The following is a 57,671-nucleotide window of genomic DNA, read 5'->3' as shown; positions in this document are numbered from 1 at the left end:
TGCCATGGGTTTGCACCTAAATCCATTGATGCTTCCACCATGGAATGAGAACTCCTTCGTAATCTTGCCAGAACATTATTATAAACAGTCACGATACAAAAGGTAGCATGTGCAATGACAATGGTCCAAGTGCTAAACGGAATTCCAAAGAGAGACATAGCAGACCGAAGGGAAATCCCTGTGACAATGCCTGGGAGAGCAATGGGTAAAATCACAAGAAAGGAAATGATTTCTTTTCCAAAAAATTGGCTTCGGTACACGGCAAGGCTTGCCAGTGTTCCTAATAGGATTGCAATGAATGTAGAAATGAATGCAACTTGGGAAGAGAGTATAATCGCTTCCCAGATATCATTTCGTTCCCATGCGACTCCAAACCACTTCGTAGTGAATCCCGGTAGAGGGAATTGAAACGTTTTTTCATCTGTCGAAAATGCATACATGATGATGATGAGTATGGGTATATGGATGAATAAAAAACCGAAGATAGTTGCCGTTTTTAATCCAATAGATCCTAAGTTCCATTTAGAGCGCATCAAATGCTCCTAATCGTTTAGCGATTGTTAAATACACCATCATAATCACGATGGGAACGACAGAAAATGCAGCAGCAAGTGGAATGTTCCCCGCAGTTCCTTGGTGGGTGTACACAGCCATCCCAATAAAATAACTCGAATTCCCTATGATTGTAGGAATGATGTAATCACCGAGTGTTAATGAAAATGTAAAAATAGAACCAGCTACGACACCAGGAAACGCCAAAGGTAAAATGACTTTGCGAAAGGTTTGTGCGGGCCCTCCTCCCAAATCAGAGGAAGCTTCTAAAAGTGTTTTTGGAATTCTTTCTAAAGATGCCTGGATGGGTAAAATCATGTAAGGTAACCATATGTAAACGAATACCAAAAACATACCGATGTAGGAAAAAGATAAAGAAGTGCCACCAATGACAGGGATGGAAAGTATAACATCTAACAAGTGTAATAACCCCAGCTGGTCCAAACACCAGGTAAGGATTCCTTCTTTGGCCATAATGAGTTTCCAGGAATACACTTTTACAAGGTAACTAGACCATAAAGGCAACATAACACCCAAATACAAAATTGGTTTTAGTTTGGGTCCAGCATTCATTGCCATATAATAAGCAATTGGAAACGCAATGATCGCACTCACAACTGTCACTGTGAAAGCCATCGTTGTTGTACGAATGATAATATCCCAATTGGTACTCTGCCGGAATAAATCATAATAGGATTCAAATGTGAATTCTCGTTTGATGACACCCGAAAAGGAATCAATAGAGAAAAAACTTTGGATGAGAAGAGTAAACAAAGAACCTAAATAAACTACACCAAGCCAAACAAGCAGAGGTGATAACAATAAAAAAAGTGCCAAACTTTTTCTGTAAAATAAAAACGTGATGAATCTATCCATAACATTCGTCATCATGATTTCCTTATAACAAATGCATGTCGGAATCTTTCCAACCCACTAAAACTTCTGAACCAACTGCGATATGGTCTGCAGAAATTTTTAAGTTTTGTGTGGAGGCAATGATCCGAGATCCACTAGGAGTTTCAAAATGCATTTTAGATGTTGCACCTGAGTATACTTGGCTTTTTAAAATTGCTTTGAATGTTCTATATCCAGATGAATGGTTGTCCTCTTTTGCATTTGCAAAAACATGGACTCGTTCCGGGCGGATCATCATCTTACCATTATGGCCTGTGAGTCGTTTTGTTTCCTCAACAGATAAAATATTGGAAGTTCCCACAAAGTTGGCTACAAATTCTGTTTTTGGGCGATTGTACAACTCTTCTGGCGTTGCAATTTGTTCCACCTTACCTTTATTAAAGACAGCGATTCGATCTGACATCGAAAGTGCTTCTTCTTGGTCGTGGGTCACAAAAATAAACGTGATCCCAACTTCTTTTTGAATGGCTTTAAGCTCCAACTGCATTTCTTCCCGCAGTTTTAGATCAAGTGCACCCAATGGTTCATCTAACAACAGTACACCTGGACGATTGATGAGTGCCCTTGCCAGTGCAATCCTTTGCCTTTGACCTCCCGATAATTCCGATGGTTTTCGATTTCCCACATCGGGAAGGCGAACCATCGCAAGCATTTCAGAAACACGTTTTGAAATCTCGGCACTTGGAAGTTTTTTAATTTTTAAACCATAGCCCACATTTTCCGCAACAGACATATGTGGGAACAAAGCATAATCTTGGAAGACTGTATTGACATTTCTTTTGTAAGGAGGGATGCCCGTGACATCAACTCCTTCCAAAAGAACCCTTCCTGAACTAGTATCTTGAAAACCCGCCACCATTCGGAGGCAGGTAGTTTTACCAGACCCAGAAGGACCTAACATCGAAAAAAACTCACCTTTTTTAATCCCAAAGGAGACATCATCTACCGCTATGAATTGGTCGAATTTCCTGGTTACATTTTGAAACTCAACATCGTAAACTTGGTCCATTCTATCTCCTTTAGAACTCTTATGATGTTAGGATTTTATTTACTTCCAATAATGGAAATATAATCTTCTGCCCATTTTTTATAAGGCACACATTTTCTTCCACCTGAACAATCTTCTTTTGGAGTTCTCCAAAAAGAGATTTTTTCAAAATTGTTGAATCCATTCACTGCACAACCAGTGTCCCCAAGTAAAGCATTCCCTTTACAAGCAGCAGGAACGGAAGGAACAGATCCAAACCAAGATGCTAAATCACCTTGTACTTTTGGAGAAAGAGAATGTTCCATCCATTTATAAGCACAGTTTACGTGTTTAGAATCTTTGTGTAACATTGTACTATCTGCCCAACCAGTAGCTCCTTCCACAGGAACGATGGATGATACAGGTTGTTTTTCACTCACAAGTAAATTAACTTGGAATGGCCATGTTGAAGAAGCGACTAAACCTTCTTTTTTGAAATCGTCAACTTGAACCATTGCATCATGCCAGTATTTTGGAACGAGTTGTCTTTGTTTTTTTAATAACTCAATCACAGCTGTGTATTGTTTTTCATCCAATTCGTAAGGATCTTGGATTCCAAGTTCTGGTTTTGCAACTTTTAAATAAAGGGCAGCGTCAGCGATGTAAATTGGACCATCGAATGCTTGTACTCTACCTTTGTTAGATTTTCCATCTGGTAAAACTTGTTCTTCAAATACAACATTCCAACTTGTTGGAGCTTTTTTAAAAACTTTTGTGTTGTACATAAGTACGTTTGGTCCCCATTGGTAAGGAACTCCGAAATGTTTACCATCTACAGTATGCCAAGGAGCATTTTGTAAACGAGAGTCTACGTTTTTCCAACTTGGAATCAAATCAATGTTAATCTCTTGGACTTTTCCACCTGCAACTAATCGAAGTGATGCGTCACCTGAAGCAGTTACCAAGTCAAATCCACCTTCATTCATAAGTGCTACCATCTCATCAGATGTAGCGGCAGTTTTTACATTTACTTTACAGCCTGTATTTTTTTCAAATTCAGTGACCCAGTCATATCCTTTGTCTGTTTCACCACGTTCAATGTAACCTGGCCAAGCAACGATGGAAACTTCTCCCTCGCCTTGTCCAATTTCTGAAACCTTTGTTTCTTTTTTACCGCAGGTTACCGCAAAAGCGATCGAAAGAACTGCTGTAAAAAAAACCACTCGTTTGTATGAATCGAATTTCATAAACCTATGTGCTCCTGGTTTTACTTATGTCAGGCATTAGATACCAAAAATTCAAAATTAAGCAACCAATTCTGAAGTTTTCAAAAAAAAGGTAGGAATTTTTATGAGGCACGTTTTTCGTGAAAGCGTAGGTTTGCTATGAAATACATCAAAGATAAAGACCTTTTTCGCCAGGAAAATTTCATCGGTGGGGTTTGGTGCCCCGCTGAAAATAAAAAAGAAATTTTAGTACATAACCCTGCCACAGGGGAAACCATCGGGAACATCCCGCATGCAACAGAAAAGGACACGCTCAACGCAATCCGTTCAGCCAAAGATGCGTTTGTGGATTGGAGATCGAGACCTGCCAAAGAACGTGCGGGAATCCTTCGCAAATGGTTCCAACTCATGATGGACCACCAAGAAGACTTGGCACTGATTATGACACAAGAACAAGGAAAACCTTTAACGGAAGCTAGGGGAGAAATTGCCTATGCAGCTTCTTATATTGAATGGTTCGGTGAAGAAGCAAAACGTGCTTATGGAGATTTAATCCCATCTCACAGAAAAGATACTAGGATTCTTGTACTCAAAGAACCCATTGGAGTTGTTGGAACTATCACTCCTTGGAATTTTCCTGCAGCAATGCTTGCAAGAAAAGTGGCTCCTGCGCTTGCAGCAGGATGCACCGTGGTATCCAAACCTTCCGAACTCACTCCTTATTCAGCTCTTGCAATGGCAGTTCTTGCAGAACGAGCAGGACTCCCAAAAGGTGTTTGGAATGTGTTAGTTGGAGATCCAATCCTCATCGGCAAAACGATTTTAGAAAGTAAAGAGGTTCGCAAACTTAGTTTTACTGGATCCACAAAAACAGGAATTTACCTGATGGAAAAATCGGCAGCTACATTAAAAAAACTCTCACTTGAGTTAGGTGGGAATGCTCCTTTTATCGTATTTGAAGATGCAGATTTAGACGAAGCAGTAAAAGGTGCTATGTTATCCAAGTACAGAAACACAGGACAAACTTGTGTTTGTGTGAATCGATTTTTAGTGCATTCATCTGTTGCTGAAACCTTTTCCAAAAAACTTGCTGAAAAAACAAAAGAGTTGGTTGTTGCCAACGGAATGGAACCGAGTGCCAGCCAAGGCCCCCTTATCAATGAAGCCGCAGTGGAAAAAGTGAAAACCCATATCCAAGATGCAGTCAACAAAGGTGCAAAGGTTTTGATCGGTGGGAACACACACCAATTAGGTGGAAACTTTTTTGAACCAACCGTTTTGTATCCTGTGAACTCATCCATGATGGTGACAAAGGAAGAAACCTTTGGCCCAGTATCTTGTATCCAAACCTTCCAAACTGAAGAAGAAGCCATCAAACTCGCAAATGATACCGACTTTGGCCTAGCATCCTATTTTTACACGAAAGACATGGCACGTATTTTTAGAGTCGCCGAACAGTTAGAATATGGAATGGTAGGCATTAACGAAGGGATCATTTCTTCAGAACAAGTCCCTTTTGGGGGAGTCAAATTTTCAGGCATGGGACGAGAAGGCTCCAAATACGGTCTAGATGATTATACAGTAACCAAATATCTCTGCCTCGGAGGAATCAAATGACGGGCAATCAAAAACAAACAAACAAAACTCTATGGGAAAGAAGATTAAAAAACATTCCACGTGGAGTGACTACCGCCTACCCTGTGTTTGCTGAGAAAGCAAAAAATGCAGAAATTTGGGATATTGAAGGAAAACGATTCATTGATTTTGGTGGTGGGATTGGTGTTCAAAACACAGGACATTGCCATCCAAAAGTGGTGGCTGCCATCCACAAACAAGTGGACCATGTGCTCCACACTGCATTTCAAATCATGCCATACGAACCATACATTGTTCTCGCAGAAAAACTAAATGCCAAAGCTCCAATTGATGGAGAAGCCAAAACCATTTTGTTTTCATCTGGTGCCGAAGCATTGGAAAATGCAGTGAAAATTGCAAGAGCTGCCACAGGAAGACCAGGGATCATCAGTTTTTTAGGTGGATTCCATGGTAGAACGATGATGGCTCTTGCCTTAACAGGAAAGGTGGTTCCTTACAAAAAAGGATTCGGACCTTTCTCGAGTGATGTGTACCACATTCCATTTCCGATGGAATACCATGGTGTCACAGAAGACGACTCGATCAAGGCCCTAAACAATTTATTCAAAGCAGACATTGACCCGTCCCGAGTGGCAGCAATCGCCATTGAACCAGTGCAAGGTGAAGGTGGATTCTACATTGCTTCTCCTAGTTTTTTAAAGAAACTAAGGGCCATTTGTGATGAACATGGAATTTTACTCATTGCCGATGAGGTGCAGTCAGGATTTGCAAGGACAGGGAAACTTTTTGCCATCGAACATTCGGGTGTCAAACCAGACCTCATCACAACCGCAAAATCCCTTGCAGCGGGGATGCCACTTTCCGCAGTGATTGGAAAAACATCCATTATGGATTCTGTAGAACCAGGTGGGCTTGGCGGAACCTATGCCGGAAACCCAGTCGCTTGTGCTGCGGGGATTGCAGTGATGGACCTCATCGAAGAAGAAGGGATATTGGAAAAATCAACACAATTAGGATCCATGTTAGTGAAGGAATTAAACGAAATCAAAAAATCCAACACAAACATTGGCGAGATACGTGGATTAGGTGGGATGGTCGCCTTTGAACTCGTTGAAAATGGTGATGCCAATAAACCTTCTGCTGATATGGCAAAAAAATTAACAACAAAAGCCTTAGAACATGGTCTTGTTTTACTTTCTTGTGGTGTGTACGGAAACGTAATCCGAATTTTAGTTCCTATCACAGCAGAAGAATCAGTCGTAAAAGAAGGTCTAAACATCATGGCAAAATCATTAAAGGAAATCTAACCCAGGTATGAAACAGTATAAACTTTGGATTGATGGGAAGTGGGCAAACTCTACTGGCGGAAAACCAATGGACATCGAAGACCCAGCCACTGGAAAAAAAATAGCGACTGTAATTGATGCAAGTGTGTCCGATGTAGACAAAGCCGTTAAGGCAGCACACAAAGCCTTTTATGATGGAAGATGGTCTGGACTCACACCGAGTGAACGTTCCAAAGTGATTTGGAAATTGGCAGACCTTTTGGAAGAAAAAACAAAAGAATTTGCGAAATGGGAATCCCTCAATGCTGGGAAACCATACAAAAACTTAAGTTTGGCGGGAGACATTCCTTTCGCCATTGATAACATTCGTTTTTTTGCAACTGCTGCACGTGATGTTCATGGAAGCCGTGCGAATGAATACCAACCTGGTTACACGTCCATTTTACGTAGAGAACCAGTTGGTGTAGTCGGCCAAATTGCTCCGTGGAACTATCCCCTCCTTATGGCCGTTTGGAAGTTTGGACCAGCCCTTGCCGCTGGTTGTACCCTGATCTTAAAACCAGCTCCTGGCACCCCGATCACCACACTCATGTTAGCTGAGTTAACCAAAAAAGCAGGGATCCCTGATGGTGTCTTCAATATTGTCACTGGTGGGAATGCCACAGGCCAAGCCATTGTAGACCATCCTCTTGTTCGTATGGTATCTCTTACAGGATCAACTGGCACTGGGAAAAATATCATGAAGTCGGCTTCTGATTCTTTAAAACGAGTGCATTTAGAACTCGGGGGTAAGGCACCACTTGTTGTGTTTGATGATGTGGATGTCAATTTGTTTGCCGCAAAAGCAACGTTTGGTGCAACTTGTAACTCAGGGCAAGACTGTACTGCTGCCACAAGGATCATTGTTCCCAAATCCCTCCAAAAAAAGATCACCGATGCAGTAGTGGAAACTATGAAAGCAGTAAAAGTGGGTGATCCCTTCAACGATAAAACAGAAATGGGGCCACTCATCTCTGCCATTCACAGAGAACGTGTGATGGGATTTATGGACAGGGCAAAAAAACAAGGTGCCAAAATCCTAACAGGTGGTGGAATTCCCAAAGGTTTGGACAAAGGGTACTTTTTTGAGCCAACGGTTGTAACAGATGTCAAACAAAACTTTGATATTGTACAAAATGAAATTTTTGGACCAGTCCTTACCATCCAATCGTATGACAAAGAAGAAGAAGCAATCAAACTTGCAAATGATGTCAATTATGGTCTTGCTTCTTCTATTTGGACAAAAGATGTAGCACGTGCTATGCGAGTTGCAAAACAATTGGAATTTGGAACGGTTTGGGTGAACGACCACTTACCTCTTGCTTCCGAAACACCACATGGTGGATTCAAACAATCAGGATTTGGTAAAGATCTGTCAATTGAATCTGTTGGTGATTACCTTATCACAAAACATGTGATGGTAGGAGGGGTTTAAAAACTCTTTCCATTGATCCCTTCTTTGGATGTCTAATACGTCATGGCATCCAAAGAAAATCCTATAGTCACTTTTTTCCAATGGTTAACTCCCCGATTCCACCTCCTAGACGATTTAGACAAACCAGGGACAATTGAATCCATCCAAAAAGGTGCGGAACTCGTTGGTTCCAATCTTTGGACACTCATCTTTGCAATTCTCATTGCTAGTATTGGCCTCAATGTCAATTCCACAGCTGTCATTATAGGAGCTATGCTCATATCGCCGCTCATGGGACCCATTGTAGGAATTGGATTTGCAGCCGCGACCAATGACTTCAACCAATTAAAACGATTTTTACGAACACTGACTGTGGCTACCATTGTAAGCATTTTCACTTCTTTTATTTATTTTTCCTTATCACCGATTAGCGAAGCACAGTCGGAACTCTTAGCACGCACAACACCAACAATCTATGATGCACTCATTGCTCTTTTTGGTGGTGCAACTGGAATCATTGCCAATACAAGAAAAGAAAAAGGAACCGCCATTGCAGGTGTTGCTATTGCAACGGCCCTGATGCCACCACTTTGTACTGCTGGATTTGGACTTTCCCAAGGCAATTGGCACTATTTTTTTGGAGCCATTTATTTATTCCTCATCAATTCTATCTTCATAACAATCGCAACCTTCATTTTCGTACGTTATATGGAGTTCCCAAAAGTGGATTGGGGTTTGTACAAAGAAAAAGAAACCAGAGTAAAACTGTATTTAGCTATTTTTTCTTTTATTGTGATCATACCATCGGTCTTCACTGCCTATCAAATTGTTCGTTCTTCGTTTTTTAAAGGCAAAGCAGAAGAGTTCATCCGAAAAGAAATCATTACAAACGGAAGAAGGGTTTTAGAAAAGAACATTGTATTCGGTAATCAATCCAAAATTGAAATCACCCTGCTCGGTTCCAAAATTGACCAATCCCAAGAAGACGAACTCAAAAACAAATTAAAATACTATTCACTGGAAGGCACAGAACTTGTGTTACTGCAAGATCTTTCGACAACAGGACTGGATAAACTTAAATTCGAAATCCTCTCTGAAATTTACCAAAACCAAATGGACATGGGTAATGTAAATACAGAGAAAATTGCAAAAGAATTAAAAATATTTTTTCCAAATTTGGTTACCGCAAGTTTCGCCAAAACCAAAAAATTTGATATGAATGATAATGTTTACAAGGACACAAATCTATTTGATTCTGAATGGGAAAAACTCCCTTCAAAAGAAGAAATGGATAAACTAAAAGCGTACATCCAATTACGTTCCGGGGAAAAAGAAATGGAATTGATTACAAGACTTAAGTTTGAGAAGTAAAATTTGGAACTATGGAAAAACTGGCTTAAAAATTGTAACTCGGATTAGGTGAGGGCTGCTTGCTTTAGAAACTCTTTAAAAGTATCAATTTCTTTCGTAAAAAAGACAGGCCTAGGAGACTTTGATTCTTTTAATATAAAAACAATTCCTTGGTTGTGTAAGACCACTTGGTCAAGCTCATCAGGTGTGTACGTATAAGTTACGTTGCCTGAGTGGAACAAAAACTTTCCGTTTTCTTCCCTTAAATTCCCAGTTCCCACTCGTTTGAAATTTCGGAGTCCATCTTCCATAACATCCAAATCAATTGAATCCTCACCAAACGACAGTTTACCTGAATGATCCAAGTACAATGTACCTTCAATTGCAAAAAGACTCTCTGTAGCTGGAATGGGCTCAGATTCTAGGTTTCCTAAATCATTTGGCCGAAGAACTTCTGATTTTTCGACGACTGATGGAGTTTGTTCTTCCTTTTGTGAAATAGAAAGATGACGGTCTTCCGAAATCGTACGTTCTCTTCGGATCCGTTCGTCAAGTTCCGGAGGGACCTGAGGCCTCTCGGACATCCGAAATTGCCCTTGGCTTAGGGGTTTTCGAGGTTGGTAGGTTGTTTGTTTCGACTTCCCAGGAGACAAGGCTACATAAATAAAGCACAGAACTCCCACGAGAATCATTGCGAATGCGGCAAACAACATACTACCTATATTATCTTGCCAAAGTACAAATCCCTTGATTACATTTTTTCTTTACAAGGGTTTTAGAAACGGAAACCTTTCCTTTATGTTCGAAGATGAACCCTCTACTCTCAAAGAAAAAATTTATCGTACCATCATTGCTCTCTTTTTATTCGTATTGGTAGGAACTCTTATCATCACTTTTTTACCAGGGGATGCAGAACAAAGCCTCATCGGAGCCATCACAGGTCAAAATTCCACAAAAGCTGGCTCAATTGCCGGACGCAGTATCCCTGTGGATTACTTCAATGCGGCAAAACGTGACTGTTATTACCGTTACCAACAATACGGAAGGGAAACTGCCCAAAATCCGGAACTTCTCAATTCCTGTGCGTATTCCACTGTGCGTGAAATTTACATAGCAAATGACATTGCATCTGCTGTTGGGTTCCAAGTGTCTGAAATCAGCATCAAACGGGAAATGTCCAAACAAGCGCGAGAAATCCACAAAGAATCAGTAAGCCAAGCAGGTTACGGAGAAGAAGACTCTCGCTCTCTCACAGAAATTTACCAACAAATTTACCGTTCCGCACCCATGAATTACCGCATTGATTCGGCAACCGGATTTGCTTTGTTTCCTAACTTTTTAGACCAACCTCTCACTCCTTCTGAAAACGAAGCGGAGATTGAAAGTGAAGCCAAACGTGCCAAAATATCATTCCGTTTGGTCGCGATTTCTGAAGTCAATTTGCTCAATGCTGTTGAGTCCAAAATCAACATCACTGACGCTGAATTACAAAAAGAATATGAGAAGGAAAAAAAAGAAGGAACTCTTTCCAAAGACCCTTCTGGGAATTTTGTTAGCTTCGAAGTGAGAAAACCCCTTCTCCTTTCCAAACTCAAATTTGACCGCAAACGGAAAGAAGTAGAAGTCTGGAAAACCCGTATCAGTCAAAAAATTTCCGAACCAAATGCTTTGGATGCCATTGCAGAAACATCAGGCCAGCCCATCGAAACTGTGACTGCAGTCTCTTTGTCTGATTTAAAGCTGGTCACATCAAACCGTGGGAACAGTTACAGATTGGCAAACTCAAGCAAATTTTGGGAATCTTTAGCAAACGATCCATTTAGCAAAAAGACAGTCGTTGGACCTTTTTCTGACAATGACAAACAAGTGTATGTAGAATTTAGTGCCTTAACCTACGGACAACCCACAGCAGCACCAGCCAAAGACCAAGCAGCAGATTTTTTGAAACAAAGACAACTTCTAAGCTTTTTTCTTGAAATAAACCAGTCCCTAGCAGCAGAATACAACGTAGAGAAAAAAGGTCTTCTCTCTTTAGAATAATGCAAATCAAAGCCGACTTCATCAACCCTTTCCTGGAAGCTGCCACCATCGTATTCCGCGATGTCTTACAACAGGACCTAATCCGTGGAAAAATTGGGATCAAAGATTCCCCAGCTCCAAGCCACGAAATCGCCATTGTGATTGGAGTTGTTGGATCCTTCAGTGGTGAAGTCGTTTATAGTATGAATTATGATGCGGCTTATAAAATTTCTCGCAAACTTGTGCCAGGTTTATCAGATGAAGATGTTAAAAACGAATACAAAGACATCCTCGGTGAGATTGCCAACATGACAACAGGGAATGCGATGAATATCTTTACTTCCGCTGGTCAATCTGTAGAGATCACAACACCAAATATCCAAGAAACACAAAGTACTTCTGTTCGATTTAATAAAAAGCCAACTCTTTCCATCAACTTATACTCCAAGTTTGGAAGGATCGAAGTGAATGTTGCCATCGCATGATGGCAATATGTTTTTAGAATTCTTTCTTAAATAAAACTCAAATTAAATAGAAGAACCAAGGACCCGTAATCTCTCTCGGGTTTCCTTTCGAAAGTCATAACCAGGTTTCGGATTTTTTCCTTCAATCCCATTTAAATACAATTGGTAATACTTTAAGGAACGTTCCAAATCTCTTTCATCCCAACTGCTCTCGTAAATTTTACCTAAATAATAATGTGCTGGCAAAAATTCTTCAGACTCTTTGAAGTTTTTGATCACATTCACCAATTGGTGGGCCGCCGATCGAAATTCCTTTTTACGAATTAACAAAATCGCCATCGCATAATGTGCCCTAGGTGTAAGTTCTGGGTGTTTTGGAAATTCAGTCACCAACTTCAGATATTCTTTGTAAGCTTTTTCTTCCGATTCTGGATTTCCAATTCGATCTAAGGATCTTGCTAACTCAAATTGAGATTTAATTTTGAGATCAGGATCTTCTTGTTTTTCAACTAATCCAGAAGACTCTTTATCCTTTCCATCTAATCCAAATAAGTTGGTGTTTTCGGTGCGAGAGTATTTTGCAGAATCACCTTCTTTATTATAAGAATCAGCGAATTCTTGTTCAGCCGATTTTTTTTGGTCTCTGGAAAGGTATGCCTTCCCCTTCTGATACGAAGCTTTCGAAGGATCGATTACTTCCTTCTTTTTTTTCTTTTTGTCTTGGACATTGGCTTCTTGAGATGGTCCAGATGTTGGTAAAGAAGTGTTAATGGAAACTTGTTCTTTAGGATTGGAATGAACTTCTCTCGAGTTTGTGGGGGTTTGTGTATTGTTTCCAATTTGATTGGAAACAGTCGTAGAATCCTTTGATTTTGTTTGGATGTTAGCAACAGAAGGTACCGAATTTCCTTCTTCTACATTTGGATTTGATTCCTTCCAAGTTTCAGGGAAAGGTAAAAAAATCTCAGGAGATTCAGCTGTTATCGGGTGAAACATACAAAAAGGAAAAAGGAAGAAGGTAATGGTTAAAACTAACCATTGTTTTTCAAACCAGTACAAAGATTTGGTTAGACAATTCATCGGAGGTCTTTTGGAATCCGTTCTAAACTTCTTGGTTTTCCAAAACTTTCTTTTGATTCAGTAGGTTTAGGCAGTTTTAGAGTTTCTAAATTTTTCTCTTCGTTTTTTTCCTTCACTTTTTTTTCCAATTCAGAAACACGAGTTAACATTTTTTGCATCCTAAGTTCATCATCAGATGCTTGCGAAGGTTCCAAATTATCTTTTGGAGATACCGGTTGTACATCAATAGGTGATGGGATTAAACCATCACCTGACGGAGTGTAAATGGGAGGCACAGATGTATCTTCTGATTTTCGATTTCTAAAATCATATTCTTTTCCCAAAAACTCTTGTTCTTCGGGAATTGTATCGTGAGTGTATCCATTTGATTCTCTTTCGCTGAGGAAATCAAATTGCATCCGGCGATTGGATTCATATTTTAAATCTTCGGGGTCAGACATTCGAACATCTTTCCGTTTACGATTGTAATCTCTTTCGATTTCCATAATGAATAAACTGCGTGTATCTTGTGCTAACTGTTGTCCTTGTGGTTTGGCATTTTCCCATCCATGGGACCATCCAATGTAAATCGCCATAATCAGAAAAAAAACAAAAAGAGCAATGGCGATTTTTTTGAGTAAATCTTGGACTTGAAGGGGGATTTTATCCACAAGGCCATCGACAGCCCCCATCATTTTTTGTGTGTCTACATTGACTTTGGGTATATTGATATTCTTGATGTCCACAGATTCACTCTTCCAAAATTTTAAAAACTACCCTTCGGTTCACCGCTCGGCCTTCTTCCGTCGCATTGTCTGCAATGGGGGTACTTGGCCCGAGACCAACCACAGAAATCCTCGCCTCTTCTATTTTATGTTTAGACTTTAAATAAACTGCAACTGAATTTGCACGTTCCAAAGATAACTTTTGGTTAGCGACTTTTGTACCAACATTATCCGTATGGCCCTCGATGAGTACCTTTAAATTGGAGGTTTTTTTCAAAATTCCTGCCAATCTGTCAAGTTCGGGTTCAGACTCTTTGGCAAAGTCAGCAGACCGGAAGGCAAAAAACAAATTGTTCATCACAATTTGATTTCCTTTCCTTAGTTTTGGTAAAACAAGTAATACAGTTTTCTCTTTATCTTCCTTTTCTTTTCCCAACAAATTTAGGTTTTGTGAAACTGGTAAATAACCTTCCTTTTCACCGTAAAATCCATAATTTTCATCATAAGGTAAAATCAGACTAAACTCACCAGTGGTTGGATCACTAATGGTAGAACCAATGGTTTTTTTCTTTAAGAGGGACTCGTATTGGACAAATGCTGAAAGTGGTTTTCCTTCTTCATCAACCACTTTTCCTTTGATCACCATTACAGGATCTGGTTGGAAATGTTGTGGGATTGCTGCCATAAACAACTCACCCTCTCTTGATACATAGGCCCAATTGCCAACAGCTGGGATACTAAAAAAGTTAACACCTCTTAGGTTAGACGATAATTCTTGTGGTTCCGACCAAGATGTCCAAGAATCGCCATTTCTCCTTGCAATAAAAATGGAAATTCCTTCTTTTCTTCCAGAGGAAGAGAAATACAAGGTACGATCATCAGGAGCAAGAAAAGGAGCCATTTCCTCTTCTCCAGTATTTAATGTATTTCCTAAATTCATTCCATCTTCAAAAATTCCTGATTCATTTTGTAAACTTACATATAAATCGAGTTTTCCATAATTTTTCTTTTGTTGTGCCGAATAAATCAGAGTTCTACCACTAGAAGACAAGGCAGATCCACCAAATACTTGTTGGTTGGGATTATCTGCTTTTTTATACCAATTATAAAAACTTGGAAAAGGGATTGGACTTGGTAACGACCAACCTGTTTCGGTTTTCCGTGTTTTATACAAAGGTGCTCTATTTTGGATTTTTTCTGATCTTTCTTTGTATTCGTTTTCTAATTTAGTGAGAACAATATGGAATTCTTTGGCATTGGCTGCTTCTCTTGTTGCCAGTTGTGATTTTTGTGTCATCTCACGTTTGAGTTGATCGAGTAACTCATCTTCACCAAAGTTTCCAAATACAAAAAGTTCATTCCCACCTGGTAAAGCAGAAATCACGGCTGAAGGATAACGGTTGTTTAATGGCGTAGGCAATTGTTCCCCTGCCATCCAAAACCCAAATTGGTCACGTTTTGATGCCCAAATTTTCTGAGTGGACCTGCCCCCTTCTCTCACAAGGGCAGTCCAAAATAGTATTTTCCCATCAGGTGTACATTGTGGATTAAAGGAGAATAAACCTTGTGTCACATACCTTGGGATTTTTTTTAAGGTCCAATCAGGAGTTTTTCCCGTTTCAAATGGTTCAATTTCATATCGAATGGGCGAACATCCATCCCCTTGCACATCGCATAACATCCGTACTTTTTTCCCACTCAGATAAGCGAGTTCTTCTTGTAAGGTTGTACTCGTGATGCGGAATACTTGTTTTTCTGTTCGCAAGAGATGGCCTGTATTGATGAGGTCTCCCTCCAAAACCTGGATTCCATTTTTTATACTTTGCGAACTGGTGAGTCCGCTCCCAAAAAGGAAGAGAATGATGAGTAGAATCCGTGCCATACCATACGAAATGTCGGTTGAAACCTCTGATTCCCTTAGAAAATTGACCTATGATCCAAGCTAGCGGCATTACAGTCTCCTTCGGGAAAAAACCCCTTTTTGAAAACGTTTCCATTAAATTCAAACCGGAGTGCCGTTATGGGCTAATTGGAGCCAATGGTTCGGGAAAATCGACCTTTATGAAGGTTCTTGCGGGCATTTTACAGCCCTCTGCAGGCTCTGTGGTCCTCGACAAGGACGTAAAGGTTGGGTATTTGAAGCAGGACCACTATGAATACGAAAACGAGACCGTACTTGGCACTGTTTTACGAGGAAATCCTGAACTTTGGAACCTGATGGCAGAACGAGACGCCATTTATGCCAAAGAAGACATGACAGATGAAGAAGGGATCCGGATTTCCGAAATTGAAGAATTATTTGCAGATATGGGCGGATACGAAGCCGAATCGGTTGCGGGGGAACTTTTGGAAGGTCTTGGAATTCCTACCACTGCTCACAACCGTCCACTTAACTTTTTAACAGGTGGGTTCAAATTACGAGTTCTCCTTGCCCAAGTATTATTTTTAAAACCAGATGTACTTCTCCTAGACGAACCAACTAACCACTTAGATATCAAAACCATCCACTGGTTAGAAGAACTTCTGATCAATTATGAAGGTGTTGTCATCGTGATTTCCCACGACCGTCACTTTATCAACTCAGTTGCCACTCATATCGCTGACCTTGACTATAACACCATTCGAGTATTCCCAGGGAACTACGACGACTTTATGATCGCTGCTGAACAATCCCGTGAACAACTCATGAATGACAGCAAACGAGCAAAAGAAAAAATTGCCGACTTACAGGAGTTTGTTTCTCGATTCTCTGCAAACGCTAGTAAATCTAAACAAGCTACCTCTCGTCAAAAGATGATCGAAAAAATCAAATCTGATATGGTAGAAGTAAAACCTTCTTCAAGAGTAGCTCCTTACATTCGTTTCAAAGCAAAACGTGTGTTAGGGAAAGATGTTTTCGAAGCAATCAACATCACAAAGTCATATGATGGAAAACCAGTCATCAAAGACTTTAGCATTTCCATTACGAAAGGTGAGAAGGTGGGAATTGTTGGAACAAACGGTGTTGGTAAAACCACTCTCCTTAAAATGTTATTAAAAAAATTGGAACCAGATTCTGGCCAAGTGAAATGGGGTGATTCTGTCGAAACATCTTTTTTCCCACAGGACCATAGAGAAGCAATGGAACCAGATGCAGATACTCTGGTTGAATGGTTACTTCGAAATTCACCTCAAGGTACAGAAGTGCAAGAGATTCGTGCAATTTTAGGTAGGATGCTTTTTTCAGGTGATATGGCGAATAAATCCACAACCGTGTTATCGGGTGGGGAAAAATCTCGAATGATCATTGGAAAAATGATCCTTGCCTGTGACAACGTCATTGCTCTTGACGAACCAACTAACCACTTGGACTTAGAAACGATCGAAGCACTCAACTACGCCTTATCTTTGTTTGATGGAACGGTGATATTGGTTTCTCATGATAGGGAGTTCATTTCTTCACTTTGTACTAGAATCATTGAAGTAACTCCTGAAGGAATCAAAGACTTCAAAGGAAATTACGAAGAATTTTTGGAACGGGAAGGAAACGATTTTTACAAACGTCTCACTGGTGGAGCAGTCCTTACCCCTTAAAATTGGTAATTTAAGGAGAGATTTGCTGATTGCATTTCTCTCCCTGCCATCAATTCTGTTGTCACACTAAAACTTCCCTGTCCAAATCGAAAGCCTAAACTTCCATATCCAAAGCTGGAAACATGATCATAACGAGTCGCGAGTCGAATCCCAATCACACTCGGGTAGGTCGAAAAATCATCCGGATTGGATCTAGTGGAAATCAGTGCATAACGACTCACTTGGATTGAAGTATATCCTTCATTATAAACACAACCAATACCAGGTGTGATGGATAATATTCCAATAGTCCAATTGTATTTTACATCAAAAGAAAAGGAAGAAATCCTAGATTGGTAATACAAATCATTGATTCCCAACCACCTTCGTTTTTCTCCGTCGATTCGAAACTGAGTGGTCCTACGATCGTACGAACTTAAGTATAAGTCTTGGTTTGTTTGAAACAAACCAAATCCAAAAGAAAAACCAGAAGATTCTGGGAAATAACGGAACAAAATTCCATAATTTTGAATCTTTCCCCTAACATCCGTATTTCGAATTTTTACAAATGGAATATTTGCTTCCGTAAATTCATAAGGGAAAAAATGTGTTGTGACATTCCAACGACTGGCATAAGGAGTTTGAAATATTTGGCTAAGGTTGGCTGTAAAATTTACGGATGGAGAGGCAGCGACACCTTCTTTTGGCAAATTTCTGAGTTCAGAGTTTTCATAATACAAATCACGTGCTTTAGCTTGTCCTTTTGCAATCGTGTAACCCAAACCAAATCGGTAGGAGGGAACATTCTGGCCACCTGATTGGTTTGCATTCAGATTTTGTAATACTGCATTTTCTCCCATTGATCGAAGAAAACCATTCGTATAAATTCGATCTAAAGCGGGGCCCGCAAAATTTCCGAGGAGTTGGTATTCAGAAGGAATATTGGAACATTCTGCCCCTCCGCAAATGACTTGCGCTTCTAATGGAAAACCTTTTCCCAAAAAAGCTGGAAGGATCAAGAATATTGCAATCAATTGGATGGTAGTGCGAATCATCGAGAGTTTCATACTTCAACATTCTGAATCAAAAAGGGAAATTGGTTTCATGAGGATACCACTGAATCCATTCGTTATAAAAAGGTAAGTAAATTTAACTTAACTTCGGTTACTGGTTATTTTGAAACCATTCCAAAAATAGATCCATCGCTTTTTTTCGGTGTGAGACTTTGTTTTTTTCTTCTTCTAGGACTTCTGAAAACCGTTTTCCGAAATTCGGATAATAAAAAATAGGATCATATCCAAATCCATATTTCCCAATTTCATCATAATCGGAGGTGATGAGCCCTTCTACCTTTCCTTCAAAGGAAACTTGGTGAATCGTATCTACATAACTCACAACACAGCTGTAATGTGCATTTCGATTCGAATTCTGTCCCAATTGATTGAGTAAATAGAGAGCACGTTCTTTATCAGTGAGTCCAGGCCCACCGAATCTTGCGGAATACACTCCAGGTTCCCCACCGAGAACATCCACACAGATCCCAGAATCATCAGCAAACGAAGGAAGACCTGTTAGGCGAAAGAGTTCTTTTGATTTGATAAATGAATTTCCCACAAATGTGGTTTCTGATTCTTCAGGATTGAAGATAATCCCTAAAGTTTTTGGTGTGACCACCTCATAACCCAAAGGAGAGAGTAACATTTGCATTTCTTTTCGTTTGTGATCACTTCCAGAAGCAAATGCTAACGTTTTTTTTGTCAGTGTGAATCTTCCTCATCTAACTGGAAACCTTCCATTGCAGAAGCCAAGTCAGGAAAAATTTCAAAGACTTTATCTAACATTGTAATCTCAAATAATTGGATTAAATCTTCATCAACCACAATTACCTTGATATCACCATTCAATGGCTTTAACTTACGTTTTGTGGCGACAAAAATTCCTAAAGCAGTTGAACATATATGATGAACTTTCGTTAAATCTAAAATGATTTTTTTAACAGAACCTTGAGTGAGTTTTGACAATTCTTTTTCAATTTCATCGGAATCCACTTTCAAAATGGCTCCAGAAAACTTGATAATCCTTATGTCATCCTTGACTTGAACATCCATTCGATTCAATCACCCCACTTAACAAGAAAACTACGCAAGTTACCTTCCGAACCCCTCTCAGTTTGTACAACCGAGCGATTTCATTGAGTGAGGCACCTGTCGTAAATATATCATCTACGAGTAGAACATGAAGTCCTTCTATGATTCTATCACTTTTTGTGAATGCAAATGCCTTTTTTGCATGAAAAAATCTCTCTTCAAACCGTTTCTCTGACTGTTTGTCCTTTGAAACCTTACGAAGACTCGTATCTTCCCTTAAATTTAGGCCTCGTAAAAGCCGATTTCGTAACGACCAAGCGACATGGTAGGGTTTTGGCCCTGGTTTTGGTTTGGAAGGAACCATGACAAAACAATCGGGAGGATCAAGTTTCCAAAATTTTGCCAACTCTCTCCAACCTAAACAGAAGTAGTTGGAGATTTGTTTTTCATTTTGGAATTTTAAAGAAAGGAAAAGATCTTTGGCGATGAGGTCTCTCTTTTGCAAAGAGTATGCTTCCTCATAAAATAGGAAACGATCCACTGGATTCGGAATGGGGAAAGGTGTTTTCCAAATACTTTGTGAATGGAAACAAAATTTGGTGCAAACTTTGCACAAACCTAATCTATCTGCAAATAAATCGTGGTGGCCACAGCGGATACAATACTTTGGAAATAAAAAAGTCAGTAACGAAAAAAAAACCCCTCTCATAATGAAAGGGGTTTTTTTAGTAAGAGTTTGGTCTTACTTTTTTAGAAATTACTTAGCAGGAGTTGTAGTTTGTGGAGCAGGTGCCGCTTCTACTTTTGGCTCATCATTAGCTTTTTGGATTGTTGAAGTTGGAGGAGTTAAGTCAACAGTAAGTTTTACTTCGACTACATCCGATTGGTTTCCAACATTATCAACAGCCATAGCTTTGATTACGTGATCACCTTGTGTTTCAATTGCAATTGCCTCAACATAAGGTTTGTATTCTTCTTCGTCAATTTTAACTAGGATTTTTTTCACACCTGATTCTTTGTCAGTTGCGTTTACATAGAATACGTTTCCTTTTCTTTGGAAATTTTTTCCATTGATGTCAACTAAAGGGAAAGAAGGAACGATTTCAATTGTAGGTTTTACATCGTCAACAGTGATGATCATAGAAGACTCTGGAGAAGAGTTTCCAGATTTATCAGTTGCAGAATACTTAATCGTATTTGCACCACCAACTTCTAATTTGATTGGATCAGCGTAAACTTTAGAAGCTTCTTGGTTGATGCTAAATTGAACTTTTTCTACACCTGTTTGGCGGTCTTCCGCAACGATTGTGTATGTGTTGTTTTTAGAAGCAAAAGGAACTCCATCTAAAACAAACAGTTGTTCTTGTGGAACAAGGCTCACACGTGGTGCAGTATTGTCTACATTCACAACAAGGATTTTTGGAGTTTCTGCGTTCCCTACTTTATCAACGGAACGGTAGTAAATCTCAGTAAGACCTTCTTCCGAAATACGGATTGGTTGCGTAAATCTTCTATACTCACCATTTTTTGGTTTCCATTCGATGAAATCGATCATAGAAGAATCATCTTTCGCGTCTAAAGAAAACGAAGTTTTGCTAGTGATAAAAAGAGCGGGTGCATCACTTGTAGAAGCTCCAGCTTCTTTTTTGTCTCCCAAAATGTCTTTTACAGTTGTCTCAACTTTGTTCACACCATCTTTGGCTTGTGTAGACGTGGATTCAGTTTTTTGAATTGCCTTGTCTTTGGTGGAAGTAGTGGCTTTTGGGTCAGCAACCTGTGCTGAGATTTGGCCTGCGAAAAAAATTGTCAAAATGGCCAAAAGGTATTTGTGCGCCTGCATTAGTATATGTCTCCTTTTTACAGATAAAACATATATATCCTCTTTGTAAGGAAATATTGTCAACATGATTGCTTTAAGAAACACCATAATCCTAACACTTTTTCTCATTTCGCCATTCCATTCCGAAATCTTAGGCGAGAGTGGCATTTGGAGGGAAATCCTTCTCGAAAATTTTGAACTTTCAAATTTCAATGCGAGTCACCTCCGTACAAAATTAGAAAAAGGAACAAAACTTCCCGAAATCAGCTTATCAAACAATTTTACAGCTCCCATCCCAGGCTCCAAACAAGCGCTTGTGCTTCGGATTCCAAAAGATGCCAATTTACCATTTTCATTGTACTTTCCGAAACCCATTGAAGTGAATGCATTCATTAAAGAAATCTCCATTCCCATTTACTCTTCTTTATCGAGTGGGAACCTAACACTGATCATAGAAACACAAGATGCAGAAGTGAGACAATTAAACCTAACTTCGCTCAACTACCGTGGTTGGAAAACCATCACTGTTTCTATTTCAAAAAATTTTGACCAAAACGATCGGGTTTTTTTGCAAAAGAGTTCCATTCGTATTTTAGGATTCTTTTATTTACCGTATGAAAACAACGACCCTAACCAGGAAGTACTCATCGCGATTGATGATATAACTGCAATTGTGCGAGATAAATATAGACCACTCCGAAACAAAGAAATCCTGTTAGAGGATTGAGTTTTTATGGATTTTTCCAGGTTTTCTCCTCGGAAGTCTCTGAAAAAAACTCTTTTCTTCCCAACCTAGTAACCAATCCTGATCCTAAATGGAAATGGAACTCTCCTTAGAACAATACGAAACCCTTCTCAAATTAGTTTATATGGGAGATTGGGTCATTTCCACATTACAAGCCAAAGACAGATCGGATGATGAACCGGATTCTGACTCTCGATTTGCAGACGTTGTTCGCCATGTTTTCTCACAAGCAGAACATGCAGGTTTAGGCAATATTGTCCAAATCGACCAAAACAATGGAGAACCATACCTGACTCGTGAGTTTGAAGAAGAAAGTGGTCTTGTTGATATTTTGGAAGACTACGAAGACGAAGTATTTTGGCAAGCTCTCATAGAACGATTGGCTCACCGTGATTTCCTCCGCCACTATGGAGAAACTGCAATTTCCCAAATGGCCATTGAAGAACGAATCGAAAAAGAAACTCCTTTCCATGACCAATGGGCAACTGAATTCCATGAAAATGGATTAGAAAATATAAAAACTTAATAACTAATCATTACAATCGGATTTATTTGGTTTTTGGCCAAAGAAGTCGATCTTCTCTTAATTTTTTCTTCGACATCGCATCATCGAGTCTTGTTCGCAAAGCATATTCGATTTGGCTTTTTGACTGTTGTGATAAAACATTTGCATCAGCTGGATCTCCAACATCACGTAACAACAGTTGAATGGTATCAAAAGTTTCCTGATTTAAAAAATCTCCATTCTTAGGAATTTTTGGGATTTGGTACCAAAGTTTCAGAGCGTCCGATTGGAGTTTGGAATCTTGTTTCCATTGCCCATGTTCCCAAAGAATTTTTGCTTTTTCAAACATCCCATCCTTTGTTCGGTAAAAATTTGGAGTATGAGTGAGAAGAGTATCGAGGATATCGATTCTTTTTTTCACATATGCTTCTTCGGCATCCATCACATTTAGAATCTTTTTTTCTTTCAAAAGATTTTTATACTTAGCTTCCACCTGCCGGAGAGTTTCATACCTAAGAGTTTGTTTTTGTTCGGGTGAAGAGTTTTTTAAATAGTCTTTCACTCGGAAGTATTGTTCGAGAGCTTTTCCTTGGATGTAATAGATATTTTCAATCGTAAATAAAATTTCAGTTCCAGTATTGGTTCCTAATTGAGCTGACAAAGCCGCCATCATTTGTCTCAAAAAATCTTCTTTATTCAGATTTTCTTGGAAGTAATCGATAGCAAAATAGCTCATATCGTTACTAAAAGGGTATGCTAACCTTTGTAAGTTTTCGTAATACAAATCCCTTACAAATAAATTCAAATCTCCTTTATTGGGATCATATCCCATAAACCTTGAAATAAATTCATCCAACTGTTTTTCTTTTTTTTGTTTTAATGTTCGATCTAAGTATTTGTTTCGATCTTCTTTTGGCATTGATAAAGGAGATTTGGGAGGGAGTTCCCCTTCTTTTGATAATTTCATTGTAATTGGTGATGTAGATTCCTCACCTTTACGAAATTCTTCAATGATACGGTTTCTTTCTTTGTGTAAGTATAAATTGTCTTCTGCAGAATCAATATCTACTTTAAATGGATCTCTGATATTTTTTAAAGTAGGAAGAACATCTTTAACAATAATGTCTTCAAAATCTCGATGCCTTTTGATATAAGAATCAGCAACACCTGAATTTTCATTGATTTGATCATAATCATTTCGGAACTGTTTTCTTAAGTTTGAAGTTCCTTCTAAATTTTGAACTAAATCTTCCCACTGGCTTCCCTTATATTTTCCTTTCGAAAAACCTTCTTTGCCTTCGCCCTCCCCTTCTTCTTGGCCTTCACCAGGATCTTCATTTGATTCAGAATCTCCTGATTCACCCATATTTTTACCAAAACTCATCTCAAATGAGAGTTCCTTCTCATCTTCGGTGGCATAAATCCAAGCGGGACCACAGAGAGTTTTTTGGTATATAGAGTCTGAATGATTAAATGAATATATAATAAATGTTATGTGGCAGACAACAGAAACATAGAACGCTATGTAAAAACGATTCTCAAATAGAACATTACGAATTCCTTTTAGCATAAACAAAAAACACAAGTCCTACGATTCCCATAAACAAATAAGACAGTAAGTTTCCATATAGTCGATAAAATGTCATTTCACCAGGGATAACAGAAACCTTTTTACGGATGGTTGCAGTCGTTTCAATCGGAGTAAAATCGTTATCAATATTTCGCCCTAAATGATCCGTAAAAACAGAAGTTCCTGAATTCGTTGAACGAACGATCCATTTTCGAAATTCAATCGCACGCAAACGACCCAAAGTATGGTGTTGGTAGGATTCTACAGAATTTCCATACCATTTATCGTTTGTTACATTCACGATAAAATCTGGATCTCCTTGAAATTTACGCACAAATTCCGAGATGATCACTTCATAACAAATCAAAGGTAAAAAAGACCCAATTGTTTTCTCTTCAATTTGGTTTGGACGGTAATGTTCCCTTACCGAATCGGGACTCATTCCAAATGTATCCTCCCAATGTAAATCTTTCGTAACATTTGAAGGAGTTTTACGACGTTCATAATAAGGAATAAGATCCATTTTAGTTCCAGGTGCAAATTGTCCCGTTTGACCAGACAAAGCATACATCCATTCAAATGGCATGTATTCCCCAAAGATGAGTAAAAATACTTTTTGGTAACTTTTTTTCCGTTCCCCATTTGGATTCATGAGTACGGACGAATTGTACGTACGAATGTCGTTTCGGATGATTCGCGCAGATTCTTTGCCACCAGGAATGTCTGCATCCAATTCATTAAAAAACAAATTGGCTCCATGTCGCAAACTGATGATTGCCATTAGTGACTCAAATTGGTGCCAATAAATACGAAGTGTCCTGGTTACCTCTGAATCATGGGTGGTAAAAAATGGAACTCCAGATTCTGGTAAAACTACCAAATCCACTGGTTTCTCTTTTAATTCAGATTCCACCATACGGTCGATGCGAGTCATTAAATTTCGAATTTCTTCTGCAGGGTTTCTACCATCTCGAAACTCCAATGGAGCATTCGGTTGGACAATCAGAACCTCACGTTCTGCGATTGGTTTGACATTTTCCCATTTATGGAACAAATAAAAACCATTCCCAAAAAACAAAACCAAAACAATCAAAAGGGAAGTTAGACCCACTAACATTTGTTTGACAAGCTTCGGGTGTTTTGTGATCAGAGACTGAATCAAAGAAAGTAGATGAAGGATTTTTTTTGGATTTTTAAGGTAAAAGAGATAATAAGAAACAAAAAATAAAAAGCCAGATAATCCATAAGCACTCGTATACTCTGCGTTTTGTGCTAAAATTTGATTTTCTGCCACTACGTTACCGAAGTACCAAGGGAAAACTTGAGGAGTAAAAAATTCAGCAAACAAAATCGAAAACGATGCTATCAATGGAAAAAATTTTCCCACTTTTTTTGCTAAAAAAGAGAAAAGAAGTAAATATACTGGAAATTTAAAATTTAATACAATAGCTGAGCCAATAAAAATGGGAACAGCTAAATACCAATCAAATCCCCCAAAAACAGTTGTCATATGGTAGACCCAATGGAAGGACACCAAATAAAACAAAATGGCAAAGCCAAATCCGTGGTAGATGAGTTTTTTCCATTCACCTCGGTTTCTTTTTTCTATGATAAAGAGACCAAAAGGAGCAAACCAAACGAAAATTGGTAAATTGAGAGGCGCAAAAGAGAGGAAAGAGAATGCGGCCGTTACTGTATAACAAAGAACGGATATGAACCCTTCGCGTGACATTAAAAAACGAGCCAGTTTCATATCCGTTAGACTACAAAAAATAGATTACGATTTGTTGTAGTTATTATTACCGTTTTGTACTTTTGTGAAGATCATTTTACCAGCTGCAGTTTGGATGATACTTGTAACGACTACACGTACATCTTTCCCAACTAAATGACCACCATTTTCGATCACAACCATGGTTCCATCTTCCAAGTACCCAATTCCTTGGTTTTCATCTTTTCCTTCTTTGATGACGGAAATTTGAAACTCTTCACCAGGTAACACTACAGGTTTTAATGCATTGGCAAGGTTATTCAAATTGAGAACTCGAACACCTTGTAACTCTGCTACTTTGTTTAGGTTAAAGTCATTGGTAACAACGGCTCCACCAGTATCACGAGCAAGTTTTACCAGTTTTGCATCCACTTCTCGAGTATCAGAATAATCAGTATACGTGATCTTAACTTCGATGGATCCTTTTCTTTGGAGTTTGTTTAACATCTCAAGACCACGACGACCACGAGCACGTTTGATCGGATCAGAAGAATCGGAAATCAATTGGATTTCACGTAACACAAAGTTAGGAAGGATGAGAGGACCATCTAAGAAGTGAGTGTCAGCAATATCCAAAATCCTACCATCGATCACAACGGAAGTATCTAGAATTTTATCCTTGATTTGAGTTGTTCCACCTTCCAGTCCTGGAATGGAAAAACTAGAACCAGGAGCACCAGAGCCACCACCAAAAATGGAAAGGCCAGGTTTTTTGGAAAACGAGACACCTGCTTTTATCCCTGTTAGGAAAAAAAGCACAGCAACAAAAATGGAAACCGATTTGTATCCATAATCATTAAGCAAACTTACAGGGAATGCAGCTATGGAGAGTCCGAGTAGCGCACCAACACTTGCACATAGAACAACATCTGCTTTAATTTCTGGGAATAATTTTCTCTCACCGAGAATTAGAACCAAAGAATAAACCAGAACAACACCAGCAAGTACCCCCGCCAAAACGATGTTTTGCGATTCTGAATGTATAAAGAAAAACGATACCGAAGTGACAAGTAGTGTCCCAATGGTTGAAAGTAAATGTTTCATAACTCAATCCTTGTAAAAGAGTTTGAGCAAAAACGGAAGTTTATTCTAAATCTAGATCATCATCCAATTCTTTTGGAGGTGGTGGTGGAGCCATACCTTGCACTGAAGCTGCCAGCACATCGGAAACAATGTTTCCTGCTTCTTCTTGGGGTACACCCTTACTCAATGCAATTTCCATCTTTACTAAATTATAGGCGCTCTCGTAGAGCTTTCTCTCCATAATGGAGAGTTCTTTGCCATAGGCACGTCTGTAAAGATTACGGCACACATCAGCCACTTCGAAAATAGAACCAGATTTGATCTTGTTCATATTGTTCTGGTAACGGACTTTCCAGTCCTCTTCCGTGTCGACCTCATCCTTTTTTAGGAGAGTGAGAACTTTTTTGATCTCTTTTTTATCAATGATCGACCGGATACCCACATCCATCGCGCGATCCACAGGGATAGAGACCTTCATTTTGGAACCTTGAATTTCCAAACTGTAACAGTCTTTTTTCTTTCCCAGAATCAGCTTTTTAGCAACTTCTGTGACTTCACCTACTCCATGGATTGGGTATACAACGTAATCCCCAACCTTGAATTTAGGCTCTTTAGTTTTTTCGTTTAGTTTTTTTGTAGCCAAGTAAGTATAATAACTTCCGTAAATACTCTTACCAAGAGTATACCTGAAAAATGGCCAATGTCAAGGAAGTTGGCAAAAATAGTTCAGAATCGAATGGTTTTTACTTCTGCACCTGTCAATTGAGGCAATTTACCTTTTACGATGTCCAAGGTTTCCTTTGCATCTTCCAATCGGTAAAAATAACCAGCGAATAATTTCCCAGTGGAAGTGCGAAAAATCCTGCCTCTTAAATTTGGCTGGGATTCTATCAGCTGTTTGCCGATGGAAACAGCTTCTTCTGGGCTAAAATCACCAATTTGCACCATATAATTGATTTGGTCATTTTTTGGTGGGAATTTCAATGTAGCAGGAAAAGGACCATTCTGTTCGGAAGCCGATTTTTGTGTATCATTCGTTTCTTCGATTTCCCTTTGGGAAGGAGATGGAATGGTAGACGACTGTGATTTTGTCCCTACATTCGAAAATGAGGTCTCAGCGTTTTCCTTAAATTTACTTTCTTTTTGGCCCAATTGGATTCCAACCACCATTCCTGAGGTAAAAAGCAAAATACCGCCAATGAGGAGGATGAACGCTGATTTTGGTTTGGCGCTGACTTGAGAATAAGAAGGAGTTGGGAAAGGAGTATGGTTTGGAATCTCCCCTTCGTAGGGTCGGCCGGACCGAAGCTTTCTGGAATAATCTATATTTTGCATGGGCGTTCCGATTTCTCTATTACCACAATTATCGGAAAGAGAACCAAAAAAATAGACTGGTTTTTTAGAATTCCCTTCCTTGGAGAAAAACAAATTCCATACTAATAAGCTGGGGAAATTTTGGATTTCAACATTCGTTTGCAATCAAATCGAGTTACAACATTAACATTCACTAATGGAATATTCATTGAAAGGTATTTGATTCAAAAGAAACTGGAATTCGATTCTTATGAATTGCCCTCTTTGTAACTCTCCATCGACTCCCTATTATCAAAACAAATTCAGGGCTTACCATCGGTGTTCTAACTGTATGTCCATCTTTATGGATAAAACTTTTTTACCTTCATTAGATGATGAGAAAAAAAGATACCTTGAACATAACAATGATATCCATGATGTTCAGTACCAAAATTTTTTAAGACCCATTGTTGAAAAAGTGCTTACACATCAAAAACCAGAGGATTTTGGATTGGATTATGGTGCTGGTCCTGGGCCCGTAGTTGAATTTTTACTCAAAGAGAAAGGGTACCAAGTCAATTTATTTGATCCTTTTTTTCACCCATTTCAAGAAAATTTAACAAAACAATATGATTATATCATTTTAACAGAAGTAGTGGAACATTTTCATCATCCAAATTTAGAATTCCAGAAACTTAAGTCCCTTCTCAAAGTAAATGGAGTGTTATATATTTTAACACACCCTTATGACGATTCCATTTCCTTTGATCGCTGGTATTATAAAAATGACCAAACACATACTTTCTTTTATACAAAGCAGGCATTTGAATGGATCAAAGAATTTTTTGGATTCAAACGAATGGAAATAGAGAACAGAATCATTCTATTTCAAAAATAAAGTAAATTATAACAACCGAATCAATTCTTCGAGTTTTTTATTCTCAGGTGATAGTTTCTTTAATACCTGAACCAAATAACTTGTGCGATCTTTATCTCCTAACAATCTACAAACATCTGCTAGATGGATTAAATTTCGGATGTTATTTGGTTGACGAAGACGCACCCGTTCACTTAACTCTTGCGATTCAAACAAAAAGGATTGGGATTTATAAATAGAATAAAGTCTTTTATACAAAACAGAAGTATGGAACATCCAACTTGTATCTGATGGAAAGTTTTCTAAAGCTAAACTTGCATACTCCATTGCTTTCAAAAGATCACCCTCTTTTTCATACAATTTTGTAATGAATTTTAGTTCCAAAATGGAAGTATCTAAGGCAGATGGATACGATAAAAGTAATTCTAAAGCTTTGGAATTTTGCCTTTTTTTGATCAATGTTTTTGCTTCTTTCCAAAACTTCCCTGGTTTGCTTAATGATTCTAAGTTATATTCCAAGGAAATTAAGCTCAAATCGTCCGAATACTTTCCTTTTGTTTCGAGAACGGATACCAAATTTTGCAAATCACCATTTGATTTTTCAATACAATCTAATATTAGGTTTTGGTCTTCATTGATATCGCGGTATTTCCCGGAATTAGAGATGACCAAATCATCTTTTCCATCCGATCCACAGAATATTTTATCTCCCTTTTTCAATTGAAAAACTGAAATAAAACGATTGGATGGAACTTCCATGACACCTAATTTATAATAATGAATTTCTTCTTCGATGAATGACGCTTTTGCATCCCGATACAAAATCACCCAAGGATGTTCCAAGTTAATAAAATAAAGTGTCCCAGTTGACTCTTCCAATAACCCTATAACCGCTGATACGAGCATTGCTCCATCAAATGTTTCGAATATTTTTTGAAGATCTAAGTAACAATCATGTAACCATCTTTCTGGGGAACGGTTTGAGGAAGTTGGATCCATTTTGGAACGAATGATGATAGAATTGTACACCGCTCCGAGTACAATCGCACCTCCAGCACCTTGTATAGATTTTCCCATTGCATCGCCATTTACAAATGCTTTGTAACGTTTGCCCTGCAAGATCAAATTATATACGGAAAGATAATCACCACCTAATTGGTATTCCTTATTTCGGAAGTGAAATTTTTTATACTGATTTAAGACTGTATCTATAGTGACTGCATTGCCATCCAACTCTTTACCGATAAGAGGATCAAACAGCAAGGTAGTTAGAAAATAATCTCCATCTTGTTGTGACTTTAATGCTTGTAAAGCTTCTGCAGCTTTTGTTACTTCTTCGTTTTTTTTCGTGATACGAAGGTGGTTTAAAAATGAGTGAAATCTATACCTTTCGATGATAAGTCCGCTAAAAACTCCCAAGGTATAACTTAAAATTAAATTTTGCATGGAATAATCAGTGGCAGGTGTATTCAAATTTGGCTTATATATAATAACGGTTGTTAAAAAAAGAAAAATTGAAATGGGATAATAAATAAAAAGTGTTTTTCTGGGAAGTGGCAAGAAGGAAAGAATGATGACAACCATTTGTAAGCCAGATACATAAGGAGCGTCATCGGCAATTCTTCCTGTAAAAAACGATGTTGTAAACAGCACATAACCATATACAACATAACCCCAAGTTAATCCCTCTAATCTAGATTGAATGTTCCGTGATTGATTGAATAAGTTTAGGAATATATAAAAAACACAGAGGATGGTAAACCCAATCCGAAAGTAAAACATCTCCGGAAATTCTGGGTGGAGTTTTGCATCAGTATCAAAGGCAAAACCAAGTAATGCAATGCTCCCGATTAAACTTCCAGGGAATTGGATGATTCTAGTTTGGCGATCTAACTCTTTACAATATTCTAAATTATATATTTTTCGTTCAGGAATTAAATCAAAAAATCTAGAAACGATTGTCTGGAAATGCTGATACACAATGCCTTATTAGACGAAAAAACCCGCGCGAAGGCGGGTTTCTCCAAAATCTACTTTCTCTATTTTTTAGAAAAAAGTTTTTACTGGGGTATCAGTTGTTGGTGCAATTCTCGAGATGATATCGCCAAAAGAGAAAGCGAATAACAACGCGAGGAAGGCAAACGCTGAGAGGAAAATCACTCTGTTTAGCATATTGTCATACTTTAAATGCATGAAGTAAGCTAAGACAAAGAATGCTTTACATGTTGCAACAGCCATTGCCACAATCATATTCCATTTTCCTAAATCGTATTGCGCCACCCAAACGGTTATGAAGGTTCCAAAGAAAAGAGCAAGGAGTACAAACACATATGTTTTGATGGAAATCACATGGTGATCATGTTCTTCTTCCTCTTCACCATCCTCTACCCACATAGAAGCAGAAGCGTGATCTTCTTTGTGATCTTCATCACCCATAACGAATTTCAACAGTTTGTTGTCTTTGTTTTCAGATGTGAATTTTGTAAAACGATCTGTTTGGAAAAATTGACCAAACCAGTTTACAATAAATCCGAGGATCGTAGCGGTTGCAATCCCTGGAGCAAAAATTCCAAACCCTAAAACAGGTGTAAAAACAGCCGCAAGTGCAATGAAGTATAGTCCGTAATTGATTACGTATTCCATTTTATAATCCCTTTTATCCTACCAAGTATAGAAGTGGGAAGAGGTAAATCCATACCAAGTCCACTACGTGCCAAAATAGACCTACACCTTCAACAGGAGTGTAATATTCAGGTCCAACTTTTCTTCTTAGAGTTTTGATGAAAATCCAGAAGATAAGAAGAGCTCCCGCTACTACGTGGATCCCGTGAAGACCAGTCATCACAAAGTAAAAACCGTAGAACATTTCCCATTTAGGTTGGGAGATCACAGCTTTTAAGCGAGTGACTTCTTCCGCACTTACATGGTTTTTTTCAAGTTCTGCAGGATTTTTGAGGAGAGCGGCAATTTTTGATTCACAAGTTGCTCGTTTTCCACCTGCTGCACAAGAAGGGTCAACTAACGAAAATTTGCCGGGAACAGTTCCAACATGGAACTTATGGCTATATTCGAAGTATTTAATGACCATAAAGGCTGCTGCACATGCGATTGTTAACGCAAGCATAATCGCAGCAATTTTATGAAGACCACGTTGCACATAATTAATGGCTGCTGCCATTGTGAACGAACTCACAAGTAACACAACAGTGTTAACTGCACCCATTTTCCAATCTAATGTTTCGGAACCGTTTTTAAAAACAGTAGGATACAAAGAATGGTAGATAAGGTAACCTACGAATAGGCCTCCAAACATAAGGATCTCTGTGCAAAGGAATAACCATATTCCTTGTTTGGAAGAAGCATACTGGTGGTCTGCACTCTTAAAATGGTGTTGGTGGTGAAATTCACTTGAAGAACTAACGGAAGTCATATGGCCCTGCAGTTACTGTTGGAGTTGTAGTAAAGTTTTCGTGTGGAGGAGGAGAAGACGTTTGCCATTCGAGTGTTTTTGCACCCCAAGGGTTATCAGACGCTTTTTCCCCTTTGAAGATTCCATGAATGATGGTGATGAGTCCTACCAAAAATCCGAGACCAATGAGCCAAGATCCCACAGTGGAGATTTGGTTCAGGTTTGTGTATTCAGGGAGGTAGTCAAAATAACGTCTTGGCATTCCCATCGCTCCGAGTACGAATTGTGGGAAAAAAGTTACGTTAAATCCAGTGAAGATGAGAACCCAAGAGATTCGTCCACCAAGGTCAGAAGTCATCCTTCCAAACATTTTAGGGAACCAGTAATAGATACCGCCCATAAGTGCCATAAGCGTTCCCCCTACCATTACATAGTGGAAGTGAGCTACAACAAAATATGTGTCATGGAAGTGAACGTCCATACCTGTGGAAGCAAGGAAAACTCCTGTCAATCCACCAATCGTAAAGAGGAACATAAAACCAAGAGCGAAGAGCATTGGCGCTTCGAAAGTCACTGTTCCGCGATACATTGTAGAAATCCAGTTGAAGAGTTTGATGGCTGTTGGAACCCCAACAAACATAGTGATGATGGAGAAGACAATACCAGCAAGAGTTGACTGACCAGACACAAACATGTGGTGTCCCCAAACAAGGAAAGATACCGCTGCAATTGCTACTGATGAATACGCAATCGCTCGGTAACCAAAAATTGTTTTTTTAGAGAACGCAGTGATGAGTTCAGAAATCACACCCATCGCAGGTAAGATCATAATGTACACAGCTGGGTGGGAGTAGAACCAGAAGAAGTGTTGGAAAAGAACTGGGTCTCCACCAAGATCTGGATCAAAAATTCCCACTCCAAGAGTTTTCTCAGCTCCTATGAGGAGAAGAGTGATTGCAAGGATTGGAGTTGCCAAGATTTGGATGATGGAAGTGGAATACAATGCCCAAATCATGAGTGGGATTCGGTCCATGGTCATTCCAGGTGCTCGGAGTTTATGAGTGGTTACAATGAAGTTTAATCCCGTTAAGATGGAAGAAAATCCCATAGTAAACGCTCCCATCACTAACAAAATCACACCATTTGATGTTTTTGCAGTCGAGTAAGGAGTGTAAAATGTCCATCCTGTATCCACTTGGTTGAAGATCATGGAAGAAGCTGCAAGTGCCGCTCCTGCAATGAAAATGTAGTAGGATGCAAGGTTGAGCCTAGGGAAAGCAACGTCTTTAGCACCCAATTGGATCGGTAGGACAAAGTTTCCAAGGAAAGCAGGAATTCCAGGAATGATCACCATAAATACCATAATGGCACCATGGAAGGTCATAAACTTGTTATAAGTATCTGGAGACAATAATGGTTCTGCACCAAACTTCGCTAAGTGCAGACGAATTCCCAATGCAAAGAAACCACCAATTAAGAAAAGGGTAGCAACCGTTGCAAAGTACATCAGTCCAATGCGTTTGTGGTCTAGAGTGGTCATCCAAGACCAGATTCCAGATCCGTGGTTCAGGTAATTATGGTCAGTGTGACCATGTTCGGTTTTTGTATGTGCTGAACTCATCTCTCTTCCTTATTTAATGGATTTGATATATTCAATTAAGTTGGCAACGTCTTCATCAGACAATTGGCCTTGGAATACCGGCATCGCAGGTGGATACCCTTCTACAATCTTTGCAGACGATACAAGGATGGATTCACGAAGGTAATTTTCATCAGCCTTAGTTTGGCTTCCATCAGCAAACTTTCTGTTGGATCCAAAAAGACCTTTCATCGTTGGTCCGACAATTCTTGATCCGTCAAGTGAATGGCAAGAAGCACAAGCTTTTTGTGCAAACAAAACCTTACCGAGATCAGCAGGAGTGTCAGCGCCTTTTTTCTCAGCGTGGTACCATGCAGCATATTCTTCAGAAGGAATGGCTTTGATTTTGATCATCATTCCAGAGTGTTTGGTTCCACAGTACTCTGTGCAGAATACGATGTATTCCCCTGGTTGTTTTGGCTCAAACCATAGTTGTGTGAGTTTTCCTGGAACCGCATCTTGTTTGGTTCGGAATGCTGGAACATAAAAACTATGGATCACATCTTTTGAAGTGAGGATGAGTTTGGTTGCTTTGCCAGCTGGCACAATCATTGGATCGTTTCCAGAGCTATAGAACTCTTTTCCATTAGCATAACGGTAAGTCCATGCCCACTGCTCTGCAGTCACATGAATCTCGGCCGCAATGTCTTCTGGTGGGGTTCTCAATTTTTCGAAAATCACCATCCCCCAGTAGAAAATTCCCATCATGATGACGAGAGGGATAAAAGACCAAAGAAACTCTGCAAAATTATTGTGAGTAATGTATGCTGATTTCTGGTCTAAGCTTGTACGTTTGAACTTGATGAGGAACCATGTCATTCCACCAATCAAGATGACAAACGAAACAAGGCTTGCAATGATCAGAAACGCATAGAGAAGATCGACTTCTTTTGCGATTTCAGTGGCCTGGATAGGCATGAACGAGGTCGCTGGAATGAGACTGCTCCAAGACATCTATGTGACTCCTTGACGGTTGTTATTTGTTATTTTTCGCCAGTTTATGTATAAAAACGCACCGAGAAGGAGTAAGGTGACCGCCCCCCCGAATTGCATCATCCTGTATGCGTATATCGTATATTTATTTTTTCTAGGATCAAATTGAAAGCAAAATAAAGCAAACTTATCTACAAAACTCCCAATCTTACCTGAAGATGCCTCAACGAAGGCAAATTTTAAATCCCTAGGTTCGAGTTGGATGCCTTGGAAGATACGAGACACTCTCCCATCAGGAGTCAAAACATAGACACCACTGGCATGAATGTATTGTTTTGCTTCTGCGTCCCACGCGTATCGGAAATCCAATTGTTTTGTGAGTGCATCAATGGATTCCTGTGTGCCCGTGAGTAAGTGGAGACCCGTTTCTGCTCCTACCCTATCGTAATCCTTCAAATAAGCACCTTTTTTTGGAAAGGATACAGCTTCATTTTCCTTCGGGTCAATGGATACCGCAATGTATTGGTATTCTTTTCCCAAAGTCCAATCAAGGTCCTTTAAACTTTTGAACACACCATTGAGGTGGAAATTACATAAAGTTGGGCATTTGAAGTAAACAGGAGAGAGAAGGACAGGTTTCCCTTGTGAGAGAAAATCGGAAAAAAGAACTTCTTTTCCTTGTTCATCACGAAAGGGAATGTCTAGCTTGAGGGTTTTGCCCGTGACATCCGAAAATCCAATGTTTTCTAATTCTTTAGGGAGTTTGTTTTCCCTTGTTAAGTTTGAGTGAGGGTCATAAGCAGACACAGACCCAAAGGAAACGAGAATACAGATACAAATGAGAAGACGGATGTTCACGTAATTTGGTTGTTACCCTATTTGGATTGAGAGCTAGGGTTCGACATTCCTGGGTTCTCCGGCGTTCCCGGATGAATGAAGGAAATGTACACGAAGAATAGAATGTTGAGTACGAGTGTGACAAGGAAAGTCCAATAGCCACCCTTGTTGTAAAGGTCTTTGTTTTGCATAATCTTACCTGATATAGTCTATACGAAAAACTGCTCTTTTTATCCAACAATTTTTAAAAGATGCAAGATTAATTTTATTTTCCCCAAATCCAGATCACAAAACCTGGAGGAAACAGATAGACGTATGACACTCAAACGTTTTTACACCATCCTTTCCGCAATGATCCTTCTCAATTTACTCTATGGTCCCCTGGTTCGGGCTACAGATTCTGGACTCGCATGCCCTGATTGGCCTTTATGCCATGGGAAAATTGTCCCAGAGTTTACATTCCAGATTTTTATGGAAGTAGGGCATCGGTATTACTCAGGGATTTTAGGAATCCTTGTTGGGATTGGGTTTGTATGGATTCTAAAAAATCCAGAAACAAGAAAACGATTAGGAATTCCTGCAGTACTCTCACTCCTCTTTCTCATTTCACAAGTCATTCTCGGTGGATTAACCGTCACAAAGCTCCTTCACCCAACAACGGTTAATCTACACTTACTCAATGCAGTCCTTTTGTTATCATCTTGTCTAACGATACGATTGTTGATTCCAGAAGCAAAAAATTCAATCTTTGATACAAACAAAAGTGGGAAATACTATTTTGCGATTGTACTCATTGTTGTGTTGTACCAATTATTTTTAGGTGGAAAAGTAAGTTCTCATTACGCAGGTTTAGCTTGCCCAGACTTTCCTACATGCCATGGAGAGTGGTTCCCAGAAATGGTAGGAACGATCAGATTCCATATGGAACATCGCCTATTTGGTTATCTAACGGCATTACTTGTGCTTTCTTTATCTGCGTATGGTATCCTCACGTTAGAAAACCCAAGAGTGAAACAGTTCTTAAAACTAGCGTCTTATTTAGTATCGATCCAAATCTTTTTAGGTGCGATGAATGTATTATATCATTTGCCAAAATTGATCACTGGCCTCCATACACTCAATGGAGTCCTTGTCTTTTTATGTTGTTTCATCGCATCTTTTTATCATTTTAGAACCTATAAAGAAGAGGCCCTTTGATGTTCCGTTTGTGGAACCAACTGACAAAACCGAGAGTAACAGTCCTTGTACTGGCCACAGTACTACCGGGAATGTATCTCGGAACAACGGGGTACCCTAGTTTTAGCGCCATTCTGATTACTTTATTTGGAACCTACTTAATGAGTTCTGCTTCCTTTATCCTCAATCAATACATTGAGAGAGAAAGAGATGCGATCATGTATAGAACGAAACAAAGACCAATCCCTGCAGGTGAAATTTCTCCCACAAATGCATTATTACTTGGGATTTTTGTTGCGATCGTCGCCTTTGTGATCTTAACTTATTTCGTTAACCTTCTAACGGCCGTTTGTGCCCTTTCAGCGTTATTATTGTATGTGTTTTTATATACAATTTGGTTAAAACCAAGAACAGAACAAAATATTGTAATTGGTGGGATCTCAGGTTGTATTGGACCACTCATCGGATATGCAGCGATGGCAAATGCACTGCCCATCCAAGCGTGGATCATGTTCCTTATGATTTTCCTGTGGACCCCTGCTCATTTTTGGGCCCTTGCCATTTTTCTAAAAGATGATTATGAATTTGCGGGCATTCCTATGATGCCTGTCGTTTCTGGTATTCAAAAGACAGTGAATCAAATTTTTATCTATGCGATCGCCTACTCAGTTTCGGTCATTGGGTTTTATTTTGTCGATGATCGAATGGGGTATTTGTTTTTATTGTCTGCCATCGTACTCACTATTCTCATCCTTACATTTGCCTTCCGATTGAAACAATCCATGGACAAAGGCCTTGCAAAACGTTTTTTCTTTTTTAGTATTTTACACTTATTTCTGGTGAGCATTGTCATCGTAATCGATTCTAAAATTTAGGTTTTTTGATTGATTTGGGCAGGGAACTCTGTTTTCCTTTTGCCCATGAGTGTACTTGCGCGTTATTTCTCAAAATCAGATTTAGATGAAATCAAATCCGCTGTTGGCGAAGCAGAATCAAAAACTTCAGCTGAAATTGTTCCATTTTTTGCTGAATCCTCCCATCACTACAAAGAGTGGTCATGGTTTGGTGCTTTTTTAACTGGCGGCATAACAGGCATTAGTTTTTATACTGCTCAAAATGTTTACGGCCTGGTATGGGGAAATGAATCCATGTTTGCGATTCTTTCCGTTTGGGTAGGAGCTATCATTGGGCTCGGCGTTTTCACATTCTTTCCTAAACTTCGATTCCTACTAGTTCCCAAAAATTCGAAACAATACTTCGTTGAGTTAAGGGCAAAGGAAGCTTTTTTGGATGAGGAAGTTTTTCGAACCAAAAATCGAACTGGAATTCTCATTTATATTTCCCTTTATGAACATTTTGTACGAGTGTATCCCGATAAAGAAATCGCAAGAGTTGTTCCGAAATCAGAATGGAATGAAGCGGTAAGACTCATTATCGAAGGAATGAAATCTGGAAAAAAGAAAGAAGGAATTGTTTCTAGTATTCTCTTCTGTGGCGATTTACTAAAAAAATATAATATCAAAATCGAAAAAGATGATAAAAACGAAATTTCCAATGAAATCCGTGATGGTGGGAATTTGATGTGATGGAATCCAAAACAAATTTTTTTTACACAAGTCGCCAAACGTTGAATCGATTCCGCATTTTTAGTTTTGTATTGTTGTGTTCATTCCCAGTTGTTACTTTCAGTTACCCAGTTCCAAAATTGGAAAGAAGGGTAATGGACCATGCTGGCATTTTATCACAAGCCACTGTTGACCAATTGGAATCAAATTTAAAACAATTTGAAGCAGAGACAAGTAACCAAATTGCAGTTTATACAACACCGAGCCTTCACGATGAAACCATCGAAGAAGTTGCCAATGAAATTTTCGACGAATGGAAATTAGGCCAAAAATCGAAAAACAATGGAGTTCTCCTGATCATTGCACCTAACGAACGCAAAATGAGGATTGCAGTTGGCCGAGGACTTGAAGGTGCACTCACAGACTTACAAGCAAAACAAATCATCCGAAATGAACTTCGTCCCAGTTTTAAATCTGGTGATATGGATGGTGGAGTTACCGCTGGTGTGAATGCAATTATGGCAGCCATACGTGGGGAGTATGCACCGAGTGAGGATGATGTCCAAACTTCAGGAAGGCAAACCACTTCTGATGTAATTCCTTCTGGCATTGTGGGAGGAATTTTCACTTTAATTTCTATATTCATCCCATCTTTTGGCGGTGTGATCTTCACCATCATTGGATTACTATCGATGGTACCGTTTTTATTCCTATTCCTTGGAAGTACATTCGGTCTCATAGTTGCCATTGTTTTATTTATCCTAGTTATGTACCTCAGGCGTAAATTTGCATCCAACGTAGGTGGTGGCGGATCCAGCGGTGGTGGATATTACGGAGGTTGGTCATCTGGTGGTGATTCCTGGTCTTCGAGTGATTCGAGTGACAGTTGGTCGGGTGGAGGTGGAGATTCCGCAGGTGGTGGTTCTTCCGGAGACTGGTAACTTTAATTAGGTGATTTCAATAAAAATCAATGTGGAATCATCTTTCCAACTCGATTTATTCATTTTCTGATACAACATAGTTTGAATGGACGAGATGACTTCCTGGAAAGGTAAGTCACTCGTACTTTGGATCATGGACAATAAATCATCCCATGCTTCCATACCATCAGCTTCGTTTAATTCTTCAAACAAACCGTCGGTAAATAAAAAAATTCGATCCCCTGACTCCACTTTTGTTTCAAAAATGCCGTATCGGTAGTGTTCCAAAATACCAATGATTGGACCTGTATTTTCCAATATAATGGGATCTGCATTTTTTCTTAGAATGATTTGGTTTTGTACACCACCTCCCGCATAACGGAGGATACTCTGATGGAAATCAAAATCCATCACAAGTGCAGGAAAATAAATTTGTAAATCAGCATTTTTATCATAAAAATGTTGATTCATATAAAACAAAAGATCGTTAGGACGCATCGCAACAGCAGAAACCCTTTCAAACTCTGATTGGATCATCATCGAATACAATGCCGCTTGTAAACCATGACCCGTTGCATCTCCCAAAAAGAATCGATAATAAAAATCTTGAATTCTTTTGACAAAGAAAATATCCCCACCTACATCAGCAGTTGGTTTGTACAAAATGTCCACTTTGATGTATGGTTCCATATCAGGAACTTTTGTAACACTTTGGATAATGGACTTTGCAAGTTTCATATCCTTTGTGATTTGGTCCAACTTACTTTGTAATTCGATGGTTTTGTCTTTGACTCTCGTTTCTAAACGTTCATTTAAAATCGTGATTTGGTTTTGTACTTTTTGTAGTGTTTGGTTTTTTTCTGATAATTCAATTGCAAGGTTTTCTGCATCCACAAATCCCTTTGAAAAATTTCGGGCTATGTAAATCGATTGTACGAAAAACATCATAAATATCCCGAAGTGGATTGTGAGCGGAGAACTAATGATGAGATTGTTTACTAGTATATCGTTTACAAAACTAGCCACAAAAACCAAAAAACTAAAAAGAAATATAACAGAACCTGGTAACGAATCTCGTATAGCTCTTGTTAAAACCAAAACAGTATATAATGCTCCAAATAATGTAAATATCTGGAAAGGGACCATTAAATATGTGTAAAACGAAGAACGTGTAACAAGGACAATGAAACAAAAGGCAAACCCTAAGTATTTAAGGAGTTCATATACTCTTCTCGAATAATATGGTTTAAATAACAAATAAACATACTTTGCAAATATAGGAGTGATAAAGAAAAAACTTAAATAACTGAGTTTTAAGTGAATTTCCCAAGGAAGGTTTGGATACATTTGGACTAGGTATTTGTTTCCGGTGATGAATACACGTAAGGCAACAAGGATACAAGTGAGAGCAAACCAATAGGTAAATGGATCTTTTTTGCGATTCCAATAGAGGAAAATATGATACAACCCCATAAACAGGATGCTTCCGACGAGTAACATGTCTCTAAGGATTTCAAATTCATATTGTTTGTGAATGTCTGAGGTTCTACCCAATGTGATGACTTGTGCCGGGCCACCTTTTCTATGATGGTAATTTGAAATTTGGATTAAAAAGGATGTTTGATTTTCTTTCGGGATAAAGTCGATTATTTGTGGTCTGTATTCAGGTATTCCCGTTTGGTAAGATGTAGAAACAAATCCATTAGATGATAATCGTTCACCATCAACAAACAATGTATAAGCGGATTCCATCTCAGGCACCTTAATAGACAATGGAATTCCTTTTAGACCATGAACCATTTCCAATTGAAAGGTAGCATACCCATCTCCCGCTAAAAATCCTTTGTCGAGAAATGACTTTGTCCAAACTCCAGGCACCTTAAAATAATGAGGTTCTCGGATGGACTTAAGTTCTGGCAGTTCCGAAGGGGAAAATAATAACCCTGGGTAATATTCCCACTCCCCTGTGAGTTGAATGGTTTTGTGAGATTGAGATAAATAGGTATCGGCCGTTAGATGGCCTTTCGAAGCAGTAGGAGGTACTTCTGTCATAGAACATGACAAAAGTACCAAACTCCAAAGGAATCCCATCCAACGGAGATGAAGTTTCACTTGGTCCCGATTCCCCTTAGAGACGGTTGGCGATTGGAATGTACTTTCTTTGGTTTTCGCCCACATATATTTGTTTTGGACGAACTTTTGAGAAATCTCCTTTCATCCTTTGTTCTCTCCAATGAGCAAGCCAACCTGGAAGCCTTCCAATCACTTGCATGACAGAAAACATATTTTTTGGGATTCCCAATGTATGGAACACTAATCCTGAATAGTATTCTAAATTCGGGTACAAAAGATTTTCCATAAAATAAGAATCGTTCCAGACAACTTCATCAATTTGTAAAGCAATGTCTTCTACCGCACTGAGTTTGCGGTTTTTGTAAAATTCTTTGATGATCTCTCTTGCGACCTGTGCCCTAGGACTTACCACATCATAAGCCTTTTGTCCAAATCCATTCGTACGGATGGTGAGTCCTCCCCGTTTGAACCTTTCAAAATAATCTTTAACAGGAGTTTTTGTTTTGATAATGTCTTCTATAAGACCAATCGCAGCAGTAGGTCTTCCCCCTTCCCTTGCCCCCCATTGTGCCATAATCCCTGCAGAGATAGATGCAAAGAGATTCGCTTGTGTGGAACCTACTACTTGTACGGCGGTATTGGATACATTTTGTTCGTGATCTGCATGTAGAATCCACATTTGGTTTAGGATTCGATCAAATTCTTCAGGGACATTATAATTGTCTGCTGGGAGTTTGTGCATCATATACAAGAAGTTTGTGCAATATGGATTTTTATCGAGTGGGTATACAAAAGGATGTCCCACTGCGTGTTTGTAAGTAAAAGCAGCAATGGTACGAATTTTAGCAAGTAAACGTGCAATCAAATCCACACCCATATCTAATTTTTCTTCGTATTCTTCTAAGTAATAACTCGATAAAGAAGTTACCATCACAGATAGAACAGCAAGAGGGTTAGCTACACCTGGAAATCCATCGAATAGATTTAACATATCTTCATGGATCATAGAGTGTTTGGAGAGGCGACCCGAAAAGTCATTTAACTCTTGTTTTGTGGGAAGATTTCCATAAATTAATAAAAATGAAGTTTCAACAAAAGTAGATTGGTATGCTAATTCTTTTAAGTCATATCCGCGGTAAGTGAGTTCCCCTTTTTCGGGATCCCTTCTAGAAACCTTTGATAAACCAAGGGCAGTATTAAAAAGACCAGGGTCTACAGTGACAAGCCCTGTTTTTCGGTAAAAGTCAGTAAGGTCGATACCTTCTTTTCCATCAGTACCAGTAATCACTGGAAGTTTATATGTTTTGCCTTTGATGTGGATTTCCACTTCACTCATGAAAAGACCTCTCTCCCTCCTATCTTACCAAACGTAAGTTAGGAATCTAGAAGAATTTACACTTGGGCGAGTGCAGAATTGAGAGAATCGTGGATGAGAACAAAATCAGTTAAACCCACAATGTCCATCACCTTTCGAAAGTGGGTGTTGAGACCTGCGAATTCAATTTTACCTTGGTTCTCAGAAGATTTTGTAATGAGACTGATGAGAGTGGCGATGCCAGCTGAGTTGATGTACGAGGTTTCGGAAAAGTTGAGGATCACTCGTGTGCGTTTGTCTTGTGGAATCGATTCGTAAGATTGCACAATTTCTTCTTCCGCTTCGGATGTGATTTCGCCAGAAATGTGGATCACAGGGAGGTTTCCACCATTCTCAAAACCCAATCGAATCTTAAACTCTTCCATCATTAGCCTCCAGGGAATTCCACTAAGAACGCGGGTCAACAAAAATTAGGATTTCGATTTTCTTTCTTCTTTTGTCAATCGACCGAAGGGTTGTTTGCATTTACGGCAAACAAAGTAGACGTCTGTAGGTGTAGCAGATATCCCGACAAGTCCCATGGCGATCAGTCCCCAAGTTGAATATTTCACAACCTTACGCGCGTTTTCATCCTCGCGAGTGGTTCCACAATCACAAGTGGGTCGGTCAGCTTTTTTAACGATTTGGCTCATATAGGAAGGATTTCGGTTCCGCCAAAAAAACGGAACCGAAATAAGGCAATTTAATTTTTAGAAAGGTGTTCTACGTATTTTGCAAGGATTTTGACATTGTCATCACCCAAATGGCCATAAGCTACCATTGGAGATCCTTTGATTCCTTCTTTCAAAGTTTTAGTGATTCCTGCGATTGTGTTTCCATTTTTCCACTCAGCAGCTGGAGCTTTGTAGTTACGTGGTTTTGGATTGAGTGCAGCTGCAGCAGCTCCGTCACCAGCCCCTTTTTCACCATGGCAAGAAGAACAGTTTTGGAGGTAAAGTTCTTCCCCTTTCGCTAAATCAGGATCAGCACTGGCACTGGTTTCTTGCACTGCAGGTGCTTCTTCTTTTGGTTTGGAGTCGCCACAAGCCACCATCACAAATGCGAAGGAGACAGCGAGTAGAGAGACTAATACTTTTTTTGAGTTCATTTCTTACTCCGAGATAAGGATGGCTCCAGTCTCCTGCCCTTCTCATCTTTTGAAAAGAAGAAATCAGTTTTTTTCTAAAAGATTTGAGAGTGCCGCATCTAAATTTTGAAACTGAAACTCATATCCCGATTGTAACAATCGTTCAGGCACTACATACTGCCCTTTTGTCACAACGACACTGCCTTCTCCAAATAACGCTTGTATAGCGAAACTAGGTACCTTAAAAAGATTTGGGCGTTTTAAAGTTTTTGCCAATTGTTTGGAAAACTCTGCATTACTTGTGGGGTTGGGAGAAACTAAATTATAAGCTCCATTTGTTTGTTCATTTGTCATTAGGTGAATCGTTGCTTTGATAAAATCGGATATATGAATCCAACTCATACCTTGTTGTCCAGAAGCAATCGCACCTCCTACTCCAAGAAGAAATGGCGGAATCATCTTTTCCAATGCACCACCTTTTGGAGAAAGTACAATCCCTGTTCGGAGTAAAACCGTGCGGATTCCATTCACTTTCAGAGGATTTGTTTGGTTTTCCCATTCAACACAGAGTTTTGCTAAAAAATCATCTCCCGGTGGTGAGGTTTCTGTGTACGCAAGGTGTTCGGACTCAGACATTCCATAATAACCAACTGCACTTGCATTCAAAAAAACTTTGGGTGGTTGTTTTAAATCTAAGATACGAGCAACTAGCCCTCGAGTGAATTCGATTCTCGAAGTACTGATTAACTGTTTTCTTTCTTCAGTCCACCTAACGCCCGCAATCGGCTCGCCAACTAAATTGATGATGGCATCAAGCCCCTCTAAATCGGAAGATTGGGGAAGAATGCAAGTTACAAATTCTATGCCAGAGATTGAGGAAAGAGATTTGGGAATGGATTTCTGACGAGAAAAAACACGAAATTGATGGCCGTTTTTGATCGCTGTGGTGATGAATGACGTTCCAATCAGGCCCGTTCCACCTAAAATTCCTATTTTCATAAAGACTCCAACAGTTGGTGTAAATAAAAAAAGAAGTAGCCCATTTTCGCATTCAGTATCATTTTTTCTTTCTATGAGACCTGTAATCGTAATCCCAATTTTCTCTGCCATTGTATTTGTATTGTTTGGAAATTACTTTTTAGTTTCCGGAACAAACAAAAAGATAGAAGGTTACAAAGAAAATCCACCATTTCGTATTGAGGATGCCACGGCTTCCAATGGTCTTTCGCTTTTATTAGACAAAAATCCTTCCACAGTTTGGAGAAAGATTCGAAACTCGCCACTCGATTTTGATTTTTTCTTAGAAATGAAACTTTCCCATGTTTGGGATGGAGAAGTGTTCCAACCAAGAACATTCCAATCCCTAGATGTAGAAGCGTGCCCAGGCGAAACCATTCCTCCCTTCACATTACGTTTTTTACTAAGAGAGAGCATCAATGTGGATAAAGAATTACGAATGCCAAAAGATAAAATTGCATTTGTATATCCTTTCCAAGAAAAAGGGAAAAAACAAGTTTCCATTCCTTTGGACAAACTTCCTAAGTTTCAAATGGAAAAAAACTACCCCAATCAAATTTTCATCTTAACTCCAGAATTCAAAATTGAATCACAAAACGGGTGTTTAGCAGAAGTAACTCTAAAGGAAAAACGATGACTTCGACTCCAAATAAACTTTCTGCATCACCAACCATCCCACAAAACAAGAGTAAGGAGAAAAAATTCGATATCTCAGACATTCTGGAAGATGGTCCAATCCCTTTGGGAAAGGGGGATACACAAAACCTTGATTTGGATGAAAAATTAAGGAAGGCATATTTTTGGATCACAAACTTTGCCATCATCAATCCGTTTTATGACATTGAATACAATGACACACCACCATTAAGGTTTTCGATTGGTGATTCTAAATCCACTATCACACTCCCAACTGCACAAAGTTATTCGAGTTTTGTTTTACTCCCTCTATTATCTCTGATCGTAAAAGGAAAATGTTTGTTAGTTGGTGGACCCGGGCGAGGAAAAACTGCATCGGCAATTCTAATGGGAGTTCTTGCTGGTTATTCCATCAAAGAAATCAAACGAGCCATTCAACATGGCCAACCACAGATGACAATTACAGATCTATTAGGGAACCCTCTTCCAAGTGATATGATGCAAGCCAAATCAATGGATGAAATCAAAATTGCATGGCGAAAATGGCTTGGGATGCAAGTAAAAATCATCGATGAATACAATCGGATTCCCACAAGGACCCAGTCTGCCCTACTCACAATCATGGGAGATAACTACGCTGAGATTTATGACCAAATTTATGAATGTCCTGATGCCGCTTGGTATTTAACTGCAAATGATGATGCAGGTGGTGGTACTTACCAAGTCATTGAAGCACTAAAGGATAGGATTGATGTAGTAGTAAAGGCTCCACACTTTAACACTCGCTTTATCAAAGAACTCATCCAAAGGGTTGAAGAAGGTTATAAACCCGAATCCCTCGTACCCAAAGAAATCATTTTTTCGGAAGAGGAAATGAAAAACATTGGGGAACAAATCAAACAAGTAAACTTTCCACCAGGTCTTCGACGTCGGATGGAATTTTTTGCCTCTCAATTTGAATTTATGGAATATGCAGGTGAACAATTGGAATACAAAACCAAGGACACTGCAAAACTAAGTGCCACTGATTTTAGCAGGTTGTCTTCTTTAGAAACCGGAAAAGATAAAATCAAAGACATCGGATCCCAAACAAAAAATGGACTGAGTGTACGAGCCATCTTTACTTGTATCAATTATGCAAAGGCACTCGCTTATTTTAGGGGACTCCGTGAAGTAACACTCGATGACCTAAGCCACGTATTACCATTTGTTTTACATGATAAATTGGTTCAAAATATAGACTCACCCTTTTTTGAAGAAGCAGATAACCAAATTTACCGCAGTGATCGAGTGAGTTGGATTCGAAAATTATTTACATTATCACTCAGCGAATACGAACGACTTGGTTTAGATAAAAACGATAAAATTGCCAAACTTTCGGAAACATTCGAAATGGGATTGGAAGGTTTATCGGCAAAAGAAACCAAACAAAGACTTGTAGAAATTGAGAAAGAAATCGAATCAATATCCAAACAACGAAAGTTATACGGGCATATGTTTGATGATTTATTAAACTTAAAGTATTTACACCAAAGGTATACAAATTATTTAAAGTGGGCGGAATCGAATGTATGAACTCCACTTCATGGAAGGATACCTTAAAAAAAGAAAAGGAAGTATGTAATCAAATCATTTTTGCCGCAAGGAAACTAAACCCACAAATCACAGAGGAAGATGTATCCCATCATTTAGTCCTTTTTTTTGACTCATTGTTTTTCAATTTTGTTTGGCAATGGGAAGAAGGTGTGATTTTATCTCTCTTTGAAACATTTGTTAGGCTCCTTTCAAAACAGTTTCTGCAACGACTGGGGAACTTTGAACCTTTTTTTTACCAAGTCATCAAAGAATGCCACCCTAACCTAAAAAAAAGCCCAAACCTATTCATTCCTTATTTTTCGAATGCCATCTCAAAAGTGGAAGATGGAAAAAAAGAATTATATTTAAAACGATTACTTTCACTGCTTCCAAAAGTACAAACCATGGAAGAACTAAAAATTGTTTTGGCTGTTTTGTATTGGGCGAGTGGAAAACCAGAATACCGTGAAGTGATCCAATCTTTGTTTCCACTTCTAGGTGATGATCTAAAAACAGAATGTAAAAAGATACTCGGAATCGATGAGACTTCGATCCAATCTCCCTTTGTTCCATCAACCCAAAACCAAACTCCAAAAGGAAATTTCCACTTTCGTTCCATACCTGGATACACTTTGTTAGGTGGCAATTTCACAAATCTTCCTAAACTATATGCAAATCTTGGAAACGTCTTGGTATCATCAGGGGAATCTTGGTACCAACTATTTGTTGATGAGTTTGGAACGAGTTTGTACTCAATTGAACCTCCAATGTCACCCACCATCACAAGTTCTCCAGTATCCAATGTTTGGAAACAAATCCTCGCACAAAAATTGGATCCAAATTCAATCACATCTACCTTTGAAACGGAAACCTATGCTCTTTACACGTTAAAACATTCGTATCAGTTATACTTATTCTATTTGGGGAGAACCTAAGTGGATTTTGTCAAGGTTTGGGAATCAAAATGGGAAGAAGCTCTCAAACTTTGGAGTGATTATGTAAAACTATCACCTGCAAAATTTTTATTTTCAGAAGAAGAGGAAAAAACAGAAGGACTCACTACATCCTTTGCTGCCATTCGCTTAAAAGACCATAGAGTCTTACTTTCTGTGAACCAAATCCAAAACTATCATCTCGAAGATTTTGCATTGGAAATTTTAGGACATGAAATCGGACACCATGTGTATTGCCCAGGTGATTTGGCCGACCAAGCAAAACTTGTTTATATATCGAACGTTGCCATGCCAAGGCTAAATCACCTAACTCCGATGATCGTGAATATTTACGAAGATTTGTTTATCAACGACCATCTCAAACGACAAAATCATTTAAGAATGGAAGAAGTATACCTAAAGTTAGGAAAACAGAAGGATCCATTTTGGAATTTTTATATGCGTACTTATGAGTTATTGTGGGCACTTCCCACTGGAACTCTCACCGAAGGCACGTTAAGTGACCAAATCCAATCGGACGCTGCTTTAGTCTCTCGTATGATTCGAAATTTCCCCAATGATTGGTCAAAAGGTATGTTCGATTTTGCTAGTATTTGTTTCCCTTATTTTTTTGAAGGGGAAAAAGAATCTGAATCAAATCAGTTAAAATCGTTATTAGACACACTTGATGCAGGGAAAGGGATGAGTCCACCTTCTGGTTTATCAGATGTAGAAATTTCTTCCGAACTATTTCCATTAGAAGGAGTCACTGGTTCCAAAAATTCACTTTCTCCTTCTGATTATTCAACCATTTGTAAAAGTATGGGTATTGAAGCTGATATTTCGGAAATCACATATCGATATTATAAAGATAAAGCACTACCATACCTTGTTCCATTTCCCGAACGGAGAACTCCTGGAGCAAAAGAAGAAATCCTAGAAGGAAATGATTTATGGGATCCTGGATCTCCAATTGAAAAAATCAATTGGTTGGAATCTACGATCAAAAGTCCTGTGATCATTCCTGGTTACACAACAGTGGAAGATGTTTATGGTGAGACCTCATCGAATGAAATCAAGGTGAACCCAATCGACTTAGACTTGTTTGTTGACTGTTCTGGATCAATGCCCAATCCGCAGCAAGATTTATCTTACTTAACATTGGCTGGTGCTATTATCGCACTGTCTGCTCTGAAAACAGGTAGTTCTGTAAGAGTTACCTTATGGTCAGGGGAAAGGGAATTTTTAACCACCGATGGATTCATTCAGAATGAAAAGGAAATTTTAAAAGTACTGACAGGTTATTTTGGAGGGGGAACTTGTTTTCCACTAGAATTATTGGAAGAAGAATACAAAGAACCTCCTAAACGGAAAAGGCATATCCTTGTGATCTCCGATGATGGAATTGATACGATGTTCACGCAAAACTACCCAAGGGATCCGAGGACAATAGTTAAGAAGGCACTCGAACAAGCGCAAGGTGGAGGTTCTATGGTTTTACAACTTTACCAACCAAACCATAATCCTGTGGTAAAAGAATTGGAACATTGTGGATGGGACATTTATCCCATTCAAAATTGGACAGATTTACTTCAGTTTAGCAAAGATTTCGTAGAAAAAAATTATGTTAGAAATCAGACATTACATTAAACAAATTCTCAATACACCTTTCCACTTAGTAGACTTATCTTCAGTGTCATTGGATGCTTTATGGTTTGATGTGTTTTTCTCTCGTACGAACCAAGGTAAGTTGTTCCCGTTCCCAAAATCATTTGATACCATAACCAACCTCAATCTAAAGGCAATTCACATCATATTGGCGAATGTATTGTATGATAAAGAATCACAAATCCCTGAATTTACCTTACAATCTTTTTACGAATACCTTACAAACACCTTACCTAAATTATGTGAACTGGTTCCAGACTATCATACTTGGACAACCGATGCTGAACGAGCGGAAGAACTGATCAGAAGTTTCTTTGATGTAATTCATATCCTCCCCGCAAATGAAACAAAGGAATACTTTACGGATCGGTATCGTTCCATTGATTCCAGAGAGAGAGTTCGAATTTTGGAGGAAACGAAAAAAGCCCAAGAAAGAGCCAAAGAAATTTTAAGGCAACTCAGACAAAAAGAAGAGGAAGAAGCAGCCTCTAAGTACAACCGTGAATAAAGTTTTGGATTCAAAAAGAACACCACTTTTACGAGAGGAATGGGATCTCGAATTACAAAAAATGTTCGAATCACGTTTTTCACCTAAGTGGAATGCAAATATTGGGGACCGAATTGGCGAAGAGGAATTTCAATTTGTAAAATCCTTTCAGAATGACCTAATCTCTGCAAAAGAACATTCTCTGTATCAGACAAAAGAATCGATCCTCTCCTTTATCGAAACTTACTTCAAATCATCTATATTTTTTAGAAAACAATTGGAAGGGATCCATTGGAAACAAAACTTTGAGTCCATCCCCTTTACAAACCGTGACGACTTACAAACAAACATCGTAGACATTATCCCAATAGATGCCGACCTACAGGATATGGTGATCAATCCCACTTCTGGAACAACAGGAAAACCCATCCTTGCACCAAACCACCCCAAGGCGATTGGATGTTATGTGCCTCTTATTGAATATAGTGTAAGAAAATTTGGAGTAACTCCCATCCATTCTCCAAAGTCCACCTTTGCCATTCAACTTTGTTACCAAGTGAATACAATTGTATATGCCACCTGCCATAGTTTGGCGGGAGGAGCAAAATTTGCAAAAATCAATATCCATCCTAATTCTTGGAACAAAACTACCGATTTACAAAACTTTCTTCTAGAATTTTCCCCACAAATTTTAACGGGAGACCCTTATGCATTTGAATCGGCAATGAAAATGGGTATCAAATACAAACCAGAAGCGATTCACTCCACCGCATTAGAGTTAACACCTGCTTTACGAAATAATCTATCTGAATACTTCCAATGCCCCGTTATCAATTTTTATTCGCTTAATGAAACTGGTCCCATCGCTTATTCCTGTCCCAAAGATCCAGAATGGATGCACCTTTTGCCACATGATTTGTATCTAGAGGTGATCTCCAATCAAACATTCACACCACTCCCCACTGGCAATGTGGGTGAGATTGTCCTCACAGGTGGAAGGAATCCTTACTTGCCTCTCCTTAGGTATAGAACTGGTGACCAAGGAGAAATCCAGTATGGAACTTGCGAATGTGGGGACCATTTTCCTCGCTTACGCCTGTTATCTGGCAGAAAACCAGTGTACTTTCAGAAACCAAACGGGGAAACGATCAATCCAATTGATGTGGCAAGGATTCTCAGAAAAAATCCCATCATTTACCAATTCCAAGTGGAACAAATAACGGACGTAAGATGGGAATGTAGGTTATCACTTTCTGAGGTGATAGGAATAAGTGAATCCAACTTGGAAAAAGAAAAAACGAAAATTAAAGCAGAACTTGAATCCCTTTTTGGAGAAGGATCTCAAGTGAATATAAGCACCAATTTTCCGTTAGATGGAAAAAAACAAATTGTTTTTATCAATTCCTATCTTTCCCAAAGGGAATCAAAATCATGAAACATGGACTCATCTTAGGCAAGTTTTACCCACCTCACAAAGGACATTTGCATTTGATACGGGAAGCAAAAAAACAATGCGACGTTTTGACTGTTCTTGTTTGTTCCTTAAATCAGGAAATCATTCCTGGTGCACTTCGATTTGAATGGATGAAAGAACTCCTGCCAATTCAAAACATAAACATCATATGGGTAAAAGATGAAAACCCACAATTCCCCGAAGACCATCCCCATTTTTGGCAGATATGGAAACAAACCATTGAGTCCCATTCGCCATACCCCATTCATTCTCTCTTTACATCTGAAACCTATGGAGACCCACTAGCATCTGTTTTAGGATGCAAACACATACCTGTTGATATTGGAAGAAACCAAATTCCAATCTCTGCTACAAAAATCCGTGAATTCCCACTGAAGTATTGGGAATACATTCCTGAACCGATTCGACCTTATTTTGTAAAAAAAATTGTACTTACGGGGAGTGAATCGGTGGGGAAAACAACACTAGCGAAAAAACTAGCTGAATTGTTCCAAACCAATTGGATCCCTGAATTTGCCAGAGAATACTTAGAAAAAAAACCAAGTCCAATGGAAGAATCTGATTTTTTACCAATCGCAAAAGGACACTTATTATCAGAGGTCGAAACAACCAAAACTTCCAACGGGCTTTTATTTTTAGATACGGATTTACTTACGACAAAAGTTTATTTGGAACGGTATTACAAGTCAGAAATCCCTTGGCTCACCGAACGAGCGCTTGGTTTACGTTATGATGCCTCTTTATTTTTAGACATCGACATCCCTTGGGAAAAGGACAAATTACGGGACTTAGGTGAAGAAAGAGAGGAGATGAAAACTCGATTTTTAATAGCGATGGAAGAGGCAAAACGAGATTATTTTTTGGTGAAAGGGAATTTTTTAGAAAGAGAAAAACTTGCGATCGAGTTTGTGAACCAAATCAAAGACCAACCAATCAATCCTTTATCATTCACAAAAGAGCAGATTCATTTACGTAAGATTGAATGACTTCACTTGGTAAAATTTCGCCAGTCAATAGATGTTTCATGTCAAAAAGTGTAGTACCTTGGGATTCATTATCGATATTTTTCGGACCTAAGTGTTGTTCGGTATGTTCACCAATGACGAACCTTACTTCCAAAGTAAATCGAGAGTACCCTTGTGTATTATCATTTGTTCCGTGTAAGTGGTGTGATGCGAAGATAAAATAATCTCCAAAATCACCATACACCGAAAGTGGATTTGGATCATTTACTTCCACTAATGGTTGTGGGAATATTTTTTCGCCAATTCGCGGGTGGGTTGTATTCGTTTGGAATCCACCTGTTTCTTTCCAGTGTTCGTATTCAAACAAAGAAGAATTATTTGAAATGGGCTTTTCAAAATAGGATGGATACAATGAAAATCCAGAACCTAACTCAACATTTGTGATCGGAAGCCAAAGGTTAATTTGGTTTTGTGGATTGGCATACCAAGGGTCACGGTGGATGTACTGAACAGATTTTGCGCATTCTAGCGTATGAAATCCATTGGGAACACAACGGAGTCGAAATAAATCTACATACACATCATTTGTATCTACATTCCATTCTTCTAAAATGGGGAACAAAAATCCTTTGATGGAAACATTCTCGTAAATCCTAGAACGGATGTTTGCCATTGAAGTTTGTAATTCAGGATACGCAATTGCGGAGCTTTCAATCGTTGGAATTCCTTTCGAAAATTCTTCTTTGATATAGTTGTGGATTGGGTTTAAAAACGATTTTGATTCGTTAGAAAGAGAACCTTTGTAGGTTTTACCTTGATAAAGGGATAAAATGTCCATTCCTTAATTTTGTGACTGTTTTATCACCATTAAACATTGGTTTGTTTTTTGATTTCATCTTTTAGCTCGATGATACTCATGTAGAGGTTCGCAAAAGTGGTGAGTTGGTTCATCGCATCTTGTAACCCAGCTTTGAAAAGTAAGCCGTTGTCCATATGTTCCCGAAAGATGGTCAGTGGATTTTCACTTTCCATACTTTCTACCGTCTTTTGGTAGGATTCCAAAAGTTCCTTTTTGTCTTCTAAAGACTCAGGAACTTTCCATCCATTGGACAAACGACTCATCGAAATTTAGCGTCCATCGACTTCTAAAAGTTTGGTGGTCTTTACGATCAGACGTGTGACAACATAAAACACAAGTCCAAAACCAAAAAACCAAGTATGAAATGGTTTCCAGATCCCAACAATGTCAACTGCTCGTAAATTTGGTTCTTGGAAATAAATTTGGATTAAATCAAACACCGTAAACACAACGATGATTCCGAACAAACTTGGGTATTCTCGTTTCCAAATGTTACGAAAAGAAAAATCCAAATTCGGTTTTACATAACCCGACAAACGAGGGATAAATGCTGGTGTTTTGTCTGCCCATTTCAAATAAGCATCTTTGAATTTACCACGAAGGAAATATTCTTCAGCGAAGATAATCCTTTCATAATATAAGTAAAAGAACATGATGTAAACTAATGCAAAAGCAAAGTCCCGTAAGATGAGGACAGGTCCCAAATACAGTAAAAAGTTTCCCACATAAAGGGGATGTCTCACAAGAGAGTAAATCCCTGATTGGTTGACGACATCTGCTACTTGTTGTTTTGTATTTCGCCCGGATGTATTTTTGGGAGTGTAACCAATGGTAAAACATCTTACAAAAAGACCTGCTAAACTAACTACAAATGCAGCTGTTAACCAATACAAATTGGACATATAGTTCCCTTGGAAATAAGGAACATACGGTAGATACAGTAAGGAAAGGAACAAAATGACTCCAGGAATGTAGGAGCGCCATCGGAAGAGAAAATTGCCTTGTTGGTTGAGTTCTTCTATAAGTGCCATGTTAAATCGTACTTGCTTCCTTTGATTAAGCTGTCAGCATTCGTCCTATGTCAATCAAATCCTTCATTCCTGCAAAGTTCAATCTCCCTGCTCTTTGGTTTACCGATCTGACACTACCTCTTCTCAACAAATTGGTTCACAATATCGATTCGATTGAAATCTCTGAAAATGACATAAAAACTTTAAAATCCTTACAAAAAGAACGCCTGGTGTACATTTCCAACCATCCTACAACCAAAGAACCGGGTGTTGCCTTCCATGTTGCAAACATTATGGGATCTCGTTTTCATTACATGGCAGCAAGGGAGGTATTTGAATGGGGGTATGGGTTTGTTGGTGATTTTATCCAGTCAATTGGAGCATACTCCGTGTTAGCTGGTGCACCTGACCGCGAATCCTTAAAAGCCTCAAGATCCATCCTTGCAAACAACTCTGGAAAACTAGCTCTGTTTCCAGAAGGGGAACCCACAAGTGGAATGAATGATACCCTTCTGCCCTTCCAACCAGGAGTGGCCCAACTGGGAATTTGGGGACTGGAAGACGCACTCAAACAAGATCCAAATGCAACTATCTGGGTACTCCCTACTTTCATCAAATATAGGATGACGAGTTCCATCCAATCCATGCAACGAGACATCGACCAAAGTTTGACCAGAATGGAAGAGAGGCTCGGAATTTCCAAAATGGGAAAGGACATCGTGCACCGATTTTTATCAGTGGGAAAACGAATGATGGAACGGGAAGAAAAAGAATATGGTGTGCCCGTTGACGAAAGTAAAGCAGATGATTTTGATTACCGATTGGGTCGGATGCGACATGCCATGTTAGATAATATCGCAAGAAAAGCGAACATCCCAAAATGGGACGGAGATGCCAATGCAATCGAAAAACTGAGAAAGATACTCAGTGTTCTCGAAATGGTTTCAGTTGGTATGCCTGATCCCAATGGAGAACTCCCTAGTTTGGAAATGGCAAGGTGGGCAAGGAATGCCGCCACAAAAGCTTACGATTTTATCTCCATCCAAACTGCTTATATCAAAGAATTACCGAGCCCAGAACGCCTGTATGAATTTTTGTACCGTTACGAAAACGAAATTTTGGGTGAAACAAAATCCAGGCCCCACAAAGCAATCGTTAGGTTAGGAAAACCATTTAAGATCAATGACTATCTTGGTTCTTATAAGGAGGACAAAAAGAAAACAATAGACAACATTACCGAACGTCTAAGAGATGAGTTACAATCTATGTTAGTAGATGAAAAGTCCAAATCAAATCCACTATTCCCGAGCCAGTATATTTTTTAATGGAACAAATGTCGTCATCTCAAATTGAGGACTGGTTAAAATCACCTGGTCCCTTGGAATTTTCCGCCTATGGTGCTTCCAAAAATTTAGATGAAAATTTAGTGCAATTACTCGATTCCTTAACAAATAAATACAAAATTGAAAACCTATCTGCGATTCTTTTTACCATTGTCAAAGATTTGATCCTGAATGGATTCAAAGCCAATTTCAAACGATTATTTTTCCAAGAAAACCTACTCGACATCCAATCTCCCGCCGACTACGAATTAGGTGTTCGGATGTACAAAAGCCTCATCCTTTCAGGTAGGGGAAATAGTTTTGAGCCTCTTGCTCGTGAAAAAAATTTGTATGTCCATGTCAAAATCGAACACAATGAAACCCAAATCAAATTTGATATCCGCAACAATTCAATGTTAGTGCGTGGGGAAATGCAAAAAATCAGAAACTCCCTTCTGCATGCACAAAATTACAACGACATCATGGAATACTACATCGAAAGGGGTGATAATTCCGAAGGGGAAGGGATTGGGATCGCTCTTTGTATCATCCTCCTCAAAGGGGAAGGCCTTCCCACAGACCAGTTTCGCATCTACCATGAAGACGGTGAAACCATTGCCCAACTCAGTATTCCGTTAAAGAAAGGCTAGCAGAGAATCCCTGGTTTTCCAACTTGGATGTATGGGCCAAGTGACAGAGACAAAAAACGATTCGATCCCAAAAGTTTTACAAGCCATCATCACAAATGAGACAAACCATGCTCTTTGGCTGAACACACTCTCCCTCCTCGAACACATCGGATCCCGAAAAATCCTTCTCACACAATCAAGCGAAGATACCTCCGAAATGATTCTACGCCATGCCACAGAAGAAGCAAGGCATGCCCTCTTTTTCAAAAAAGCCGCAAGGACGATCCAACCTGAGTTCCGCTCTGGGTACCAAAACTCCTCACTGGTTCGAGGGACTGCTGCAAGAATTTATTTCGCAAAACTAGACACCCTGGTACGCAGGAACTTAAGGAAAGTTTTCCCAGAGGAAAAAACCTTCACTTACCTTGCTTACTTGTACACCACAACCGTGATTGAAAAACGTGCCATGGTCATCTACACCGCGTATGACGAAATTTTGAACGAGTCCGGTTCTCCTATCCGCCTAACCAACCTCATCCTAGAAGAGGAAGGCCATTTGTCCGAGATGAGCGCAGAAATGTTCCGTTTGGACCCAGATGCTTCCGAAAGGCTTGCCCAGTTGGAAGAGGAAGAAGCGAAAATTTTCGCCCGTTTTTGGCGCCAAATCAGCGAATTCTCCCTAAATTAAAAAAGGCTTGCGAAAAAAATCCGAGACTGGTTTCCTTCAACCATCTTCATGCGACATAATACTATTATTGGATCTTTGAGAAAATGGGATTAGAAGTCTTTTTATTGCCTTTTTTGGCGAGTGTAGCCGTGACCATCGGACTCCGTCGTTTGGACAAATCCAATACCAAACTGTCCCAATTAAAGAGGTATGCCTCTAAACTCACGGAAGAAATGCAAGGTGTCGCCCTCCAAAAGATCCAAATGGTCAAGGATGCTGGGATTGATTTGGATATCCTTGTCAAACAATCACGAAAAGTCGCAGAAGACATCCAACATTTAAGTGCCGAATCGAGAGACCTCTTCGAAAAAATCAGAGCAAGCAAAGATTACCTCTCTTCTCTCTCGGGAGAAATGGAACAAATCCAAGATTTGAGTAACCAAGTCCGCCGTGAAAAACAATACATGGAAGAAGGACTCTCCCAAATCAATACCCACAAACGTGAGTTACGTGAAGTATCAGAAGATATGGAAGCACTTCATAACGAATCCATTTCGATGTTAGATACTTTCCAAAACAAATT

58 protein-coding genes (2 of these 58 running past the window's edge) are annotated in these 57,671 nt (G+C 39.1%); 25 read left to right on the top strand and 33 right to left on the bottom strand.

What is annotated here, in order from left to right; translation table 11 throughout:
- The 4 genes in view from ND855_RS03295 to ND855_RS03280 are tightly spaced (at most 35 nt apart) and all read right to left on the bottom strand, a layout consistent with a single transcriptional unit that may run on beyond the window.
- Window positions 1–533 carry the 5' portion of an ABC transporter permease gene (locus ND855_RS03295; RefSeq protein ID WP_265357178.1) on the bottom strand. Its footprint begins 271 nt before the window's first position, so only the first 533 of its 804 coding nucleotides appear in the window; its start codon is at window positions 531–533; its stop codon lies off the left edge, out of view.
- Complete coding sequence (locus ND855_RS03290) at window positions 523–1,440, bottom strand: ABC transporter permease (RefSeq protein WP_322113556.1); 918 nt, start codon at window positions 1,438–1,440, stop codon at window positions 523–525. Before ND855_RS03290 ends, ND855_RS03295 begins: the two co-directional genes overlap by 11 nt.
- A 10-nt stretch (window positions 1,441–1,450) precedes the next feature.
- Window positions 1,451–2,476: an ABC transporter ATP-binding protein gene (locus ND855_RS03285; RefSeq protein WP_265357176.1), complete on the bottom strand. Its 1,026-nt coding sequence runs from the start codon at window positions 2,474–2,476 to the stop codon at window positions 1,451–1,453.
- A gap of 35 nt (window positions 2,477–2,511) precedes the next feature.
- Window positions 2,512–3,681: an ABC transporter substrate-binding protein gene (locus ND855_RS03280; protein WP_108959382.1), complete on the bottom strand. Its 1,170-nt coding sequence runs from the start codon at window positions 3,679–3,681 to the stop codon at window positions 2,512–2,514.
- A 138-nt stretch (window positions 3,682–3,819) separates the two neighbouring features.
- Here ND855_RS03280 and ND855_RS03275 point away from each other — a divergent pair, with 138 nt between their 5' ends.
- From ND855_RS03275 to ND855_RS03260, 4 genes are read left to right on the top strand one after another with little or no spacing between them, the layout of a single operon-like run.
- Window positions 3,820–5,277 (top strand): NAD-dependent succinate-semialdehyde dehydrogenase, encoded by a 1,458-nt coding sequence (locus tag ND855_RS03275; protein ID WP_265357175.1) that lies wholly within the window; start codon window positions 3,820–3,822, stop codon window positions 5,275–5,277.
- Entirely contained in the window at window positions 5,274–6,563 is a 1,290-nt protein-coding gene (gabT, locus tag ND855_RS03270) for a 4-aminobutyrate--2-oxoglutarate transaminase (protein WP_265357174.1), read from the top strand. Before ND855_RS03275 ends, gabT begins: the two co-directional genes overlap by 4 nt.
- A 7-nt stretch (window positions 6,564–6,570) precedes the next feature.
- On the top strand, window positions 6,571–8,016 hold the full coding sequence (locus tag ND855_RS03265) for a gamma-aminobutyraldehyde dehydrogenase (RefSeq protein WP_265357173.1): 1,446 nt from the start codon (window positions 6,571–6,573) through the stop codon (window positions 8,014–8,016).
- A gap of 42 nt (window positions 8,017–8,058) precedes the next feature.
- On the top strand, window positions 8,059–9,366 hold the full coding sequence (locus ND855_RS03260) for a DUF389 domain-containing protein (protein ID WP_265357172.1): 1,308 nt from the start codon (window positions 8,059–8,061) through the stop codon (window positions 9,364–9,366).
- A gap of 44 nt (window positions 9,367–9,410) precedes the next feature.
- On the opposite strand, the gene ND855_RS03255 is transcribed toward ND855_RS03260, so the two are convergent.
- Window positions 9,411–10,058: an LIC_11490 family protein gene (locus ND855_RS03255; RefSeq protein WP_322113517.1), complete on the bottom strand. Its 648-nt coding sequence runs from the start codon at window positions 10,056–10,058 to the stop codon at window positions 9,411–9,413.
- An 85-nt stretch (window positions 10,059–10,143) separates the two neighbouring features.
- Here ND855_RS03255 and ND855_RS03250 point away from each other — a divergent pair, with 85 nt between their 5' ends.
- The gene (locus ND855_RS03250) at window positions 10,144–11,385 is read left to right on the top strand and encodes a hypothetical protein (protein ID WP_265357170.1); all 1,242 of its coding nucleotides are present in this window, start codon (window positions 10,144–10,146) and stop codon (window positions 11,383–11,385) included.
- Window positions 11,385–11,849: a chemotaxis protein CheX gene (locus ND855_RS03245; RefSeq protein ID WP_015677686.1), complete on the top strand. Its 465-nt coding sequence runs from the start codon at window positions 11,385–11,387 to the stop codon at window positions 11,847–11,849. The genes ND855_RS03250 and ND855_RS03245 overlap by 1 nt, the downstream gene beginning before the upstream one ends.
- Window positions 11,850–11,891: 42 nt before the next feature.
- Here ND855_RS03245 and ND855_RS03240 read toward each other — a convergent pair whose 3' ends face one another.
- The 3 genes from ND855_RS03240 to ND855_RS03230 are packed head-to-tail and all read right to left on the bottom strand — an operon-like array spanning window position 11,892 to window position 15,494.
- The gene (locus ND855_RS03240) at window positions 11,892–12,908 is read right to left on the bottom strand and encodes a tetratricopeptide repeat protein (RefSeq protein ID WP_265357169.1); all 1,017 of its coding nucleotides are present in this window, start codon (window positions 12,906–12,908) and stop codon (window positions 11,892–11,894) included.
- Complete coding sequence (locus ND855_RS03235; protein WP_265357168.1) at window positions 12,905–13,633, bottom strand: LIC_11485 family protein; 729 nt, start codon at window positions 13,631–13,633, stop codon at window positions 12,905–12,907. The genes ND855_RS03240 and ND855_RS03235 overlap by 4 nt, the downstream gene beginning before the upstream one ends.
- Window positions 13,634–13,637: 4 nt before the next feature.
- The gene (locus tag ND855_RS03230; protein WP_265357167.1) at window positions 13,638–15,494 is read right to left on the bottom strand and encodes an OmpA family protein; all 1,857 of its coding nucleotides are present in this window, start codon (window positions 15,492–15,494) and stop codon (window positions 13,638–13,640) included.
- A 50-nt stretch (window positions 15,495–15,544) separates the two neighbouring features.
- Between ND855_RS03230 and ND855_RS03225 the strand changes: the two genes are divergently transcribed.
- Window positions 15,545–17,185: an ATP-binding cassette domain-containing protein gene (locus ND855_RS03225; RefSeq protein ID WP_265357166.1), complete on the top strand. Its 1,641-nt coding sequence runs from the start codon at window positions 15,545–15,547 to the stop codon at window positions 17,183–17,185.
- On the opposite strand, the gene ND855_RS03220 is transcribed toward ND855_RS03225, so the two are convergent.
- From ND855_RS03220 to ompL47, 5 genes are all read right to left on the bottom strand, one after another.
- Window positions 17,182–18,231, bottom strand: coding sequence for an Lsa36 family surface (lipo)protein (locus ND855_RS03220; RefSeq protein WP_265357165.1), 1,050 nt, complete (start codon window positions 18,229–18,231; stop codon window positions 17,182–17,184). The two genes, ND855_RS03225 and ND855_RS03220, sit on opposite strands and share 4 nt — an antisense overlap.
- A 97-nt stretch (window positions 18,232–18,328) precedes the next feature.
- The gene (gene rdgB / locus ND855_RS03215; protein WP_265359331.1) at window positions 18,329–18,925 is read right to left on the bottom strand and encodes an RdgB/HAM1 family non-canonical purine NTP pyrophosphatase; all 597 of its coding nucleotides are present in this window, start codon (window positions 18,923–18,925) and stop codon (window positions 18,329–18,331) included.
- Entirely contained in the window at window positions 18,922–19,272 is a 351-nt protein-coding gene (locus tag ND855_RS03210; protein WP_100717640.1) for an STAS domain-containing protein, read from the bottom strand. Before ND855_RS03210 ends, rdgB begins: the two co-directional genes overlap by 4 nt.
- Entirely contained in the window at window positions 19,250–19,960 is a 711-nt protein-coding gene (locus tag ND855_RS03205; protein ID WP_265357164.1) for a ComF family protein, read from the bottom strand. The genes ND855_RS03210 and ND855_RS03205 overlap by 23 nt, the downstream gene beginning before the upstream one ends.
- A gap of 48 nt (window positions 19,961–20,008) precedes the next feature.
- On the bottom strand, window positions 20,009–21,091 hold the full coding sequence (gene ompL47 / locus ND855_RS03200) for a multi-beta-barrel domain surface protein OmpL47 (protein WP_265357163.1): 1,083 nt from the start codon (window positions 21,089–21,091) through the stop codon (window positions 20,009–20,011).
- A gap of 64 nt (window positions 21,092–21,155) precedes the next feature.
- Here ompL47 and ND855_RS03195 point away from each other — a divergent pair, with 64 nt between their 5' ends.
- Both ND855_RS03195 and ND855_RS03190 read left to right on the top strand, forming a co-directional pair.
- A complete protein-coding gene (locus tag ND855_RS03195) occupies window positions 21,156–21,797 on the top strand; it encodes a flagellar assembly protein FlaA (RefSeq protein ID WP_265357162.1) in 642 nt (213 codons plus the stop codon).
- Between the two features lie 94 nt (window positions 21,798–21,891).
- On the top strand, window positions 21,892–22,341 hold the full coding sequence (locus ND855_RS03190) for a hypothetical protein (RefSeq protein WP_265357161.1): 450 nt from the start codon (window positions 21,892–21,894) through the stop codon (window positions 22,339–22,341).
- A gap of 22 nt (window positions 22,342–22,363) precedes the next feature.
- Here ND855_RS03190 and ND855_RS03185 read toward each other — a convergent pair whose 3' ends face one another.
- From ND855_RS03185 to ND855_RS03165, 5 genes are all read right to left on the bottom strand, one after another.
- Window positions 22,364–23,890, bottom strand: a complete 1,527-nt coding sequence (locus ND855_RS03185) for a hypothetical protein (RefSeq protein ID WP_265357160.1) — start codon at window positions 23,888–23,890, stop codon at window positions 22,364–22,366.
- On the bottom strand, window positions 23,871–25,643 hold the full coding sequence (gene lnt, locus ND855_RS03180; protein WP_265357159.1) for an apolipoprotein N-acyltransferase: 1,773 nt from the start codon (window positions 25,641–25,643) through the stop codon (window positions 23,871–23,873). Before lnt ends, ND855_RS03185 begins: the two co-directional genes overlap by 20 nt.
- A gap of 24 nt (window positions 25,644–25,667) precedes the next feature.
- Window positions 25,668–26,705, bottom strand: a complete 1,038-nt coding sequence (locus ND855_RS03175; RefSeq protein WP_135593588.1) for a PIN/TRAM domain-containing protein — start codon at window positions 26,703–26,705, stop codon at window positions 25,668–25,670.
- Window positions 26,706–26,745: 40 nt separating this feature from the next.
- On the bottom strand, window positions 26,746–27,327 hold the full coding sequence (locus ND855_RS03170; RefSeq protein WP_004785733.1) for a CarD family transcriptional regulator: 582 nt from the start codon (window positions 27,325–27,327) through the stop codon (window positions 26,746–26,748).
- An 83-nt stretch (window positions 27,328–27,410) separates the two neighbouring features.
- The gene (locus ND855_RS03165; protein ID WP_135593590.1) at window positions 27,411–28,019 is read right to left on the bottom strand and encodes a hypothetical protein; all 609 of its coding nucleotides are present in this window, start codon (window positions 28,017–28,019) and stop codon (window positions 27,411–27,413) included.
- Between the two features lie 310 nt (window positions 28,020–28,329).
- Here ND855_RS03165 and ND855_RS03160 point away from each other — a divergent pair, with 310 nt between their 5' ends.
- Window positions 28,330–28,875 (top strand): class I SAM-dependent methyltransferase, encoded by a 546-nt coding sequence (locus ND855_RS03160; protein ID WP_322113516.1) that lies wholly within the window; start codon window positions 28,330–28,332, stop codon window positions 28,873–28,875.
- A gap of 6 nt (window positions 28,876–28,881) precedes the next feature.
- Here the strand turns inward: ND855_RS03160 and ND855_RS03155 are convergent, their stop codons facing one another.
- The 6 genes from ND855_RS03155 to ND855_RS03130 all read right to left on the bottom strand — a co-directional run bounded on the left by ND855_RS03155 (window position 28,882) and on the right by ND855_RS03130 (window position 35,693).
- Window positions 28,882–30,834: a SpoIIE family protein phosphatase gene (locus tag ND855_RS03155; RefSeq protein WP_265357158.1), complete on the bottom strand. Its 1,953-nt coding sequence runs from the start codon at window positions 30,832–30,834 to the stop codon at window positions 28,882–28,884.
- 66 nt (window positions 30,835–30,900) lie between these two features.
- Window positions 30,901–31,497: a cytochrome C oxidase subunit IV family protein gene (locus tag ND855_RS03150; protein ID WP_135593596.1), complete on the bottom strand. Its 597-nt coding sequence runs from the start codon at window positions 31,495–31,497 to the stop codon at window positions 30,901–30,903.
- A 13-nt stretch (window positions 31,498–31,510) separates the two neighbouring features.
- Entirely contained in the window at window positions 31,511–32,284 is a 774-nt protein-coding gene (locus ND855_RS03145) for a cytochrome c oxidase subunit 3 family protein (RefSeq protein ID WP_100721107.1), read from the bottom strand.
- Window positions 32,271–33,884: a cytochrome c oxidase subunit I gene (gene ctaD, locus ND855_RS03140; RefSeq protein ID WP_265357157.1), complete on the bottom strand. Its 1,614-nt coding sequence runs from the start codon at window positions 33,882–33,884 to the stop codon at window positions 32,271–32,273. The genes ND855_RS03145 and ctaD overlap by 14 nt, the downstream gene beginning before the upstream one ends.
- Before the next feature lie 9 nt (window positions 33,885–33,893).
- On the bottom strand, window positions 33,894–34,856 hold the full coding sequence (gene coxB / locus ND855_RS03135) for a cytochrome c oxidase subunit II (protein ID WP_265357156.1): 963 nt from the start codon (window positions 34,854–34,856) through the stop codon (window positions 33,894–33,896).
- Window positions 34,857–35,693, bottom strand: a complete 837-nt coding sequence (locus ND855_RS03130; RefSeq protein ID WP_108959406.1) for an SCO family protein — start codon at window positions 35,691–35,693, stop codon at window positions 34,857–34,859. It lies immediately after the preceding gene.
- 294 nt (window positions 35,694–35,987) lie between these two features.
- On the opposite strand from ND855_RS03130, the gene ND855_RS03125 reads away from it, so the two are divergent.
- From ND855_RS03125 to ND855_RS03110, 4 genes are read left to right on the top strand one after another with little or no spacing between them, the layout of a single operon-like run.
- On the top strand, window positions 35,988–36,869 hold the full coding sequence (locus tag ND855_RS03125; RefSeq protein ID WP_265357155.1) for a COX15/CtaA family protein: 882 nt from the start codon (window positions 35,988–35,990) through the stop codon (window positions 36,867–36,869).
- Window positions 36,869–37,723 carry a heme o synthase gene (gene cyoE, locus ND855_RS03120; protein ID WP_265357154.1) on the top strand — a complete coding sequence of 285 codons (855 nt, stop codon included), beginning with the start codon at window positions 36,869–36,871 and terminating at the stop codon, window positions 37,721–37,723. Before ND855_RS03125 ends, cyoE begins: the two co-directional genes overlap by 1 nt.
- A gap of 45 nt (window positions 37,724–37,768) precedes the next feature.
- Entirely contained in the window at window positions 37,769–38,434 is a 666-nt protein-coding gene (locus ND855_RS03115; protein ID WP_246838027.1) for a TPM domain-containing protein, read from the top strand.
- The gene (locus ND855_RS03110; RefSeq protein WP_135593606.1) at window positions 38,434–39,354 is read left to right on the top strand and encodes a TPM domain-containing protein; all 921 of its coding nucleotides are present in this window, start codon (window positions 38,434–38,436) and stop codon (window positions 39,352–39,354) included. The genes ND855_RS03115 and ND855_RS03110 overlap by 1 nt, the downstream gene beginning before the upstream one ends.
- A gap of 6 nt (window positions 39,355–39,360) precedes the next feature.
- Here the strand turns inward: ND855_RS03110 and ND855_RS03105 are convergent, their stop codons facing one another.
- From ND855_RS03105 to ND855_RS03080, 6 genes are all read right to left on the bottom strand, one after another.
- Entirely contained in the window at window positions 39,361–41,424 is a 2,064-nt protein-coding gene (locus ND855_RS03105; RefSeq protein ID WP_407658731.1) for a SpoIIE family protein phosphatase, read from the bottom strand.
- 37 nt (window positions 41,425–41,461) lie between these two features.
- Window positions 41,462–42,742 carry a citrate/2-methylcitrate synthase gene (locus tag ND855_RS03100; RefSeq protein WP_265357152.1) on the bottom strand — a complete coding sequence of 427 codons (1,281 nt, stop codon included), beginning with the start codon at window positions 42,740–42,742 and terminating at the stop codon, window positions 41,462–41,464.
- Window positions 42,743–42,798: 56 nt separating this feature from the next.
- Window positions 42,799–43,149 (bottom strand): STAS domain-containing protein, encoded by a 351-nt coding sequence (locus ND855_RS03095; protein WP_165780345.1) that lies wholly within the window; start codon window positions 43,147–43,149, stop codon window positions 42,799–42,801.
- A 42-nt stretch (window positions 43,150–43,191) separates the two neighbouring features.
- Entirely contained in the window at window positions 43,192–43,413 is a 222-nt protein-coding gene (locus ND855_RS03090; protein ID WP_100716549.1) for a hypothetical protein, read from the bottom strand.
- 50 nt (window positions 43,414–43,463) lie between these two features.
- Window positions 43,464–43,868: a c-type cytochrome gene (locus tag ND855_RS03085; protein WP_135593610.1), complete on the bottom strand. Its 405-nt coding sequence runs from the start codon at window positions 43,866–43,868 to the stop codon at window positions 43,464–43,466.
- A gap of 63 nt (window positions 43,869–43,931) precedes the next feature.
- A complete protein-coding gene (locus ND855_RS03080) occupies window positions 43,932–44,846 on the bottom strand; it encodes a TIGR01777 family oxidoreductase (RefSeq protein ID WP_135593612.1) in 915 nt (304 codons plus the stop codon).
- Window positions 44,847–44,919: 73 nt separating this feature from the next.
- On the opposite strand from ND855_RS03080, the gene ND855_RS03075 reads away from it, so the two are divergent.
- Genes ND855_RS03075 through ND855_RS03045 form a run of 7 tightly spaced genes read left to right on the top strand, consistent with a single transcriptional unit; the run spans window position 44,920 to window position 52,622 of the window.
- Window positions 44,920–45,501, top strand: a complete 582-nt coding sequence (locus tag ND855_RS03075) for a hypothetical protein (protein ID WP_265357151.1) — start codon at window positions 44,920–44,922, stop codon at window positions 45,499–45,501.
- Window positions 45,498–47,075, top strand: coding sequence for an AAA family ATPase (locus ND855_RS03070; protein WP_265357150.1), 1,578 nt, complete (start codon window positions 45,498–45,500; stop codon window positions 47,073–47,075). The genes ND855_RS03075 and ND855_RS03070 overlap by 4 nt, the downstream gene beginning before the upstream one ends.
- Window positions 47,072–48,010: a hypothetical protein gene (locus ND855_RS03065; protein ID WP_265357149.1), complete on the top strand. Its 939-nt coding sequence runs from the start codon at window positions 47,072–47,074 to the stop codon at window positions 48,008–48,010. Before ND855_RS03070 ends, ND855_RS03065 begins: the two co-directional genes overlap by 4 nt.
- On the top strand, window positions 48,011–49,657 hold the full coding sequence (locus ND855_RS03060) for a VWA domain-containing protein (protein ID WP_265357148.1): 1,647 nt from the start codon (window positions 48,011–48,013) through the stop codon (window positions 49,655–49,657).
- On the top strand, window positions 49,632–50,183 hold the full coding sequence (locus ND855_RS03055; RefSeq protein ID WP_265357147.1) for a hypothetical protein: 552 nt from the start codon (window positions 49,632–49,634) through the stop codon (window positions 50,181–50,183). The genes ND855_RS03060 and ND855_RS03055 overlap by 26 nt, the downstream gene beginning before the upstream one ends.
- Before the next feature lie 4 nt (window positions 50,184–50,187).
- Window positions 50,188–51,597, top strand: a complete 1,410-nt coding sequence (locus ND855_RS03050) for a phenylacetate--CoA ligase family protein (RefSeq protein ID WP_265357146.1) — start codon at window positions 50,188–50,190, stop codon at window positions 51,595–51,597.
- A complete protein-coding gene (locus tag ND855_RS03045) occupies window positions 51,594–52,622 on the top strand; it encodes an AAA family ATPase (RefSeq protein WP_265357145.1) in 1,029 nt (342 codons plus the stop codon). Before ND855_RS03050 ends, ND855_RS03045 begins: the two co-directional genes overlap by 4 nt.
- Here the strand turns inward: ND855_RS03045 and ND855_RS03040 are convergent.
- The 3 genes from ND855_RS03040 to lmtA are packed head-to-tail and all read right to left on the bottom strand — an operon-like array spanning window position 52,585 to window position 54,491.
- Window positions 52,585–53,439, bottom strand: coding sequence for a hypothetical protein (locus ND855_RS03040; RefSeq protein WP_265357144.1), 855 nt, complete (start codon window positions 53,437–53,439; stop codon window positions 52,585–52,587). The genes ND855_RS03045 and ND855_RS03040 overlap by 38 nt on opposite strands.
- A gap of 29 nt (window positions 53,440–53,468) precedes the next feature.
- Window positions 53,469–53,723 (bottom strand): hypothetical protein, encoded by a 255-nt coding sequence (locus ND855_RS03035; protein WP_108959421.1) that lies wholly within the window; start codon window positions 53,721–53,723, stop codon window positions 53,469–53,471.
- Between the two features lie 6 nt (window positions 53,724–53,729).
- Window positions 53,730–54,491 (bottom strand): lipid A Kdo2 1-phosphate O-methyltransferase, encoded by a 762-nt coding sequence (gene lmtA, locus ND855_RS03030; protein ID WP_265357143.1) that lies wholly within the window; start codon window positions 54,489–54,491, stop codon window positions 53,730–53,732.
- Window positions 54,492–54,538: 47 nt separating this feature from the next.
- Between lmtA and ND855_RS03025 the strand changes: the two genes are divergently transcribed.
- The 4 genes from ND855_RS03025 to ND855_RS03010 form a co-directional block, all read left to right on the top strand.
- Window positions 54,539–55,795 carry a 1-acyl-sn-glycerol-3-phosphate acyltransferase gene (locus tag ND855_RS03025; protein WP_265357142.1) on the top strand — a complete coding sequence of 419 codons (1,257 nt, stop codon included), beginning with the start codon at window positions 54,539–54,541 and terminating at the stop codon, window positions 55,793–55,795.
- Window positions 55,796–55,803: 8 nt separating this feature from the next.
- A complete protein-coding gene (locus tag ND855_RS03020) occupies window positions 55,804–56,442 on the top strand; it encodes a hypothetical protein (protein WP_407658696.1) in 639 nt (212 codons plus the stop codon).
- A gap of 31 nt (window positions 56,443–56,473) precedes the next feature.
- On the top strand, window positions 56,474–57,109 hold the full coding sequence (locus ND855_RS03015; RefSeq protein ID WP_265357140.1) for a rubrerythrin: 636 nt from the start codon (window positions 56,474–56,476) through the stop codon (window positions 57,107–57,109).
- An 83-nt stretch (window positions 57,110–57,192) separates the two neighbouring features.
- Window positions 57,193–57,671, top strand: the start of a protein-coding gene (locus ND855_RS03010; RefSeq protein WP_265357139.1) for a SpiroCoCo family coiled-coil protein. It continues 2,752 nt past the right edge of the window; 479 of the gene's 3,231 nt are visible here — the first part of the coding sequence; it begins with the start codon at window positions 57,193–57,195; the stop codon falls past the right edge of the window.

It is taken from the genome of Leptospira paudalimensis (genome assembly GCF_026151345.1).
Classification (GTDB): domain Bacteria; phylum Spirochaetota; class Leptospiria; order Leptospirales; family Leptospiraceae; genus Leptospira_A; species Leptospira_A paudalimensis.
Note: the sequence above shows the minus strand (reverse complement) of the source record. Positions and strands in the feature narration are given on the sequence as shown.

What these genes read in the sequence shown, in the direction of transcription:
- ND855_RS03150 (WP_135593596.1), bottom strand. Translation starts at nt 31,497, where the DNA reads ATGGAATACGTAATCAATTACGGACTATACTTCATTGCACTTGCGGCT.
- ND855_RS03035 (WP_108959421.1), bottom strand. Translation starts at nt 53,723, where the DNA reads ATGAGTCGTTTGTCCAATGGATGGAAAGTTCCTGAGTCTTTAGAAGAC.
- ND855_RS03045 (WP_265357145.1), top strand. Translation starts at nt 51,594, where the DNA reads ATGAAACATGGACTCATCTTAGGCAAGTTTTACCCACCTCACAAAGGA.
- ND855_RS03105 (WP_407658731.1), bottom strand. Translation starts at nt 41,424, where the DNA reads ATGGGATTCCTTTGGAGTTTGGTACTTTTGTCATGTTCTATGACAGAA.
- ND855_RS03095 (WP_165780345.1), bottom strand. Translation starts at nt 43,149, where the DNA reads ATGATGGAAGAGTTTAAGATTCGATTGGGTTTTGAGAATGGTGGAAAC.
- ompL47 (WP_265357163.1), bottom strand. Translation starts at nt 21,091, where the DNA reads ATGCAGGCGCACAAATACCTTTTGGCCATTTTGACAATTTTTTTCGCA.
- ND855_RS03220 (WP_265357165.1), bottom strand. Translation starts at nt 18,231, where the DNA reads ATGAAACTCTCGATGATTCGCACTACCATCCAATTGATTGCAATATTC.
- ND855_RS03115 (WP_246838027.1), top strand. Translation starts at nt 37,769, where the DNA reads ATGAGTGTACTTGCGCGTTATTTCTCAAAATCAGATTTAGATGAAATC.
- gabT (WP_265357174.1), top strand. Translation starts at nt 5,274, where the DNA reads ATGACGGGCAATCAAAAACAAACAAACAAAACTCTATGGGAAAGAAGA.
- ND855_RS03020 (WP_407658696.1), top strand. Translation starts at nt 55,804, where the DNA reads ATGTCGTCATCTCAAATTGAGGACTGGTTAAAATCACCTGGTCCCTTG.
- ND855_RS03100 (WP_265357152.1), bottom strand. Translation starts at nt 42,742, where the DNA reads ATGAGTGAAGTGGAAATCCACATCAAAGGCAAAACATATAAACTTCCA.
- lnt (WP_265357159.1), bottom strand. Translation starts at nt 25,643, where the DNA reads ATGAAACTGGCTCGTTTTTTAATGTCACGCGAAGGGTTCATATCCGTT.
- ND855_RS03230 (WP_265357167.1), bottom strand. Translation starts at nt 15,494, where the DNA reads ATGGCACGGATTCTACTCATCATTCTCTTCCTTTTTGGGAGCGGACTC.
- ND855_RS03125 (WP_265357155.1), top strand. Translation starts at nt 35,988, where the DNA reads ATGACACTCAAACGTTTTTACACCATCCTTTCCGCAATGATCCTTCTC.
- ND855_RS03250 (WP_265357170.1), top strand. Translation starts at nt 10,144, where the DNA reads ATGTTCGAAGATGAACCCTCTACTCTCAAAGAAAAAATTTATCGTACC.
- ND855_RS03260 (WP_265357172.1), top strand. Translation starts at nt 8,059, where the DNA reads ATGGCATCCAAAGAAAATCCTATAGTCACTTTTTTCCAATGGTTAACT.
- ND855_RS03225 (WP_265357166.1), top strand. Translation starts at nt 15,545, where the DNA reads ATGATCCAAGCTAGCGGCATTACAGTCTCCTTCGGGAAAAAACCCCTT.
- ND855_RS03195 (WP_265357162.1), top strand. Translation starts at nt 21,156, where the DNA reads ATGATTGCTTTAAGAAACACCATAATCCTAACACTTTTTCTCATTTCG.
- ND855_RS03275 (WP_265357175.1), top strand. Translation starts at nt 3,820, where the DNA reads ATGAAATACATCAAAGATAAAGACCTTTTTCGCCAGGAAAATTTCATC.
- ND855_RS03185 (WP_265357160.1), bottom strand. Translation starts at nt 23,890, where the DNA reads ATGCTAAAAGGAATTCGTAATGTTCTATTTGAGAATCGTTTTTACATA.
- ND855_RS03055 (WP_265357147.1), top strand. Translation starts at nt 49,632, where the DNA reads ATGTTAGAAATCAGACATTACATTAAACAAATTCTCAATACACCTTTC.
- ND855_RS03280 (WP_108959382.1), bottom strand. Translation starts at nt 3,681, where the DNA reads ATGAAATTCGATTCATACAAACGAGTGGTTTTTTTTACAGCAGTTCTT.
- ND855_RS03255 (WP_322113517.1), bottom strand. Translation starts at nt 10,058, where the DNA reads ATGTTGTTTGCCGCATTCGCAATGATTCTCGTGGGAGTTCTGTGCTTT.
- ND855_RS03110 (WP_135593606.1), top strand. Translation starts at nt 38,434, where the DNA reads ATGGAATCCAAAACAAATTTTTTTTACACAAGTCGCCAAACGTTGAAT.
- ND855_RS03085 (WP_135593610.1), bottom strand. Translation starts at nt 43,868, where the DNA reads ATGAACTCAAAAAAAGTATTAGTCTCTCTACTCGCTGTCTCCTTCGCA.
- ND855_RS03070 (WP_265357150.1), top strand. Translation starts at nt 45,498, where the DNA reads ATGACTTCGACTCCAAATAAACTTTCTGCATCACCAACCATCCCACAA.
- ND855_RS03040 (WP_265357144.1), bottom strand. Translation starts at nt 53,439, where the DNA reads ATGGACATTTTATCCCTTTATCAAGGTAAAACCTACAAAGGTTCTCTT.
- ND855_RS03290 (WP_322113556.1), bottom strand. Translation starts at nt 1,440, where the DNA reads ATGACGAATGTTATGGATAGATTCATCACGTTTTTATTTTACAGAAAA.
- ND855_RS03090 (WP_100716549.1), bottom strand. Translation starts at nt 43,413, where the DNA reads ATGAGCCAAATCGTTAAAAAAGCTGACCGACCCACTTGTGATTGTGGA.
- ND855_RS03205 (WP_265357164.1), bottom strand. Translation starts at nt 19,960, where the DNA reads ATGAGAGGGGTTTTTTTTTCGTTACTGACTTTTTTATTTCCAAAGTAT.
- ctaD (WP_265357157.1), bottom strand. Translation starts at nt 33,884, where the DNA reads ATGAGTTCAGCACATACAAAAACCGAACATGGTCACACTGACCATAAT.
- ND855_RS03165 (WP_135593590.1), bottom strand. Translation starts at nt 28,019, where the DNA reads ATGCAAAATATAGATTATTCCAGAAAGCTTCGGTCCGGCCGACCCTAC.
- ND855_RS03190 (WP_265357161.1), top strand. Translation starts at nt 21,892, where the DNA reads ATGGAACTCTCCTTAGAACAATACGAAACCCTTCTCAAATTAGTTTAT.
- ND855_RS03245 (WP_015677686.1), top strand. Translation starts at nt 11,385, where the DNA reads ATGCAAATCAAAGCCGACTTCATCAACCCTTTCCTGGAAGCTGCCACC.
- ND855_RS03265 (WP_265357173.1), top strand. Translation starts at nt 6,571, where the DNA reads ATGAAACAGTATAAACTTTGGATTGATGGGAAGTGGGCAAACTCTACT.
- ND855_RS03210 (WP_100717640.1), bottom strand. Translation starts at nt 19,272, where the DNA reads ATGGATGTTCAAGTCAAGGATGACATAAGGATTATCAAGTTTTCTGGA.
- ND855_RS03065 (WP_265357149.1), top strand. Translation starts at nt 47,072, where the DNA reads ATGAACTCCACTTCATGGAAGGATACCTTAAAAAAAGAAAAGGAAGTA.
- cyoE (WP_265357154.1), top strand. Translation starts at nt 36,869, where the DNA reads ATGTTCCGTTTGTGGAACCAACTGACAAAACCGAGAGTAACAGTCCTT.
- coxB (WP_265357156.1), bottom strand. Translation starts at nt 34,856, where the DNA reads ATGTCTTGGAGCAGTCTCATTCCAGCGACCTCGTTCATGCCTATCCAG.
- ND855_RS03145 (WP_100721107.1), bottom strand. Translation starts at nt 32,284, where the DNA reads ATGACTTCCGTTAGTTCTTCAAGTGAATTTCACCACCAACACCATTTT.
- ND855_RS03175 (WP_135593588.1), bottom strand. Translation starts at nt 26,705, where the DNA reads ATGAAACATTTACTTTCAACCATTGGGACACTACTTGTCACTTCGGTA.
- ND855_RS03025 (WP_265357142.1), top strand. Translation starts at nt 54,539, where the DNA reads ATGTCAATCAAATCCTTCATTCCTGCAAAGTTCAATCTCCCTGCTCTT.
- ND855_RS03075 (WP_265357151.1), top strand. Translation starts at nt 44,920, where the DNA reads ATGAGACCTGTAATCGTAATCCCAATTTTCTCTGCCATTGTATTTGTA.
- ND855_RS03285 (WP_265357176.1), bottom strand. Translation starts at nt 2,476, where the DNA reads ATGGACCAAGTTTACGATGTTGAGTTTCAAAATGTAACCAGGAAATTC.
- ND855_RS03015 (WP_265357140.1), top strand. Translation starts at nt 56,474, where the DNA reads ATGGGCCAAGTGACAGAGACAAAAAACGATTCGATCCCAAAAGTTTTA.
- ND855_RS03080 (WP_135593612.1), bottom strand. Translation starts at nt 44,846, where the DNA reads ATGAAAATAGGAATTTTAGGTGGAACGGGCCTGATTGGAACGTCATTC.
- ND855_RS03240 (WP_265357169.1), bottom strand. Translation starts at nt 12,908, where the DNA reads ATGAATTGTCTAACCAAATCTTTGTACTGGTTTGAAAAACAATGGTTA.
- lmtA (WP_265357143.1), bottom strand. Translation starts at nt 54,491, where the DNA reads ATGGCACTTATAGAAGAACTCAACCAACAAGGCAATTTTCTCTTCCGA.
- ND855_RS03160 (WP_322113516.1), top strand. Translation starts at nt 28,330, where the DNA reads ATGTCCATCTTTATGGATAAAACTTTTTTACCTTCATTAGATGATGAG.